This is a genomic window from Providencia xihuensis, assembly GCF_041953405.1.
Taxonomy (GTDB): Bacteria; Pseudomonadota; Gammaproteobacteria; order Enterobacterales; family Enterobacteriaceae; genus Providencia; species Providencia vermicola.
This window is the reverse complement of sequence record NZ_CP169565.1, coordinates 576,714-634,384: the sequence shown is the minus strand read 5'-3', so window position 1 is coordinate 634,384 and position 57,671 is coordinate 576,714. Positions and strand designations below refer to the sequence as shown.

The 57,671-nt window shown below is 42.4% G+C and carries 53 protein-coding genes (1 of these 53 only partly in view); 11 read left to right on the top strand and 42 right to left on the bottom strand.

The genetic code is table 11. The annotated features are described in order from the left end of the window. Positions 1 to 531, top strand: the 3' portion of a protein-coding gene (gene fadA, locus ACE2AL_RS02735) for an acetyl-CoA C-acyltransferase FadA (RefSeq protein WP_206086354.1). It extends 636 nt beyond the left edge of the window; 531 of the gene's 1,167 nt are visible here — the last part of the coding sequence; the start codon falls outside the window, past its left edge; it ends in the stop codon at positions 529 to 531. A gap of 351 nt (positions 532 to 882) precedes the next feature. On the opposite strand, the gene fre is transcribed toward fadA, so the two are convergent. The 3 genes from fre to pepE form a co-directional block, all read right to left on the bottom strand. After that, positions 883 to 1,584 (bottom strand): NAD(P)H-flavin reductase, encoded by a 702-nt coding sequence (gene fre / locus ACE2AL_RS02730; protein ID WP_206086353.1) that lies wholly within the window; start codon positions 1,582 to 1,584, stop codon positions 883 to 885. Positions 1,585 to 1,594: 10 nt separating this feature from the next. Then, positions 1,595 to 3,067 (bottom strand): 4-hydroxy-3-polyprenylbenzoate decarboxylase, encoded by a 1,473-nt coding sequence (gene ubiD, locus ACE2AL_RS02725; RefSeq protein WP_375083950.1) that lies wholly within the window; start codon positions 3,065 to 3,067, stop codon positions 1,595 to 1,597. Between the two features lie 112 nt (positions 3,068 to 3,179). Next, complete coding sequence (gene pepE, locus ACE2AL_RS02720) at positions 3,180 to 3,905, bottom strand: dipeptidase PepE (protein ID WP_206086351.1); 726 nt, start codon at positions 3,903 to 3,905, stop codon at positions 3,180 to 3,182. A gap of 163 nt (positions 3,906 to 4,068) precedes the next feature. Between pepE and rfaH the strand changes: the two genes are divergently transcribed. Next, the gene (gene rfaH, locus ACE2AL_RS02715) at positions 4,069 to 4,566 is read left to right on the top strand and encodes a transcription/translation regulatory transformer protein RfaH (RefSeq protein ID WP_206086350.1); all 498 of its coding nucleotides are present in this window, start codon (positions 4,069 to 4,071) and stop codon (positions 4,564 to 4,566) included. A gap of 77 nt (positions 4,567 to 4,643) precedes the next feature. Here rfaH and tatC read toward each other — a convergent pair whose 3' ends face one another. From tatC to ltnD, 17 genes are all read right to left on the bottom strand, one after another. Then, positions 4,644 to 5,408, bottom strand: coding sequence for a Sec-independent protein translocase subunit TatC (gene tatC, locus ACE2AL_RS02710; protein ID WP_206086349.1), 765 nt, complete (start codon positions 5,406 to 5,408; stop codon positions 4,644 to 4,646). Between the two features lie 3 nt (positions 5,409 to 5,411). Continuing rightward, positions 5,412 to 5,972, bottom strand: a complete 561-nt coding sequence (gene tatB / locus ACE2AL_RS02705) for a Sec-independent protein translocase protein TatB (RefSeq protein WP_206086348.1) — start codon at positions 5,970 to 5,972, stop codon at positions 5,412 to 5,414. A 3-nt stretch (positions 5,973 to 5,975) separates the two neighbouring features. Beyond that, the gene (tatA, locus tag ACE2AL_RS02700) at positions 5,976 to 6,257 is read right to left on the bottom strand and encodes a twin-arginine translocase TatA/TatE family subunit (RefSeq protein WP_206086347.1); all 282 of its coding nucleotides are present in this window, start codon (positions 6,255 to 6,257) and stop codon (positions 5,976 to 5,978) included. A 113-nt stretch (positions 6,258 to 6,370) separates the two neighbouring features. Further along, complete coding sequence (gene ubiB / locus ACE2AL_RS02695) at positions 6,371 to 8,005, bottom strand: ubiquinone biosynthesis regulatory protein kinase UbiB (RefSeq protein WP_206086346.1); 1,635 nt, start codon at positions 8,003 to 8,005, stop codon at positions 6,371 to 6,373. Further along, the gene (locus tag ACE2AL_RS02690) at positions 7,992 to 8,645 is read right to left on the bottom strand and encodes an SCP2 domain-containing protein (protein ID WP_375083948.1); all 654 of its coding nucleotides are present in this window, start codon (positions 8,643 to 8,645) and stop codon (positions 7,992 to 7,994) included. The genes ubiB and ACE2AL_RS02690 overlap by 14 nt, the downstream gene beginning before the upstream one ends. Position 8,646: 1 nt before the next feature. Further along, positions 8,647 to 9,402: a bifunctional demethylmenaquinone methyltransferase/2-methoxy-6-polyprenyl-1,4-benzoquinol methylase UbiE gene (ubiE, locus tag ACE2AL_RS02685; RefSeq protein ID WP_047756010.1), complete on the bottom strand. Its 756-nt coding sequence runs from the start codon at positions 9,400 to 9,402 to the stop codon at positions 8,647 to 8,649. 74 nt (positions 9,403 to 9,476) lie between these two features. After that, positions 9,477 to 10,832 (bottom strand): DNA recombination protein RmuC, encoded by a 1,356-nt coding sequence (gene rmuC, locus ACE2AL_RS02680; RefSeq protein WP_206086344.1) that lies wholly within the window; start codon positions 10,830 to 10,832, stop codon positions 9,477 to 9,479. A 107-nt stretch (positions 10,833 to 10,939) separates the two neighbouring features. Next, entirely contained in the window at positions 10,940 to 11,470 is a 531-nt protein-coding gene (locus tag ACE2AL_RS02675; protein ID WP_206086343.1) for a DedA family protein, read from the bottom strand. A gap of 137 nt (positions 11,471 to 11,607) precedes the next feature. Beyond that, entirely contained in the window at positions 11,608 to 12,390 is a 783-nt protein-coding gene (locus tag ACE2AL_RS02670) for a tyrosine-protein phosphatase (protein WP_272574197.1), read from the bottom strand. Positions 12,391 to 12,665: 275 nt separating this feature from the next. Beyond that, positions 12,666 to 13,424: a uridine phosphorylase gene (gene udp / locus ACE2AL_RS02665; protein WP_206086341.1), complete on the bottom strand. Its 759-nt coding sequence runs from the start codon at positions 13,422 to 13,424 to the stop codon at positions 12,666 to 12,668. A gap of 267 nt (positions 13,425 to 13,691) precedes the next feature. Further along, positions 13,692 to 15,068: a GntP family permease gene (locus ACE2AL_RS02660; RefSeq protein ID WP_004914902.1), complete on the bottom strand. Its 1,377-nt coding sequence runs from the start codon at positions 15,066 to 15,068 to the stop codon at positions 13,692 to 13,694. Between the two features lie 10 nt (positions 15,069 to 15,078). Beyond that, positions 15,079 to 16,038 carry a D-erythronate dehydrogenase gene (gene denD / locus ACE2AL_RS02655; protein WP_206086340.1) on the bottom strand — a complete coding sequence of 320 codons (960 nt, stop codon included), beginning with the start codon at positions 16,036 to 16,038 and terminating at the stop codon, positions 15,079 to 15,081. Positions 16,039 to 16,100: 62 nt separating this feature from the next. Then, positions 16,101 to 16,868, bottom strand: a complete 768-nt coding sequence (locus tag ACE2AL_RS02650) for a DeoR/GlpR family DNA-binding transcription regulator (RefSeq protein WP_206086339.1) — start codon at positions 16,866 to 16,868, stop codon at positions 16,101 to 16,103. Positions 16,869 to 16,880: 12 nt separating this feature from the next. Beyond that, entirely contained in the window at positions 16,881 to 17,660 is a 780-nt protein-coding gene (gene otnI, locus ACE2AL_RS02645; protein ID WP_206086338.1) for a 2-oxo-tetronate isomerase, read from the bottom strand. An 11-nt stretch (positions 17,661 to 17,671) separates the two neighbouring features. Then, a complete protein-coding gene (locus ACE2AL_RS02640) occupies positions 17,672 to 18,313 on the bottom strand; it encodes an aldolase (protein WP_206086337.1) in 642 nt (213 codons plus the stop codon). Next, positions 18,306 to 19,583, bottom strand: a complete 1,278-nt coding sequence (gene otnK / locus ACE2AL_RS02635) for a 3-oxo-tetronate kinase (RefSeq protein WP_206086336.1) — start codon at positions 19,581 to 19,583, stop codon at positions 18,306 to 18,308. Before otnK ends, ACE2AL_RS02640 begins: the two co-directional genes overlap by 8 nt. Continuing rightward, positions 19,580 to 20,488, bottom strand: coding sequence for an L-threonate dehydrogenase (gene ltnD / locus ACE2AL_RS02630; protein ID WP_272539568.1), 909 nt, complete (start codon positions 20,486 to 20,488; stop codon positions 19,580 to 19,582). Before ltnD ends, otnK begins: the two co-directional genes overlap by 4 nt. A gap of 384 nt (positions 20,489 to 20,872) precedes the next feature. Here ltnD and ACE2AL_RS02625 point away from each other — a divergent pair, with 384 nt between their 5' ends. After that, the gene (locus tag ACE2AL_RS02625; RefSeq protein WP_206086334.1) at positions 20,873 to 21,262 is read left to right on the top strand and encodes a YidB family protein; all 390 of its coding nucleotides are present in this window, start codon (positions 20,873 to 20,875) and stop codon (positions 21,260 to 21,262) included. Positions 21,263 to 21,419: 157 nt separating this feature from the next. Here ACE2AL_RS02625 and metE read toward each other — a convergent pair whose 3' ends face one another. Then, positions 21,420 to 23,699: a 5-methyltetrahydropteroyltriglutamate--homocysteine S-methyltransferase gene (gene metE, locus ACE2AL_RS02620; RefSeq protein WP_371007605.1), complete on the bottom strand. Its 2,280-nt coding sequence runs from the start codon at positions 23,697 to 23,699 to the stop codon at positions 21,420 to 21,422. 108 nt (positions 23,700 to 23,807) lie between these two features. Here metE and metR point away from each other — a divergent pair, with 108 nt between their 5' ends. Then, positions 23,808 to 24,764 (top strand): HTH-type transcriptional regulator MetR, encoded by a 957-nt coding sequence (gene metR / locus ACE2AL_RS02615; protein WP_206086332.1) that lies wholly within the window; start codon positions 23,808 to 23,810, stop codon positions 24,762 to 24,764. Here metR and ACE2AL_RS02610 read toward each other — a convergent pair. From ACE2AL_RS02610 to ACE2AL_RS02600, 3 genes are all read right to left on the bottom strand, one after another. Further along, a complete protein-coding gene (locus ACE2AL_RS02610) occupies positions 24,649 to 25,548 on the bottom strand; it encodes a carboxylate/amino acid/amine transporter (RefSeq protein WP_206086331.1) in 900 nt (299 codons plus the stop codon). The genes metR and ACE2AL_RS02610 overlap by 116 nt on opposite strands. A 57-nt stretch (positions 25,549 to 25,605) precedes the next feature. Continuing rightward, positions 25,606 to 27,255, bottom strand: coding sequence for a Na+/H+ antiporter (locus ACE2AL_RS02605; protein ID WP_206086330.1), 1,650 nt, complete (start codon positions 27,253 to 27,255; stop codon positions 25,606 to 25,608). A gap of 258 nt (positions 27,256 to 27,513) precedes the next feature. After that, positions 27,514 to 28,860 (bottom strand): NCS2 family permease, encoded by a 1,347-nt coding sequence (locus ACE2AL_RS02600; RefSeq protein WP_225820737.1) that lies wholly within the window; start codon positions 28,858 to 28,860, stop codon positions 27,514 to 27,516. 636 nt (positions 28,861 to 29,496) lie between these two features. Here ACE2AL_RS02600 and ACE2AL_RS02595 point away from each other — a divergent pair. Then, positions 29,497 to 31,182, top strand: coding sequence for an ArnT family glycosyltransferase (locus ACE2AL_RS02595; RefSeq protein ID WP_375084294.1), 1,686 nt, complete (start codon positions 29,497 to 29,499; stop codon positions 31,180 to 31,182). A 31-nt stretch (positions 31,183 to 31,213) separates the two neighbouring features. Here ACE2AL_RS02595 and ACE2AL_RS02590 read toward each other — a convergent pair whose 3' ends face one another. Together ACE2AL_RS02590 and ACE2AL_RS02585 are read right to left on the bottom strand one after the other, a co-directional pair. Beyond that, a complete protein-coding gene (locus tag ACE2AL_RS02590; RefSeq protein WP_272539570.1) occupies positions 31,214 to 32,410 on the bottom strand; it encodes an MFS transporter in 1,197 nt (398 codons plus the stop codon). Positions 32,411 to 32,596: 186 nt separating this feature from the next. After that, positions 32,597 to 33,349 carry a sulfite exporter TauE/SafE family protein gene (locus ACE2AL_RS02585; RefSeq protein WP_206086327.1) on the bottom strand — a complete coding sequence of 251 codons (753 nt, stop codon included), beginning with the start codon at positions 33,347 to 33,349 and terminating at the stop codon, positions 32,597 to 32,599. A 211-nt stretch (positions 33,350 to 33,560) separates the two neighbouring features. Between ACE2AL_RS02585 and ACE2AL_RS02580 the strand changes: the two genes are divergently transcribed. Continuing rightward, positions 33,561 to 34,121, top strand: coding sequence for a helix-turn-helix transcriptional regulator (locus ACE2AL_RS02580; protein ID WP_206086326.1), 561 nt, complete (start codon positions 33,561 to 33,563; stop codon positions 34,119 to 34,121). Here the strand turns inward: ACE2AL_RS02580 and ACE2AL_RS02575 are convergent. The 4 genes from ACE2AL_RS02575 to ivbL form a co-directional block, all read right to left on the bottom strand. After that, positions 34,118 to 34,780, bottom strand: coding sequence for a hypothetical protein (locus tag ACE2AL_RS02575; protein ID WP_206086325.1), 663 nt, complete (start codon positions 34,778 to 34,780; stop codon positions 34,118 to 34,120). The genes ACE2AL_RS02580 and ACE2AL_RS02575 overlap by 4 nt on opposite strands. Before the next feature lie 165 nt (positions 34,781 to 34,945). Next, positions 34,946 to 35,230, bottom strand: coding sequence for an acetolactate synthase small subunit (gene ilvN, locus ACE2AL_RS02570; protein WP_047756595.1), 285 nt, complete (start codon positions 35,228 to 35,230; stop codon positions 34,946 to 34,948). Between the two features lie 2 nt (positions 35,231 to 35,232). Then, entirely contained in the window at positions 35,233 to 36,930 is a 1,698-nt protein-coding gene (gene ilvB / locus ACE2AL_RS02565) for an acetolactate synthase large subunit (protein WP_206086369.1), read from the bottom strand. A 103-nt stretch (positions 36,931 to 37,033) separates the two neighbouring features. Next, positions 37,034 to 37,123: an ilvB operon leader peptide IvbL gene (gene ivbL / locus ACE2AL_RS02560; protein ID WP_206086368.1), complete on the bottom strand. Its 90-nt coding sequence runs from the start codon at positions 37,121 to 37,123 to the stop codon at positions 37,034 to 37,036. Between the two features lie 338 nt (positions 37,124 to 37,461). On the opposite strand from ivbL, the gene ACE2AL_RS02555 reads away from it, so the two are divergent. Beyond that, a complete protein-coding gene (locus ACE2AL_RS02555) occupies positions 37,462 to 38,631 on the top strand; it encodes an MFS transporter (RefSeq protein ID WP_375083947.1) in 1,170 nt (389 codons plus the stop codon). Between the two features lie 254 nt (positions 38,632 to 38,885). After that, entirely contained in the window at positions 38,886 to 39,293 is a 408-nt protein-coding gene (locus ACE2AL_RS02550) for a helix-turn-helix domain-containing protein (protein WP_206086323.1), read from the top strand. A 256-nt stretch (positions 39,294 to 39,549) separates the two neighbouring features. Here the strand turns inward: ACE2AL_RS02550 and ACE2AL_RS02545 are convergent, their stop codons facing one another. Next, positions 39,550 to 40,071: a single-stranded DNA-binding protein gene (locus tag ACE2AL_RS02545; protein WP_206086322.1), complete on the bottom strand. Its 522-nt coding sequence runs from the start codon at positions 40,069 to 40,071 to the stop codon at positions 39,550 to 39,552. 449 nt (positions 40,072 to 40,520) lie between these two features. Between ACE2AL_RS02545 and uvrA the strand changes: the two genes are divergently transcribed. Next, positions 40,521 to 43,355 (top strand): excinuclease ABC subunit UvrA, encoded by a 2,835-nt coding sequence (gene uvrA, locus ACE2AL_RS02540; RefSeq protein ID WP_272516346.1) that lies wholly within the window; start codon positions 40,521 to 40,523, stop codon positions 43,353 to 43,355. A gap of 40 nt (positions 43,356 to 43,395) precedes the next feature. Here the strand turns inward: uvrA and ACE2AL_RS02535 are convergent, their stop codons facing one another. The 4 genes from ACE2AL_RS02535 to dnaB form a co-directional block, all read right to left on the bottom strand. Next, on the bottom strand, positions 43,396 to 44,130 hold the full coding sequence (locus ACE2AL_RS02535; protein ID WP_375083945.1) for a hypothetical protein: 735 nt from the start codon (positions 44,128 to 44,130) through the stop codon (positions 43,396 to 43,398). Between the two features lie 71 nt (positions 44,131 to 44,201). After that, entirely contained in the window at positions 44,202 to 45,398 is a 1,197-nt protein-coding gene (locus ACE2AL_RS02530; RefSeq protein WP_375083944.1) for an aromatic amino acid transaminase, read from the bottom strand. 100 nt (positions 45,399 to 45,498) lie between these two features. Further along, positions 45,499 to 46,581 (bottom strand): alanine racemase, encoded by a 1,083-nt coding sequence (gene alr, locus ACE2AL_RS02525; protein ID WP_206086318.1) that lies wholly within the window; start codon positions 46,579 to 46,581, stop codon positions 45,499 to 45,501. A gap of 696 nt (positions 46,582 to 47,277) precedes the next feature. Then, entirely contained in the window at positions 47,278 to 48,690 is a 1,413-nt protein-coding gene (gene dnaB / locus ACE2AL_RS02520) for a replicative DNA helicase (RefSeq protein WP_206086317.1), read from the bottom strand. Between the two features lie 214 nt (positions 48,691 to 48,904). Here dnaB and ACE2AL_RS02515 point away from each other — a divergent pair, with 214 nt between their 5' ends. Next, positions 48,905 to 49,888 (top strand): quinone oxidoreductase, encoded by a 984-nt coding sequence (locus tag ACE2AL_RS02515; RefSeq protein ID WP_375083943.1) that lies wholly within the window; start codon positions 48,905 to 48,907, stop codon positions 49,886 to 49,888. Positions 49,889 to 49,946: 58 nt separating this feature from the next. Here the strand turns inward: ACE2AL_RS02515 and dusA are convergent, their stop codons facing one another. The 3 genes from dusA to ACE2AL_RS02500 form a co-directional block, all read right to left on the bottom strand. After that, positions 49,947 to 50,948: a tRNA dihydrouridine(20/20a) synthase DusA gene (gene dusA / locus ACE2AL_RS02510; protein ID WP_375083942.1), complete on the bottom strand. Its 1,002-nt coding sequence runs from the start codon at positions 50,946 to 50,948 to the stop codon at positions 49,947 to 49,949. A 212-nt stretch (positions 50,949 to 51,160) separates the two neighbouring features. Next, entirely contained in the window at positions 51,161 to 51,787 is a 627-nt protein-coding gene (gene ycaC, locus ACE2AL_RS02505) for an isochorismate family cysteine hydrolase YcaC (protein ID WP_375083940.1), read from the bottom strand. Positions 51,788 to 51,897: 110 nt separating this feature from the next. Next, on the bottom strand, positions 51,898 to 52,107 hold the full coding sequence (locus ACE2AL_RS02500) for a YdgH/BhsA/McbA-like domain containing protein (RefSeq protein WP_272539575.1): 210 nt from the start codon (positions 52,105 to 52,107) through the stop codon (positions 51,898 to 51,900). Between the two features lie 245 nt (positions 52,108 to 52,352). On the opposite strand from ACE2AL_RS02500, the gene cbrC reads away from it, so the two are divergent. Further along, positions 52,353 to 52,940, top strand: coding sequence for a PF03691 family colicin E2 tolerance protein CbrC (gene cbrC / locus ACE2AL_RS02495; RefSeq protein ID WP_206086312.1), 588 nt, complete (start codon positions 52,353 to 52,355; stop codon positions 52,938 to 52,940). Positions 52,941 to 52,989: 49 nt separating this feature from the next. On the opposite strand, the gene ACE2AL_RS02490 is transcribed toward cbrC, so the two are convergent. The 4 genes from ACE2AL_RS02490 to ACE2AL_RS02475 all read right to left on the bottom strand — a co-directional run bounded on the left by ACE2AL_RS02490 (position 52,990) and on the right by ACE2AL_RS02475 (position 57,556). Continuing rightward, positions 52,990 to 53,784, bottom strand: a complete 795-nt coding sequence (locus tag ACE2AL_RS02490; protein ID WP_375083938.1) for an inositol monophosphatase family protein — start codon at positions 53,782 to 53,784, stop codon at positions 52,990 to 52,992. Positions 53,785 to 53,886: 102 nt separating this feature from the next. Beyond that, a complete protein-coding gene (locus ACE2AL_RS02485) occupies positions 53,887 to 54,360 on the bottom strand; it encodes a DUF6882 domain-containing protein (protein ID WP_375083937.1) in 474 nt (157 codons plus the stop codon). A 3-nt stretch (positions 54,361 to 54,363) separates the two neighbouring features. Next, entirely contained in the window at positions 54,364 to 55,299 is a 936-nt protein-coding gene (locus ACE2AL_RS02480) for a nucleoside hydrolase (RefSeq protein ID WP_375083936.1), read from the bottom strand. Positions 55,300 to 55,396: 97 nt separating this feature from the next. Then, positions 55,397 to 57,556, bottom strand: coding sequence for an ornithine decarboxylase (locus ACE2AL_RS02475; protein WP_272574137.1), 2,160 nt, complete (start codon positions 57,554 to 57,556; stop codon positions 55,397 to 55,399). Positions 57,557 to 57,671: the final 115 nt, after the last annotated feature.

The following is a 57,671-nucleotide window of genomic DNA, read 5'->3' as shown; positions in this document are numbered from 1 at the left end:
GACGCGAGTCTTCAAGGGTTAGCCGCCCTTCGCCCTGCCTTTGATCCTGTAAATGGTACAGTAACTGCGGGGAACTCATCTGCTTTATCAGATGGCGCATCCGCCATGTTACTTAGTAGCGAAAGCTATGCGAAGCAACATGGCATAAAACCGAGAGCTAGAGTCAGGGCAATGGCCGTTGTTGGCTGTGATCCATCTATTATGGGATTTGGCCCTGTTCCTGCGACTGAAATGGCGCTAAAACGAGCAGGCTTATCTTTAAATGATATTGATATTATTGAGTTAAATGAAGCATTCGCGGCTCAATCCATCGCATGTTTAAAAGGACTGAATATTGCTGAAAGCCTCATTGATGAGAAGGTAAACCTAAGCGGAGGGGCTATTGCGCTGGGTCACCCATTAGGTTGCTCTGGAGCAAGGATCACTACAGCATTACTGAATCAGTTAGAGCAAAAAGATAAGCAATTTGGTTTAGCCACAATGTGTATTGGTTTTGGTCAGGGTATCGCCACAATTATTGAACGAGTTTAATACCCCTTTCGTCAAACATTGCATTTTGTCGATGTTCCCGCCTAGTCAGGGGCGGGTTTTTTTTGCCTTTTTTGCCAAATACCCGTGAGTCGTCTGCCATAATTTCGACTAATAGTTGGCGACAAAAAATTATTTCAAAGCGTTTTAACCTTGAAATGACTGTAAGAACTAAGTGAAGTCCCCCTGCAATCTGCAACACTGCCATATTAAATAATATACCAATGCAGGTTTACCCCTCATAGTTCAGATTATAGATAGATAGATAGCAAGCAAAGATATTCCTAGGAGCGTAGATAACTACATGACTAGGGGAGCTAAGTGAAGCCCCCCTACAATTTGAAATATGGCTGGTTAAATAAATTCGTAGGCATCACCAAACAAGCGTTCAACTTTAGCTCCACGCTCATTACAAAAACGATCCCTCGCGCTTTTCGCCATCTCAAAACGACCTGCAATATAAATGTCATGTTCTGAAAGGTCGCCAAAATCCTCTAATACTGCGCTAAGAACTGTCCCTGTACGGCCTCGCCATAATTCATCGGGTTGTTCAACAACAGGAACGACTTTTAGACTAGTGTATTTTTCACTCAGCGCCTGAAGTTCACCAAGATCATACAAATGCTCTAATTGACGCCCACCCCAATAGAAGGTGATATCCCGTTGAGGGTTTTCAGCTAAAGCGGCAAGTAATATTGAATGGGTATAAGAGAACCCCGTTCCCCCCGCAATTAAAATCATTGGGCTTTGACTGTCTTCACGAAACCAGGCTTTGCCATGGGGAATATCGATATCGATGCGTTGTTGATCTAAAATCCTATCCATCACCGCCATGGCATATAAATTAATTTCAGAGGCACCAATATGCAGCTCGATTGTGCCTTTGGTGCAGAGTGTGGATGCCATTGAAAATGGTCGTTTATCTCGCTCATCCATCACAACCATCAAATATTGACCAGCTTTAAAATGAAAGGGACCATCTGGCAACAAAATAACCCGATAAACCGTATCCGTGATTGATTCGACAGATGTGACTTTACAGCTTAAAGTTGCCATGCTTTCCCTCTTATTTTTCAAAAATTTTCAATTGTTCCCAGATATCATCAATGCGAGATTTAACGCTTTCCGTCATGACAATTGGGCGGCCCCATTCACGGTCTGTTTCACCTGGCCATTTGTTTGTCGCATCAAGCCCCATTTTTGAACCTAAACCAGACACAGGGGAAGCAAAATCAAGATAATCTATTGGGGTATTTTCCATCATAACCGTATCTCTAGCAGGGTCCATACGCGTTGTAATAGCCCAAATAACATCCTTCCAGTCACGTGCATTGATATCATCATCGCAAACAATAACAAATTTAGTGTACATGAACTGACGCAGGTATGACCAGACCCCCATCATGACTCTTTTTGCATGCCCTGCATATTGCTTTTTCATTGTTACAACCGCTAAACGGTATGAACACCCTTCGGGGGGGAGATAAAAGTCGACAATTTCAGGAAATTGTTTTTGCAAAATTGGCACTAAAACCTCGTTTAGTGCTTCACCAAGTACCGCTGGCTCATCAGGTGGGCGGCCAGTATATGTTGAGTGATAGATAGCATCACGGCGTTGAGTAACATGGGTGACTGTGAACACAGGGAAGTTATCTATTTCATTGTAATAACCCGTATGATCGCCATAAGGTCCTTCTGGCGCCATCTCACCAGGTTCAATATAGCCTTCAAGGATAATTTCAGCACCAGCAGGTACTTCAAGATCATTGGAAATACACTTAACCACTTCCGTTTTATTACCGCGTAATAAACCCGCAAAAGCGTATTCAGATAGCGTGTCTGGCACAGGAGTAACTGCGCCTAAAATCGTTGCTGGATCAGCACCCAATGCAACAGCTACAGGAAACTTTTCCCCTGGATGTGCTTGGCACCATTCTTGGAAGTCTAATGCACCACCACGATGAGACAACCAGCGCATGATCACTTTATTTTTACCAAGGACTTGCTGACGATAAATACCGAGGTTTTGACGCTCTTTGTGTGGCCCTTTAGTGACAGTCAACCCCCACGTAATAAGTGGTGCGGCATCTTCTGGCCAACAATGCATAACTGGAATTTTAGTTAGATCAACATCTTCACCCGCCCAAATTTGTTCCTGACACGGAGCTGAGCTTAAGCGCTTAGCAGGCATATTCAAAACTTGTTTGAATTTAGGTAACTTATCGAATAAGTCACGGAAACCCTTCGGAGGATCGGGCTCTTTTAAGAATGCGAGTAGCTTGCCAACATCATGCAAGGCTTTAATGTCTTCTTGCCCCATTCCCATTGCAACCCGCTTGGTTGTCCCAAACAAATTACATAGAACAGGCATATTGTAACCTTTTGGATTTTCAAATAATAAGGCCGGTCCCCCTGCTCTTAGGGTGCGATCTGCAATTTCAGTCATCTCCAAATAGGGATCGACTTCCATTATAATGCGTTTTAACTCGCCTTGCTTTTCCAGCTGCGCGATAAAATCTCTAAGGTCACGATATTTCATTATCTTCTTTTACTATTACAGAGGGAGTCTCATTATAAGACGTCCGGCCAAGGTTACAAGTTACTGTCTAAATCATTTAAAAATCAATATTTTTCTGGTTAAGTATACCATTTTACTGGCAATCAAAAGGGACTAATTTTTCTAATAATAATGTATCGAACTGCTCTGGGAATGTTTTGTTGTGCTGAAATAATTTAAAACCTTCATTCTTACCACTAAAATAATGGAGTTCATTCCCTTTAATTTGCAAACCGCTACCTTCTCGAAGCGCAACAACCACTTCATGTGGGTTAATTACGCAAAACTCTTGTAGTCTTTCATCACGTGTTTCCCCCATATGCCCAGAAATATGTGCATCAATGTAATGTGGGTTAATTTGTAATGGAAAGAGCCCCAAAGATGGCATAATAGCTGCATTACTCACAGGCATATCATTGGTTGTGCGAATACTTGGTGTTGCTACATTACAACCTGCACTCCAACCAATGTATGGAACACCACGCTCTCTAACCGCACGTTGAATCGCCACAATCAAACCATTTTCATGTAGGCACTTGTTTAACCACCAAGTATTACCACCGCTAACCAGAATACACTCTGCTTGTTCAATGGCTTCAACTGGGCTAGAAAAATGCTCTATAGTCGTTACTTTAATGCCTAGTGCTTCTGAAAGTTGTTCTGCACGCTCATCATGGGATCCACGGAGAACAGCATATGGAACGAGAACAGCTGATTTGATATTTTTACGGGTAAGTGTTTCTTTAATTCGAGGTAAAGCATAGCTTAACCAAACTGAGTTTCCTGGTAATTTACCATTACTCAACAAAAAGATATCCATTGTGTCTCCTACAAACTTAGGTTCTATATTACAGTGTTCATAAGCCGCAGCTTGATGATTTTAACTTACGGATATGAATAATATTGTGCAGAGGTTCATTAGTCACATTGTTCTGTCGTAATTTGTTATCATAAACATATTATTGTCATACGAGATTCAAAAAATGGAAAAATGGTACCTGCTTTATTGCAAACGAGGCCAAATTGAACGTGCTATTGAGCATCTAAATAGACAGAACGTGCTCTGTATGACTCCCATGACTGAGATGGAAAAAATTGTTAGGGGTAAAAGGACAACGGTGCAAGAAGCATTATTTCCGAATTACTTATTTGTAAAGTTTGATCATAACGAAATTCATACTACGACGATTCAATCCACTCGGGGTGTTAGCCATTTTATTCGTTTTGGCCAATTACCGACTGAAGTACCAGAAGAAGTGATTGAGTTATTACAGCTGACTCCAATTACCCATATGGTTGCACCAGACCTTCCAAAATCAGGCGATAAAGTGACAATTACAGAGGGTATTTTTGCAGGAATTCAAGCTATCTTTGATGAGCCTAATGGAGAGTATCGTTCAATTCTTCTATTGAATATTTTAAACAAAAATGTCCCAAAAGTGCTCGAAAATACGCAATTCAAAAAATCACCTGAGCTGTAATTCAAGACAATAAAAAGCCCATCATTAATGGGCGTTTTATTGTCAGTAAAATCAGGAGCTCGATGCATCTATTAAGGTTAAGATTCTTCTTTTTCATCTTCCTCTTCTTCTTGACGCTTCCTTCCTTTACCTACGTAGAAATTAGAAAGTAAAACACCAAGCTCAAAGAGCAAGTACATGGGCACTGCAAGTAGCGTTTGAGATAATACATCTGGAGGCGTTAAGAACATCCCGACGATAAATGCCCCTACAAGAATGTATGGACGTTTACGCTTAAGTGCCTCAGGGGTAGTGACCCCAGTCCAACACAGTAAGATAATGGCAATAGGCACCTCAAAAGCCGCACCAAACGCCATAAACAAAGTCATAACGAAACTAAGGTACTTACTGATATCAGGAATGAAGTTAACGCTATCTGGCGTTGTTTTAACAAAGAAGCCAAATGCTAGTGGGAAGACAACAAAATAAGCAAATGCCATTCCAAGATAAAATAAAAAGCTACTTGAAACCAGCAGAGGTAACATCAATTTACGCTCATGCTTATAGAGTGCTGGTGCAATAAATGCCCAGATTTGATAAAGAATAACAGGTATCGATACAAAAACCGAGACCATCATTGTCAATTTAATCGGGGTAAAAAATGTTGATGCCACATCAGTCGCACTCATTTGCGAACCCACTGGCAGCTTATCAATCAAAGGGGCCGCAACGAGACGGTAGATATCATTTGAAAAATAAGCAAGTGCAGCGAAGACAATTAAAACTGTTATTAAACAGTTTAATAGCCGTTTGCGAAGTTCAATGAGGTGGCTAATAAGTGGTTGTGTATCATTTACAGCCATGTGTTATTTTTCACTTTCGGTTTGATTCGAGTTTTTAGCTTTAGTATCTTGCGAGTCTGTTGTTGCTAAAGCGACTGGCTCATCAGTTTTTGCTGGTTCCTCAGTTTCAACTTCCTCAACAACAGCAGCCATTTTAGCCGCATACTCAGGATCTGGATCCGATTCTTGCGTCTGTTCAGCGCTGTTTTTCGCATCTTTGACAGCTGTATCATAGCTATCAGTGATTTCTTTAGCTTTATTTAACTCTGTTTCAATATCATTAGTTGTTGCTTGATAGCCACTTTTCAGTGACTGAGCTGCTGTCCGCAGTTCTTCCATAGACTGCTTCAGTTCAGGAGACAGCGCTTCTAGATTAGCTTTCTCCTCAACTTTTTTCAGCGTTTCTTGCAATTCCTGTAATTTCAGCTCTTGCGATAGCTCATTTTGTACATTAGCAGCCATTGAGCGCATGGTACGAATCCACCCAGCAACGGTTCTCACCGCCACAGGTAAGCGCTCAGGCCCTAATACAACAAGACCGATGACAGCAACAAGCAACAGTTCACTAAAACCTATGTCAAACACGGTTTAACCCTGCTCTTTGTTTTTGCTCTCAACTGGGCTTTCTTTTTTCTCTGCAGCCTGTTGTTCCGTAATATTTTTAGTCGCAAAATCAGCATCTTGCTTTTCTTGTTCTACTTTCGCTTTTTCATCATCACTCATCGCTTTTTTAAAGCCTTTGAGTGATTCACCTAAATCAGAACCTAAAGAACGTAATTTTTTGGTGCCGAAAATTAAAATAATAAGCAAAGCAATAATAATGAGTTGCCAAGGACTACCAAAAGCAGCCATTGCAATAGTTGATTCCATTGTTAATACCTCTATAGTTTTGGGATCAATTGTTATTAGGTCTATTATATACAACCAACACAAAATACGGAAATGTTCACAGCCTTATAAACTTGTCGCAAAACAAAGTTTACTTAATTTTCGCCTGTTTTACACCAACCAAACAACCACGATAAAGCACCAGCAGCCATAAACACTGCGGAAAGACGCGTTAAATCGGAAATAAAGAATAAACTGCCACAGAGGATAAATGTAGCCCCTATTCCTAATAGGTATTGCGATTTTCGCTGTTTATTTCGCTGACCTTTCAACTGCTGTGCAAGTTGTTCAATGTTTGACTGCAAGTACTTGTGTTGTTTCAGGGCACCATAAATTAAATCTGGTAGCTCAGGCATTTTTTCAGCCCAATAAGGTGCTTTTTCTTTCAATGCTTGTGTAATTGCAGGTAAGCCAACTTGGCTATGCACCCAATCCTCTAAAAATGGTTTTGCTGTTTTCCATAAATCCAACTGAGGGTATAGCTGCCGACCAAGACCTTCCACATACAATAATGTTTTTTGCAATAGTACTAACTGAGGTTGCACTTCCATATTAAAACGGCGCGCCGTATTAAATAAATTCAGTAGTACATGCCCGAAAGAGATTTCGGCTAATGGCTTTTCAAAGATAGGTTCGCATACTGTACGAATGGCGAATTCAAAATCCTCCACATTAGTATCTTGGGGAACCCAACCAGAATCGACGTGAAGCTCCGCAACTTTACGGTAATCACGATTAAAAAATGCAATAAAGTTTTCAGCTAAATAGCGCTTATCTTCTTTATTTAATGAGCCGACGATACCACAGTCAATACCAATATACAGAGGGTCTTCTGGGTGCTCATAACTGACAAAAATATTCCCAGGATGCATATCCGCATGGAAAAAGCTATCGCGAAACACTTGAGTGAAAAAGACCTTTACACCGCGCTCAGCTAACAGCTTCATATTGGTTCCCTGCGCTTTGAGTGTCGCAATATCTGATACAGGGATCCCATAGATACGTTCCATTACCATGACATTTTCACGGCAATAGTCTGGATAAACTTCAGGGATATACAGCATAGAGCTGTTTTCAAAGTTACGTCGCAGTTGAATAGCATTCGCCGACTCGCGTAAAAGGTTCAGCTCATCAATTAATGTTTTTTCATATTCACGAACCACTTCTTTTGGACGCAAACGGCGCCCATCAGGTAATAACGGCACCCAATTTGCGATACGGTACATGAGCTTAATATCCGCTTTGATAATAGGTAAAATATCTGGGCGAATAACCTTGATAACAACATCTTTGCCATTTTCTTTTAAAATAGCCGTATGAACTTGAGCGATAGACGCAGATGCGAGTGCTTGCTCATCAAAATGATCAAACCATTGCTCCAGAGGCCCACCTAAAGAAGCCTCAATATAACCACGTGCTAATTTACCATCGAAGCTGGCAACTTTGTCTTGTAGTAAAGAGAGTTGATCTGCGATTGCAGGTGGAAAGAGATCTCGGCGAGTCGATAACATCTGGCCAAATTTAATCCAAACGGGGCCTAATTCTTGTAATGCAAGACGTAATCTTTCACCAAGTTCTTTATCTTTGTGCTGATTCCTAATCCAAAAAAAACCCAAGCGACCAATACGAAGTGGCAACGTAAGTTTAATTTTGGGGATTAACTCATCTAATCCGTAAGAGAGAAAAACCCGAATAATGAAGTAAAGTCGTTTTAATTCACCGGGTGTCATTCTTCTCCTCCAGTTGGCTTAGCCGTTGTTCCAGCGTACTCATTGAGCTCTCAATTTGCTCAATCTCATCACTAAAATGCACGAATTCAAGTTGGCTTGGCGCCATTTTCCACTCTTCAATCAGGGCATCTTTAACATACGTCTTTTGGCGTTTAACCAAATGAGTTACAAGGCAAACACCTTTATTTAGCAGCTTGCTCAACCCTTCCGCTGCTACATCGCCGATATACGGTGATAAATAGTGAGCTGGATTCCAAATCGCTAAATCGAGCAAAGAAGACCAATGTTGGACAATCTGCATATCCCCTTCAATCACGATATCACCGTGATTAATCAATTGAGATAATTGTTGTTTGTCTTTCAACTTCACTAAAGTGAACAGCGACGTTTTAATTGTACAATCTGCCGCTTCAGTCCATTCGCTCAGTACATCAACATGATTTTCCGCAAAAATCAGGGTCAGTGTTTTATTAAGCTCTTTTAACTCAATGGACATCACCTTACCCGCCAAACGCATCCTAGCAGGCTGCAGAACTTTCTCTTTAAACAGCATATGATTAAGAGAGGTTTCCATCATTGCTGTTATTAAAGAATACAAAACCGTATGTTGGATTTCGGTATGTGCTGATGCCGCTTCCATCTTAGAATTTAAACCCTTTGTGCAGTGCAACAATACCACCGGTCATATTTGTATAAGACACTTGTTCAAAACCGGCATTTTCCATCATCCCTTTCAAAGTTTCTTGATTTGGGTGCATACGGATTGATTCTGCTAAGTAACGATAACTATCTGGATCGTTGACAATAGCCTGCCCAATACGCGGTAAAATATGGAATGAATATGCGTCATAAGCTTTATTCAGTGGCTCAATAACGGGTTTTGAAAATTCTAAGACCAGCAAGCGACCGCCTGGTTTTAGCACACGAAACATTGAACGCAGTGCTTTGTCTTTATCGGTAACGTTCCGCAAGCCAAAAGAAATGGTAATACAATCAAAATAGTTATCTGGGAATGGTAGTTCTTCTGCGTTAGCTTGAACATAATTAACATTTCCCACAATGCCGAGGTCACGTAATTTTTCACGCCCCATTTTCAGCATGGAATCGTTAATATCTGCCAGAATGACTTCCCCTTTTTCACCCACCAAGCGTGAAAATTTTGCGGTTAAGTCCCCTGTTCCACCCGCAAGATCCAGTACACGCTGATTACGGCGCACACCGCTTGCTTCAATCGTGAAACGTTTCCAGATACGATGAATACCGAATGACATCAGGTCATTCATTAAGTCATATTTTGATGCTACAGAGTGAAAAACATTCGCTACTAAGCCAGCTTTATCCTCTTTGCCGACAGTGCGGAAACCAAAATCAATGGTTTCTTTCGTTGGTTCAGTCATTTCTCTTATGCCTGCTTATCATTCAAACTTTGTAGGAAGTGTAACAGCCTTTGAGGTAAAACCCTATTAGAAGTCTACGATTCAGCACAATTAGGTGAATCTGACCGCTCTACAAGTTGAGGCTCAATAGGTTGTTTTATCTCTACCCCAAGCTCCTTAAAACTTTCCGCTTGGCTAATCAAATTACCCCGCCCTTGAGCAAGGCGTTTCATCGCCGAATGGTAAGTATTATTCGCTTTATCAAGGCTGGTGCCTAAAACCTGCATATCATCCACAAATAAACGCAGCTTGTCGTACATTTTTGCTGCCTTATCTGCAATTTCTTGGGCATTTTGCCCTTGTCGCTCATAACGCCATATATTATTAATTGTTCGAACCGCCACTAGCAAGGTGGATGGACAAACTAACATAATATTTTGCTTTATTCCTTCATCGAGTAGCTCAGGGGCTTCTTTCAAAGCCAGCAAATAGGCTGGCTCAATAGGAATAAACATTAAAACGTAATCCAGTGAACGAATTCCTGGTAACTGATGATAATCCTTTCGGCTCAGCATTCGCATATGATTACGAATGGAAGCAACGTGGTTTTTTAACGCTTGTTGCTGCTCATGAGGGTCTTCACTATTGAAATAGTGCTCGTAAGACACTAATGACATTTTGGCATCGACAACCACATCTTTACCTTCAGGAAGGTGGATAATGACATCAGGTTGATAGCGGCTATTATAACCCGTATTAATACTGACTTGGGTTTCAAATTCGCTGCCTTCACGCAAACCGGAAACTTCTAAGATACGGGTTAGAATAGTTTCTCCCCAATTACCCTGTATCTTGTTATCCCCTTTCAGCGCACGCGTTAGATTAACGGCCTCTTTGGTCATCTGATTGTTGAGCTGCTGCAACTGCCTAATTTCATAGGCCAATGTATGCCTTTCTTTCGCTTCTTCACCAAAACTTTGTTGAACTTGTTGGCGAAAACCATCTAATTGCTCACGAAAAGGCGATAGCATTGCGAGTAAGCTTTTTTGCTGCTGTTCTGAAGCACGACGCTCATTTTGTTCAAAAATACGATTCGCTAAATTTTCGAACTGAGTCGTTAAGCGTTGCTCACTGTTCTGTAAAATGCGTTGTTTTTCTTCGTTAGCAAGCTGATTTTGCTCTAACCGTGTGATGACTTCGCGTAATTCGGCCTCTTGTTCCCGGTTAATGTCACGTTGTGTACGAAGCTCTTGATCAAGCCTGTCATACTCCTCTTTCCACTGAGCAAGATGCACATTTTTTTCATCGCTGGCTGCAAGTTGGCGGTAAGCCTGTTGTAGCTCTTGATCTTTGTGCGCGATTTTTTGGGCAATAGAAAACCACGTCGCTAAACCACCGACTAAAATGCCACTCAACGCACCAATAACGGCATATAAAAGAGAGGTATCCACGATTAAATCCTTACTTTACAAAATCTAGTGTAAGGTAATGGGATACTGTATAAGTGTCCAGAGGTAATTTCATTTGCCGCCGTTTATTTGCGAGCCGCTTCGCAAGCCTAGCCTATCCAACTCGCAAACCATTTAAGACCAAGGGCTCCTGGGGCGAGTATGCCAAACGCCCAGATCATCGCAGAGGCAATATTGGCAAGTTGGAAATGGCGTTGAGGCATCGCACAGATCCCTGCAACCAAAGGGACGACGGCCCTCAATGGCCCGAAGAAACGGCCAAAAAAGATCCCCCAAATCCCCCATCGATCAAAAAAAACTTGTCCTTTATCAATCATTTGCGGATTACGGGAAATCGGCCACATCTTGCGTACGTTTTCTTTGTAATGAAAACCAAACCAGTAAGAAAGCCAATCGCCAAAAAAGGCCCCTAGCGCAGCAGCCAACCAAATAGGCCAAAAAACAATATTGCTTTCACCAATCAAAGCGCCAAGCGCAAGCAGTATCACTGTTGCAGGTAAAAGAAGTGATAAGAAAGCGAGAGATTCACCAAAGGCGAGAAAGAAAATAATGGGTAGCGCCCATACTTCATGTTCACGAGTAAAATCCGTCACAACGGTCACGATTTCATTGAGCGTCACGGTATATTCCTTCCATCAATGGTTAGATGTATTACAGTAGCGAAAAACGTATAAATCAAGATTAAACAGGACAATAAATTCAGCTGAGTTATGTGCTCATACCTTTATTCACACAACATCAGCCAAAGTAACATCTATTATTCGAGGAAGTGTTGCTGTAAGTCTTCACGTTGTTTCAGCCCTAAGCCAAAATCGGTTTCCAACCACTTATTCACATTACCATACTGTTTTTCAATGCTTTTTAAGGCTGTTTGTAGGAACTCTTCACGGACAGAATACACATACTCAAACTTTTTCACGATGCTATCACTCATGGTTTTTGCGTGTTCTTCCAGTAAGTGCTTACGATATGGCGCTAATGTTTCGTTAGTGAGTAAATAGTCTTCCATTACCGTTTCAAGATCAGCACCTAAAGCAAATAAAACCAACGCCGAGCCGACACCAGTGCGGTCTTTCCCGACGGCACAGTGCTGAACAATCCCCCCTTTTTCGGGTTGCTGTAGCATGTTCACCAATTGATGATATGCGGGGTTATTCAACGGTAATAATTCATACAAACGAAACATAAAGGCTTGTGGATCAAACTGTTCCAATATTTCTGGCGTAAGCTTATCTAAGTTTGCTGTCACTTCTTTGGCGAGCGGGTTTGCCGGAGCATGGACATAATGTGCACCTGGCCAAACAACATCAGGCTTAGCAATGATTTCAACTTCGTCACGATAATCAATAATTTGGAAAAGATTTTGTGATTGTAAAACCGACTCATCATCCTGAGTTAAGCGATCTAATGCCCCTGAACGGAACAGCACGCCAGGTTTGATTTTATTGCCATTTGATAGTTTTTTCCCACCTAAATCGCGGAAATTAATCCCCCCTTTCAGTGGAAGGACGGAAGGGTGAAGGTAAGGTGTTGTTGACATAATGATTCCTTTTTGCCCACAGCACACGTCTAAGTTGCAAATAAAGAAGATGCAACCCAAACGATTAAAGGGCACATAATATTGATAATTGTTTTTATGACAATAACAGATCTAATGAATAAGAGGATCACGTTATTTTCTGGAAATTCATTACAAACTGTTAAAAACTTGGCAGGATTATGATTCAAATAAATAATTTGAAGGGCAAACTAAGCCCGCCTATTGCCTTTCCACAACCGAGTGAATTTTAAATAGGCGAGCCAGTAAATCATTGATTACAGTAAACGACGTGCCGCTTCAACAACAATACTCAGCACATTACCTTCTGTTTTCTTCAGTAATGCTTCATTTGGGATTTCTTGTTGTGTACGATTAACAATCACCCCTGCAACCATACCTGCACGTAAGCCTTTGCTGCTTGAGCACATGGTCAGTAACGTTGCTGATTCCATTTCATAGTTCATAACGCCCATGTCTTGCCACTCTTTCATTGAGCCTCTGAAATGGCGCATTACACGACCAGTATAGGTATCATAACGCTCTTGGCCTGGGTAGAAAGTATCTGAAGAGGCTGTTACACCAACATGAACCGTTGCACCCGCATCTTTTGCCGCTGCAAATAATGCATTAGTACAATCAAAATCCGCCACTGCTGGGTATTCAAGTGGCGCAAAGTGCTGGCTCGCACCATCTAAGCGTACTGCACCTGTGGTGACTAATACATCACCCACATTAATATCTTCTTGGATTGCACCAGTTGTACCAATACGTAGGAAAGTACGGATACCTAATTGCGCGAGTTCTTCAACTGCAATAGAGGTAGATGGGCCACCAATACCTGTTGAGCAAACAATAACAGCTTTACCATCGAGCTCACCACGCCACGAAGTATACTCACGTAATGACGCAAGGTGTACAGGGTTATCCATCAGACGTGCAATTTTTTCAACACGGTTAGGATCCCCAGGAACAATCGCTACGGTTGCACCCTGTAAGTCACTTTTCTTTAAACCTAAGTGGAAAACGTCAGACATATCAAACTCCTTTACACAATGGCATCATTGAATTAATTAGCTACTATTAATATAGCGATAAGCACAAGTTAATTTAGTGACGAGTATCTCTTTTAATGAAAACATCATCATTTTATTTTCAATAAAACGTGATTTTAATCACAAAATAAAGGTGCCATATTGAGAATATGTTTAAGATGCAATCAGTATAGATGAATGTACCTGGTTATCGAAAAAAAGCGCCTGTAAAGGCGCTTTGGATTGGCAGGTAAAGCTTAAAGTACAATTTTAGAGAATTACATCAAGGACAAGGACGCCAACTAAACCAATCGCCCACGCTATTGTTGTAGGTATAGACCAAACGATCATTTGTTGTTTTACGTCTTTAATCCCCATCATTCTGTTCACAACCCAATACAGGCTGTCGTTGAAATAACCGAAGAACAGAGACCCCATTGTTGCCGCTTGCGCCGCAACCAATAAGTTAATATCGGGTATTTGGCTGATGATTGGTGCAGATATGGATGCTGCTGTGATCATCGCTACCGTGCCAGACCCTTGAATTAAGCGCACTAATGTCGCGATAATAAAAGGAATTAGTACAGGTGTAATTGGTAAGTTTGCAACGTGCTCAGCAAGAATATTACCTGTCCCACTATCACGTAATACTGCGCCTAACGCACCACCAGCACCTGTCACTAACAAGATAATCCCAGCGGCTTGTAAGCCTTCTTCCATACGGTCGATGACTTCTTCTTTTGTTGCTTTTGGCATTAATGTGTATACCGATATCAACACACTAATTGATAAAGCAATAATTGGCGCACCTAAGAATTCAAATGTCTGAAAATACCAATTGCTTTCCATTCCTTGGAATGATTCAGTTTTTAAAATCAAGCCATTAATTGCATTGATAAAAATCAACAAGATTGGCGTGATAATCGGTAGTAAAGATAAAAATAAGCTTGGTAATGGTTTGTTTGCTTTTTCTTCCATGTAACGTGCATGAACTTCTTTCAGATCTTCACTGCCCGTTTCATCTGGCATAAACTCAGGATATTTAGTTCCTAACCATTTTGCATAAAAAACAATTCCGATTACACAAGGAATAGCGAGGCTCATTCCAGCCAGGATCATCGCCCCAACATCGACACCAAAAATACCAGCAACGCCTAAAGGGCCTGGTGTCGGAGGAACTGTATGGTGCGTAACAACTAAACCACCAGCCAGTGCAACACCTAAGGTTAATATGCTGCGCTTACCATTTTTCGCCAGCGCTTTTGCCAATGGATATAAAATGACGAAAGCGGAGTCAACGAAGATAGGGATACTGACAATATAGCCCGTAATTGCCAGTGCCCACTCCTCACGTTTTTTCCCTAACCATTTGATAAAGCTATAGGCGATTTGTTCAGCAGCACCTGAAACTTCCAGCACCCTTCCCATCATTACCCCGAGTCCGATAACAATACCGATGCTACCAAGTGTTGACCCAAAGCCTTTTGTAATGACTGTCACTGTCTCCGCTGCTGTTAAACCACCAGAAACACCCGCAATTGCCGCGGCAATGAGCATTGCCAATAACGCATGAACGCGCGTTCGTAATACGAGAAAAATCAGAACGAATATGGCCACCGCGAGGCCAATAACAGGAATATAGGACATAGGCTATCTCCTAATTAGACGAGCCGTGGTGGGTGATAAACGAACGGATCGCATCACCAAACGAGCCATCTGCACGGAAACCTAAATCCAATGCACGGCTAATATCAAATTTGCCTGGCCAACTCGCCACAATGCGATTAATGGCTTCATCGGGCTCAAAACGGATAAGATCAACCGTTTCTTGACCTGCAACATCACGCAATGCGTCAATCATTCCCTGAACCGTGACGGTGATGCCTGGCAAATTCACTGTCCGTGACTGGCCAAATTTTTCCGCAGGAATACTCACCGCATGAATAAAATTGTTAATCACCGTTTCTGGGCTTGATAACCATAATGCTAAGTCAGGTGAAACTGGACAAACGCTCTCAATACCATTTAATGGCTCACGAATGATGCCACTGGCAAATGAAGAAGCGGCTTTGTTTGGTACTCCAGGGCGAATACTAATTGTTGGCAAACGCATAACCCGTCCATCTATATAGCCTTTACGGGAGTAGTCATTCACCATTAACTCACACATCGCTTTTTGCGCGCCATAAGACGACTGTGGGTTCACAACACACAGATCAGTGATCACATCAGGTAATTGCCCACCAAAAACAGCTAATGAGCTGGTGAACATAAATTTAATTGCAGGGTTCTTCTCACGAGCAGCTTCCAATAATTGGCGCGTTGCTTCGAAGTTGACTTTCATGCCTAGATCAAAATCGCTTTCAGCATGGCTGCTCACAATAGCTGCAAGGTGGAAAACCACATCCGTTTGCGCATCAATCAGTTCATTAGCTGCGCCAGTCTGGGTTAAATCCAACGCGACACAGGTCACTCTCGCATCTTCAACTGGCGATGTAGGGCACTGAATATCGGCTAAAACAAGGTGGTCAAATTTTAAACCCTGGCTATTTTTAAGCAAAGCAGCGGCTAGCTGCTGGCCCAGAAAGCCTGCGCCACCAGTAATAATAACTTTCATTGTAATTCTCCTTGCTATAGCCTTTTTCTGGCTATGCAGTTCTAGGTAAGATTATTTATGTTTTATGTCTTTATTAAATGAAGTTTTATGTTTTGTTCTGTTATCCGTTGCACCACATCGATGGGTAATCGATCATCACAAACAATGTCGTGCAACTGATTTAGAGGGCAAACACGGAACATGCCATACTTGCCAAATTTGCTACTATCTGAAACCAACACACAGCGTCGGCTTACATCTAGTAGCGTTTGTTTTATCTGTACTTTTTCCTCATGAGGTGTTGAAACACCATGTTGCAAATCCCATGAGCTGGTACTGATAAACGCAATATCCACATTCAAGGTTTGCAACATCATCGCGGCGGTATTCCCAACGCAAGAATGATTGCGTTTGTCCACTTGCCCACCTGTGTGGTAAAGGTTGAGCTGCGATTTATCCATCAAATACTGCATGATAGAAAAATCATTAGTGACAATCGTTAAATTAAAACGTTCACCAAGGACACGAGCGATTTCAAATGTTGTCGTCCCCGCATCGAGGTACACAACTTGCCCATCCTCAACTAACGAACTGGCAAACTGGCCAATTTCACGCTTATGACGGTGATGCAATCGCGCCTTTTCACTCCAAGGTAGTTCTTGACGCAACACATCATTTAACTTAACGCCACCACTGATACTGAGCACCTTCCCTTCTTCTTCTAGCATCCGAATATCACGTCGTACGGTCATATGAGAGACATTCATAAGCTCAACTAAGTCACTGATCGACACAGTTTGGCGCTCATGTACGTAACGGTAAATAAAATCACGACGCTCAGAAGGGAGCATAGGTTCTCCTAATTATGAATCTGCTTGTTTAAGCCAGCCTAACCCATCTTCGGTACGGCCTGCAGGATGATATTCACATCCTAACCAGCCGTCATAACCCATTTCATCCAATTGTTTGAAAATCCAAGGGTAATTCACTTCGCCACTATCGGGTTCATGACGGTAAGGGACTGACGCTATCTGAATATGACTAAATTTACCCCATAAACGTTCGATTGTTTTCAATAAATCACCTTCCATAATTTGGCAGTGATATAAATCCAACTGGATAAATACGTTTTCACGATTAATTTCAGGTAATAATGCTTCAGCTTGCTTTTGAGTCGTTAAAAAATACCCAGGCATATCACGGGTATTGATTGGCTCAATCAGTACACGGATCCCATGCTCCGCCATCACATCCGCAGCATGTTGAATATTTTTGATAAAACACGCTTTTTGCTGTTCTAATGTGACGTTTTCATTCACTTTCCCCGCCATTGCATGCACTTGTTTACAACCCAATGCTTTCGCGTATGTCAGAGCCGTTTGTACACCTTCGGCAAATTCAGCCTCACGACCTGGAAGAGATGCCATGCCACGCTCGCCCGCAGCCCAGTTACCTGCAGGCATATTGAACAATGCCTGCGTTAAATTGTGTTTTTTCAGTTCATTCGCAATTAAATTGGCATCTTCTTCATAAGGAAAAAGATATTCAACGCCTTTAAAACCTGCATTCGCTGCACTTTCAAAACGTTGCATAAAAGGCACTTCGTTAAACATCATGCTGAGATTTGCTGCAAACTTAGCCATTTTTTGCCTCCTTACTTTTGTGGATAACGACTCTCGAGCAACTCGACTTGCTCTTGCGTTAATGTCGTGAAACCGTGTGGGCGCAATGTGATATATAAGCGAGCTGTATCTTCTAGCTCTTCTGCATTAAAAAATGCTTGTCTTAGTGTTTTTCCACCCACCACAGGTCCATGGTTAGATAGCAATACCGCATTATGCGTCGGTGCTAATTTCGCAATTTCCTCACCAATTCGGTCGTCCCCTGGCGGCAAATACTCAATCAATGGCAGTTTCCCCACACGCATGACGTAATAAGGCGTAATCGGGGGCAAGCAATTTGCGGTATCTAACCCAGCTAAGCACGAGAGCGCAGTAAGCCATGGAGAGTGTAAGTGAACAACAGCTTGGCAATCAGGACGTTGCTGATACATTGCCATATGCATAGACACTTCTTTTGTTGGCTTATCACCATCAATCCAATTTCCATCGGCATCTAGCTTACTCAGTTTATTTGGATCTAAATCCCCAAAACTGGAATTTGTTGGTGTAACAATAATGCAGCCATCAGGTAGCCTAGCGCTTATATTTCCTGCTCCACCGCTGCTATATCCACGGTTAAACATTGACTTAGCCCAATCGACTAACTCTTGACGCAGCGCCTTTTCATCACTCATTAAACATCTCCTGTGCGAACTGGAAGAAATTTTCTTGGCCAAAGTTGCCTGATTTCAATGCTAACCAGTTTCCGCTTGCTAAATCTTGTACCCAAGGAACGCCTGGGGCGATCGGTGAACCAATACTTAATTGCTCAATACCAAGGCTTTGAACGACTTTGCCCGACGTTTCACCACCCGCGATAATAAACGTGTTAAACCCTTGCGATTGAAGTTCCTTCACCACTTCACCAAATACGTTTTCTACTGCACTGCTCGACGCTACAGCGCCATATTTTTCTTGTGTTTTCTTTAATAATTCAGGTGGCTGAGTCGCATATAGTAATGGTGCTAAGCCTGTCGATTGCTGCTCTTGAACCCAAACTGCCAATGATTTTGCATACGCTGGGTTATTTAAGCACTCTCCAACATCCAACGCTTTTGCAGGCGCAATTTGCTGATAAGCTTGTACTTGCTTGTTTGTCATAACAGAGCAACTACCTGACAAAATGACTGTTTTCCGAGCTAAGCCAGTCGGTTTTTCCCCTCTGGTGGTGTTACCACCCCACACACATTGGCTATCAATGTTTGCCAGTGCAGCGCCTAAACCAGAGCCGCCAGTGAGTAATGGCATTGTTTTCACTGCACTCGCGATGGGTAATAAATCATCCATGGTGATCGCATCGACAACCGCATAACTCATGCCTTGTTCAGCAAACGCCGCTAGCTGTGCACTTATCGTGTCGTGACCCTGCTGTACCTCTACCAGTGAAATTAAGCCCGCTTTCCCTTTCGACTGTTTCTCCATAACGCGCAATAAATTTGCATCCGTCATTGGTGTCACAGGATGATGTTGCATCCCACTTTCGTTAAGCAACTGACCATTAACAAATAAATGGCCATGAACAACAGTTCTGCCATTGATGGGTAATGCAGGGCAAACTAAGGCTAAATCCGTCCCCAATTGTGCCATTAATGCATCAGTGACAGGACCGATGTTGCCTTTTTCTGTCGAGTCAAACGTCGAACAGTATTTAAAGAATATCTGCTGGCACTGCGCTTTTTGTTTTAGCCAGTTACACGCATTGATTGAAGCACTCACTGCTTCATCAACAGGACACGAGCGACTTTTTAAACTGACAACAATCGCATCAACATCATGAGGTACAACGGTATTTTCATCAGGTTCGTTCAATAGTTGAACGACCTTCCAGCCGTTTTGTACCATAAAGCCCGCAATATCGGTCGCACCGGTAAAATCATCGGCGATTACGCCTAACTTCACTGTCATGCTTTTTTCTCCGGTAAAGTAATTCCTTTAAATGTTTTAATCACTGCGCTGTCATCTTGCAGACCAAAGCCTTCGTTACTCGCAGAAATAAACATTTGATGGGCAGTCGCGGCGAGAGGAAGCGGGAAGTTTAACGCTTTCCCCGTTTCCATCACTAAGCCTAAATCTTTCACAAAAATATCAACGGATGATTTTGGTGTGTAATCCCCGTCTAATACGTGCTGCATACGGTTTTCGAACATCCAAGAATTCCCTGCCGCATGCGTGACAATGTCATACATCACATCAAGGTCGATACCCGCTTTTGATGCTAGCGCCATACTTTCTGCTGCTACAGCGATATGTACACCCGCGAGTAATTGATGGATGGTTTTTACCGTTGACCCTAAGCCAACCTCATCACCAACACGATAGAGACGCTCAGAAATGGCATCAAAGACAGGTGATAACCTTTCAAATAAAACGGGTTCACCAGAAGCCATTATGGTGAGTTTGCCTTCAGCCGCTTTAATCGCACCACCTGAAATAGGTGCGTCCACCAATGATAATTGGTAACTTGCAAGGCGTTTTGCAATTTGTTTAGTTTGCTCAGCAGCTAAAGTGCTGTGTAAGACAATGATTGTCCCTGGGTGTAGTTGTTCAACAAGTGGCTTATCCCCAGAAAATAAAATAGCTTCAACTTGGCGGCCATTAACAACCACGAGCAATAACGCCTCTATTTCCTGGGCAAATTCAGCGGCATTTTGCCCTACAGCTTTTGCCCCAACACGAAGTAAGTTTTGACAAGCTTCTTGGTTTAAATCAAATCCATAGGTTGGAATATTCTTTTTTATTAGAGATTGTGCAATGCCCATCCCCATGGAACCAAGGCCAATAACGCCAATATTATTAACGAAATTTCCCATAATGACCCCTGATGTTGTTAATCTTCGTGACTGTTGTGAATTTTCACACAACAAAATTCACAAACACATGACCAACATCACATTGCCAATAATATAAAAAACAATCAATTTCGATACAACCTACTGATATAGAACAAATAAATAAATTCACACCTCATGAGGGTCATTCACACAAATGTGTGATAAAAAATGTGACATCGGTTGTGCTTATTTACATCCTCCATAAGCTCAATCACATCACCTTGTTATATCGGGTTATCTTAAATGCATCATTTTCATTGACCTGAAAAATAAATTAATCAAAATAGCCGACTACAATTTTTCAAATAATGCTCCATACTATGAGTGAGAGCATCAAGTGACATGTTACCTAGGAGTCAAAAAATGGGGCTATTCGATCAAATGTTAGGAATGGTTGCAGGTGATAAAATGCAACAATTTCAATCCGTTATTAATTGGATTGAAAACCAAGGTGGCCTTTCTGGTGTCGTTGATAAATTTAACGAACAAGGCTTAGGTGGCATTATTACGTCGTGGATTAGCGAAGGGGCGAATTTACCGATTGATGGAAGCCAATTAATGCAAGTGTTTGGCAATGTTAATCTTCAAGAGTTGGCTCAATCTGTGGGCTTAGATACACAATCAACATCAGATTTAGTGGCTAAATATCTACCCCAACTGGTTGATAGTGCAACACCAAATGGTGAGCTTCCTGAAAACCTCGATTTGGCTTCTATTGGTATGAATCTGTTGAAATCCAAATTATTTGGTTAACCCGTTAACCAACCTGTATACGCAAAAAGGCAGGTTTCCCTGCCTTTGAGATTGTTAACAAAGCAGGATAAAAGCGTCGTTTTTCCTGCTTTGTGTTATCAGCCGAAAATCAATAAATTTATTTTCAAAACCCATCCAACCTGCCTTTTATTACGCTTTAAGATGAGTGCTCATTTCTTAGCAATTTCGCGGCTTCAACCATATTGGCTAACGCTTGACGGGTTTCCGTCCAGCCGCGGGTTTTCAGTCCGCAGTCTGGGTTGACCCACAAACGCTCAACAGGGACACGTTTTTCCGCTTTTCTGAGCAATTCAACAATCCACGCCACATTTGGTACATTCGGTGAGTGAATATCATAGACACCTGGCCCAATTTCATTTGGATAATCGAAATGTTCAAATGCATCCAACAGATCCATATCTGAACGCGAAGTTTCGATAGTAATCACATCTGCATCTAGCGCCGCTATCGAATCCATGATGTCATTGAACTCGCAATAACACATATGGGTATGAATTTGTGTGTCATCCTCAGCGATGGCAGCGCTGAGTTTAAAGGCATCGACTGCCCATTTTAAGTATGCTGCCCACTCATTTCTACGCAGTGGTAAGCCTTCACGCAACGCAGGCTCATCAATTTGAATAATACCAATACCCGCTTTCTGTAAGTCATCCACTTCATCGCGTAGTGCCAGTGCGATTTGTTTTGCGATGGTTTCACGGCTAACATCTTCACGCGGGAATGACCAACACAGGATAGTGACTGGACCTGTTAACATGCCTTTGACAGGTTTTTTCGTTAGCGATTGCGCATATTTCGCCCACTCAACGGTAATTGCCTCAGGGCGGCTAATATCCCCAATAATCACTGGTGGCTTCACACAACGCGAACCATAGCTTTGTACCCAACCATTTTGCGTAAATACATAGCCATCAAAGTGTTCACCAAAGTACTCAACCATGTCATTACGTTCAGCTTCACCGTGTACCAACACATCAATATCCAAAATTTCTTGCTCTTTAATCGCCTGTTTGATGTGCTCGCTAATATTTGTACGGTAATAGGTTTTATCTACATGACCTTTTTTGAAATCTAACCGTAGCGTTCTGATTTCACTGGTTTGAGGAAAAGAACCAATCGTGGTAGTTGGCCATAATGGCAAGTTAAAGCGTTTACGCTGAAGCTGTGCACGTTGTGAATATGGGCTGGTACGCTCTGCATCCCCCTCACGAATTGCCGCTAAACGTTGTGCGACGGTGGCATTATTCACTCGAGTTGAGGTTTTACGAACTCGAATCGGCGCACTGTATGTTTCTAACGTTGCAATGTTTGCATCAGTGGGTTGATTGAGTGCTTTACTCAGCAAGGCAAGCTCTTCACATTTTTGTAATGCAAACGCGAACCAGCTTTTCACTTCCGCATCTAAACGCGTTTCATCATTCAAATCAATGGGGCTGTGCAGCAGTGAACAGGAGGTTCCTACCCACACTGAACGTTGACCCAGCAGTGGTTTTACTTGGGTAAATTTTTCACCTAAATCGGCTTTCCAAACATTACGGCCATTAATCACACCTAGTGATAAAACCCAGTCAGCAGGCAGCGCTTGGTGCAGTACTTCAATATCATCTGAACCCGCCACAACATCGACATGTACCCCCTGGACAGCTAACTGTTTGATGATATCTAAGTGATGGCTAACGCCATCAAAATACGTGGTCAACAATAATTTTATGTGGCCTGATAACGCTTGATAGGCCTCTTTGTATGCTTGTTGCCATTCAATAGGTAAATCCAGTACCAGTGCGGGTTCGTCAATTTGTACCCATTCAATGCCTTTTTCAGCTAAGCGCGCCAATATTTGTTGGTAAACTGGCAGTAATTCATTCAGCAACGATAAACGATCAAATGATTCGCCTTTAACTTTCCCTAACCACAGGTAGGTAATTGGCCCCACAATCACAGGTTTAACTTTGTGACCTAGCGCAAGTGCTTCATCAACTTCATCAAACAATTGATTCCAAGATAACGCAAATTTTTGCCCTTTTTGAAACTCAGGCACGATGTAATGGTAGTTTGTGTTAAACCATTTGGTCATTTCACCTGCTGGCGCTGGAGTCCCTGTTGGTGCACGGCCACGAGCGACTCTAAATAAGGTATCTAAATCAATAGAACCATCTTCATTTTGATGGCGTGGCGGCACGTTACCTAATAGTAAACTGGTTGTCAGAATTTGGTCATACCAAGCAAAATCACCAACGGGTAATAATTCAACACCTGCATTTTTTTGCTGCTCCCAATGGCGAACGCGCAACTCATGCCCCACCGCTAAAAGCGCCGATTGGTTAATTTTGCCTGCCCAATAATCTTCTTGTGCTCGTTTTAGCTCTCTTTTCAGACCGACGCGTGGAAAACCAAGTGTATGATTTATAACAGACATATTGACCCCTTAAAATATTTAGCCGTCTAGATGTTTACACATCCATAATCAACAGGTACTGTATAAAGCACAAGCGCAAATATTTCATTGTCACCATGAAGGTTTCTCATGATCGAACTAAAACATTTAAAAACATTGCAAGCGCTCAGCCAGTACGGCTCATTAGCGGCTACAGCAACACACTTGCACCAGACACAATCAGCTCTGTCACACCAGTTTAGTGATTTAGAGCATCGGTTAGGCTTTCGCTTATTTGTACGAAAAAGCCAGCCATTACAATTTACGCCACAAGGGGAAGTTTTATTGCAGCTGGCACAACAAGTACTACCCTTGGTCAAAGATGCCATTCGCGTCTGTAATGAACCTGGTGTCTGTGCGCTACGTATTGCTATCGAATGCCACAGTTGCATTCAATGGCTAACACCTGCATTGCAACAGTTTAGGCAGACCTGGCCGCAAGTGAGTGTGGATTTTAAATCGGGGGTGACATTCGACCCACAGCCTGAGTTGCTTTCAAGAGAGCTCGACCTTGTGATGACGTCAGATATCCTGCCTGACCAAGGTATTCATTACACGCCAATGTTCGATTATGAAGTGAAATTGATCGTCGCCTGTGACCATCCACTTGCAAAGAAGCCACACATTGAACCACATGATTTGGCGAATGAAACGTTACTGCTCTACCCAGTACAACGAGAACGTTTTGATGTTTGGCGCCACTTCCTGCAACCTGCGGGCGTTTCACCAAATGTAAAAAATGTAGATAACACATTGATTTTAATTCAAATGGTAGCAGCTAAAATGGGAATTGCCGCATTACCCCATTGGGCCGTAGATTCCTTCGAGAAGCAAGGGTTGATTAAGACTAAAACATTGGGGAGTGGCTTATGGAGCCGGCTGTACGCTGCGTGCCGTGAAGGAGAACAGCGCCAGCCAGCTATCGAGGCATTTACTGAGAACGCGACGGATCACGCTGTGGAGAGCCTTTCGTATGTGAAGCCCGCGAAAGTATCCAACGTTTATGCACCCAAAGAGACGCAATTATTAGGCTCGATCCAATGGTAAAACTCAACCAATTAGGATGTTGCTGCCAAATGGCAAAATTCACTAATAGGCCAGCTGGAACCATCATGTTATTCATAATAGCAAGGGTTCCAGCATCAACTTTTGTTGCCCCATAGTTCCACATAAAATAACCAATACCTGATGCAGCAATACCAAGCCACAGCAGTACTCCCCATTGGAGGTTTGTGGTTGGCATCATGGATTTATTACCAAAGAGCAACCAGCCAATCAGTGCCACTAACGTCGCCCCCAAATAGAACCACGAGAAAGCCTGATGTTGAGGAATGGGATGTACCTCCATCAAACGCTTATACCCCACTTGCCCGATAGCAAAAAAGATATTGGCTAACTGCACAAACAATAACCCCAACCAGAATGATTCGCTCAAATGATCATAGCGAATAATTGCCGCACCAATCACCGCCAGCAAAGAACTAAACAAGTACCCTTTACGCAGTGGCTGCCGTTCTAATAAGTCATAAATTAATGTGACATACAGTGGCGTTAATACCGTAAACAGTAAAAACTCAGCAACAGTAAGATATTGATAGGCATGGAAAACAAACAGGTACATGATCCCAAGCTGGCAAGCACCCACTAACATGTAAAGTGAAATCACTTTAGCGCCAAATTGACGCCAGCGAAGAAAAGGCAGGAATACTAATGAAGCAAGGCCAACACGCACCAAAACTGAGAACCAGCTGTCGACTTGGCCTGCTAAATATTCACCAATCAAACTAAAAGACGCTGCCCAAAGCAGCGTCGTGATAACAAGTAACCACATAATGCTGTATTCTGTCTCAAACTAAAGAATGCTGAGTAGAATACTCGGTTTTTCGTTTTAATGCTCTTTTTCGATCAGTACCGCTTCTAATAAATCTAAATCGACCAACAAAGATTGTAGTGTCTCATTGCTGATTTTTTTCGTAGCACGCAAGTGATAAAGCTCACCACGCTCTGCACGCAACGCGGTCAAACGGAAACGGCGCTCAAGGTCTTCAATTTGCAAGTTATGTTCAATTTCATCTTGCCCTGCCGTACGACGTCTGAGATAACCTGTCACGCGAGAAGCAACCTCACTGATATCTTCTGAATCAAGTTTTTCGTCCACGTCCGCAGATAAACGCTCTTCCATTTTATTCAAGCTAACGATCGCTACTTCTGCCATTTTAGCCTTCGCCATACGTATTTCGTTGGCATCCGCTTCTTTGTCACCCACTTTGAAATTGCGCAGCAATAACGGTAATGCGATCACCCCTGCAAAAATGGAGAACAAAATCACCCCAGCGGCGATAAACACCAGTTGGTAACGAGCAGGGAAAGGAGAACCGTCGGTTAAAAACAACGGAATAGAGAGCACACCCGCTAAGGTAATCGCCCCACGCACCCCCGCAAAAGAAGCCAGCCACAGCTCACGCACGGTATAATTAGCAAATTGCAGTGGTTTTTTCTTTAGGAACAAACGGCTAAACCTTTTCATCAGCCACAGCCAACAAAAACGCAGCAATAACAAGGCAAAGTAAATAATGGCAACGGCTGCAAACAACATCCATGTCTCAACACTTGGGTCGAGATCTGCTTGAATGACGGAAGTTTCCCATATCCCTGGCAACTGTAGCCCTAACATGATGAAAACTAGGCCGTTAAATACAAATTCCAACATTGACCAAACACTATCCGCACGTAAACGCATTGCGAGTGGCGCATTACGGATCACGCCAGATTTGGTGATAGTCATCCCTGCGGCAACAGCGGCTAAAATGCCAGAAAACCCAATATGTTCTGCAATCATGTATGAAGCAAATGGCAGCAATAGCATGAAAACAATCTGTGTTGCAGGGTCATCACCACTCCAGCGGCTCATTAAACGCAAAGATTTACTGTACAACCATGTCACAATAATCCCTGCAAGTAAGCCACCCACAGCAACTTTAAAGAATTCAATCGTCACGCCAGATGTGCTAAATACCATTGTCCCCATCGCAATGGCAACTGCGAATTTTAATGCCACCAGACCTGAAGCATCATTCATTAATGCCTCACCTTCTAGGACACTCATCATACGTTTAGGAATACGCCCTTTCCCCACAATGGAAGACAGCGCAACCGCATCCGTTGGTGAAAGTACCGCAGCTAGGGCAAATGCGGCGATGAGTGGAATACCAGGCATTAACCAGTAAATTAAGTAACCAATACCTATAACTGTAACCAATACCAAAACCAACACGAGAATAAAAATTTCCCGGCCATTTTGGAAAAATTCACGGGTTGGTGTTTTCCAGCCATCAACAAACAGTAAAGGCGGAATCAATAAAACCATAAACAATTCGGGGTCAAACGTGACATGCAAGCCAAATTGTGGCCAAGCTAATAGTGCACCAATGGCTATTTGAATGAGGGGAAGTGGAATACGAATAGGAAGAATTTTAGCAGCAACCCCTGACACAGAGACAGCTAAAATCAAAATAAGAATAGTAAAGAAAATTTCCATGTTGCCCTTACTGATTAACTAGACGACCAGAACTCAAAATTGCCTGCCGCCGCATAGTAAGAGATAGCACCGTCCAGACCTCGATTATGACAATCAAGCGGTCACGAGTGGAAAAATGGGACTTCCACTTGATTCACCGCCTTATATCTATTCTATCCCTAGCTACCGTCCTATGGGAAAAAAATTTATACTTTGCGATTAATCGAAATAATGCGTTACAAGGCGGTAACAACCCCCGCCTTTTTAATTTAATTACCTTTAAATGGCCAAATCAGCAGCATAAAACGCCACCAAAAGCACAGCAATCACAACAGTACCAATATTCAACTTACGCCATTCACCCGCACAAATGCGACCGATCACTAATGCTGCAAAGCCAAGCATAATGCCCGTTACGATATTGCATGTCAGGACGATAAACACCGCACACAGCAGGCCAGACATCGAATCAACAAAGTCATCAAAGTCTAATTTTGAAACGTTACTTAACATTAACAAACCAACGTACATCAGTGCTGGTGCTGTCGCATAAGCCGGCACTAAGTATGACAATGGCGATAAAAAGAGGATCAGTAGGAATAGCACTCCAACAACAACAGCAGTTAACCCCGTACGCCCACCAGCAGCTGTTCCCGCGGCTGATTCAATGTAAACCGCCGCTGGTGAAGCACCTATCGCCCCCGCAAAAATGCTACTTACGGAGTCAGCGGTTAATGCTTTTCCACCATCAATAATTTGCCCGTCTTTATCTAATAAGTTCGCTTGCCCTGCAACGGCACGGATTGTACCCGTCGCATCAAATACGGCAGTCATGACTAGCGCCAATAAACTTGGCAGTACCATTGGTTGCAACGCACCCATGATATCCATATTAAAAACAAGAGAAAGACCATCGTCACCTAATGACGGTAATTTAAAGAAACCTTGGTATTTCACTGCAGGATCAAAAATTAAACCAATAATTGAGATCGCAATAATGACTAATAACACGCCACCTGGTACGCGGCGCTTTTCTAAGCCGAAAATAACTGCAAGACCCGCTAATGACATTAAAACAGGGAAAGAGGTAAATTCACCTAAAGCCACAGGTAGGCCAGCATTTGGGTTTTTAATCACTAAACCCACGCCATTTGCAGCAATCAATAATAAAAACAGGCCGATACCAATCCCTGTACCATGTGCAATGCCCATTGGCATATTACGTAAAATCCAACTACGAATGCCTGTTACAGAAATAATGGTAAACAAGCACCCCATTAGAAATACGGCGCCTAACGCAACAGGGATACTAATTTGCTGGCCTAAAACTAAGCTGAAAGCGGTAAATGCGGTAAGTGAAATGGCACAACCTATTGCCATCGGCAAATTCGCCCATAGCCCCATTAATAATGAACCGAAACCCGCCACTAAACAGGTAGCAATGAACACTGCAGTAGGCGGGAAACCAGCCTGCCCCAACATACCAGGCACCACAATAACAGAATAAACCATCGCTAAGAATGTGGTTAGCCCTGCAATGATTTCACGGCGAACGGAAGAGCCGCGAGCGGTGATCTTAAAAAATGAATCCAATTTGCAGTTGGATGAAGCCTGTTGGCCTGACATGGTGTACCTCTGCTGTTAATGGTAAACGAACACGCTAAAAGCCAATAAGTTTATATGCCCATCTTACTGGCTCATCACACTCCCGCTGACGTAAACGATTACGTATTTCTAAAAACCTTATTGACCGAGAGGAAAAATCTCAATCAAAACAATGGCGCAATCGTTTGGCTTAAAAATAAGAATAGGGCGTATTGTGAGGAGAGCAATTATCGTTCGAAAACGGGCAAATGATCAAGTGTTTTTAGTTTTTTCTCTGCATCAAACTCATTTTCCACCTCGAAAAATAGAATAAAATACCCGATGATAAATACGGCTTTATTAATAATATTTATTATTCTTCACCATTTATTAAAGATAACATTAGGTAAAAATAGCTAATTCAATTTCATATAGACTTTGTTTATATAGCGAGATTATTTTTTTTGATATAATCACTGAATATTTGCTTACAAAACGGTTAGCTAACTCATTATTATTTCATGGTAAAATAGTTTAAATATGTGTTAGTGAATAATATTTTCAAAAAATATAAATATCCGTCAATGAGTAAATATTATTTTTATATATGAGCTAAAAAACTATTAACCGTAGTTATTATTTTATTTTTATCACCGTGAACTAAAGTCTTAAATGAATATGCCAAATAAAAATACACCATCCATCACATTACAACGGGGTGTTTTACTACTTTTTATCAGTTTCCTTGTCCTATATTTACTCCCTGGTATCTATAGTCATAGTCCATGGAAACAAGATGAAAACTACAGCTTTGGTATTATTCAAACCATGTATGAAACAGGGAAATGGTTAGTTCCAACCAATGCGGGTGAGCCTTTTATGGAAAAACCCCCGCTTTATTATTGGGTTGCAACCCTAACCTCCCACTTATTTTCAGGGTTTATGCCACTCTATGATGCGGCACGAACTGCCAGCTTATTTTTTTCAGTCATTAACTTTTCATTTTTTGTGTTCTTAGCTCGCCGCTTTTTTACTGCAAAGGACTTTACTGATATCCGTATTTGGATTGCATTTGCACTGTATGCTTGCGCGCCAGGGATCCTCCGCCATAGCCATGATATGTTTACTGATGTCGCCCTGGTAGCAGGTGCAACAATCGGGCTTTATGGGCTATTAGGGTTGATCCAACAACAAAAAATGGGAATGTCAGCGGTTTGGCTCTGCGTGGGAACAGTGGTAACGATGCTCTCAAAAGGTGTCTTTATTCCTGGAGTCCTGTGGATTTGTCTGCTATTAGCCCCTGTATTTTTAACTCAATGCCGTACAAAACAATTTTGGTGCTATAGTTTTGCGGCTGGATTAGCGGCGCTTATTGCTATCCTCCCTTGGCCAATCATGCTTTACCAGCAACACCCTGATTTATTTATGGTTTGGTTTTGGGAAAATAACATCGGTCGCTTTTTTGGCTTTTCTGTTGAAAAACTCGGTGCAAAAGCAAATTTAACACGTATCCCTGCAGCCGTTTCATTGTTTGCTCTACCATCGGGTTTGTTGGCAGTCGCTTATTTCTTACGCCACCCAATCAAACGCTTAATGACTTCTAACACCTATTTACTCACATTATTCCCGCTCTTAGGCATAGTCTTTTTGCAAATTTCTGCCTCTGGCCGTGCACTATACCTTCTTCCTTTTATCGCACCAATGGCGATTATTGGTACACCTGCACTTTTGGCTATTCCTGAAAAAGTTCTCAATGGGATTTCACGTTTCTCTGCTGTGTTTTGGTCATTCTTAGTCGCATTTCTATGGGTCAGCTATTTCATCGTATTAACGGGCCACCATCAAGAATACTTAACATTATTTAGCCGTTGGCTCCCCATGAGTTATCAAATGCCCTTTTCCACTATCACTTTCATCTGCGGGGTATTGATTACACTGGTTTGGTTCTTGCGTAACCAAATCATTCCAAACCTTTCCCCCGCTTTTCAAATGATGAAAAACTGGGTACTCGGGCTCTGTACTGTTTGGGGAATGATCTTAACCTTATTTTTGGGTTGGGTTGATTACACAAAAGGTTTTGAAGGGGTTTTTGTCGATTTAAAACAGCATTTAGTAGGCCAATATACAGCTGATGATTGTATGGCCTCTGATAATATTGGAGAATCAGAAGCGCCAATGTTGTATTACTACACAAAAGTTCTACACCAACGACAGGATAAGTTCCAAAAACCAGAGCACTGCCGCTGGTTAATCGTATTATCAAAAGAAGTGAAGCCTGCCCCACAAGGTATGGTACTTTTTTGGCACAACCATCGACCAGATGAATACCGTGAGAATTTAGTCGTTTATAAAGTCACAGAATAAAGTGAAGCGGGTGCTAATTCACCCGCTAAAATTAATATGTCGCTTGCTCAGTAACTTGCGCACTGTATTTCGCTCGGGTAAACCACAAAAAAATAGCCGCAGACAAAATCAATAAAATAGGTAGGCCTGATGGTGAAATTGATGTCGCCACCCCTGCGAGCAGAGGCCCAGATAAGTTACCAATCCCCCACAACATCGCTGCTGCCGCATTCGCAATAATCAGCTCATTCCCTTTAAAATATTGGCCAATCTGCACCAACGCAATGGTATAAATTGCCCCCGCAGTTGCTCCCAATACAAACAACAATACCCAAATTAAATAAGGCTGAGTAATGGTAAATGGTAATAAGAAACTAGCTGCCAATGTTACAACACCACAGATCCGATAGAGTTTCTCCCGATTCATGTGGTCAGCAAGCCAGCCAAAAGGTAGCTGCATGATTGCATCACCCGCTAAAATCGCGCTAATCATCAGTGCAGCCACCGCTTCTGTGTGTCCCATCCCCATCCCATAGATAGGGAACATGGATAAAATCGTGCCATCAAAAAAGGCGAAAAATAATATTCCCCCACAAATTCCAGGCGCAACTTTCACAAACTGGATAATAGAAAAATTTGATTTTTCTGCTGTAGCGGACAATCGATCACCTACTTTTTGATCCATTAATATAAATAACACAACCGAAATCAAATGGATAAGGGTACAAATAAGCAAAGGGGATTTATCTTCTACACCATAATAAGCAATAAAAGAAGGCCCAAGTAGCTGGCTCACAGTAAATACCGTGGTATAAATCGCGAGGATCCGTCCACGTTTGTTTTCAGGCGATAATTCGTTAATCCACGTTTCGCCTAAGCAAATCATGACACCACTGGCAAGCCCTGTTATCAATCGTAAAGGAAATAATAACCAAAGAGGTAGCGTACTTAATAGCGGTAATAAGCTAATACCTGAAATAATGGTGGCAATTAACATCGCTTTGCGCTTGCCTGACCATTGCACAATACGCTGTACAACAGGCGCGATTAAAAACATCCCTAAAGCTGGCGCAGCGGAAATAATACCGATGGTGAGTTCATTCACACCATAGTTATTTAATCTCAAAGCTACCATTGGAATACTTAACCCAATGACGATGCCAATAACGGCAATACTGGTCGTAATCGTAAAAATAGCAAATGAAGGGGAATGTCGAAAATTGTGTAAACACTGATTATCAGAGCTCATTTTGGTATTAATCTAAATACTTAATCAAAGAATTAGATTTTAACTCCATAAAATTAATTATTAATAATATAAAAAACCGCCGCATTATCAATAAACCTAATAATGCCAGCGGTGATTGTAGCATGCCGCCTATATTCTGCTATTTATCTTTATAAAATAAATTTGTGTTTTAACGGGTATTTATAATTAAAGAACAAAGAAATATCGATATAACAAGGCTATGCCTGAAACTAAAATCACTAGATTAATAATTTTCAAAAAAGCTTCACGGGTGATTTTTAATGTAATGTGCCTACCCAACCAAGTTCCAAGCAACATTGCTGGACAGAATGCTAATGCAATCAATAAAGTATCAAGGTTAAGGTACACTCCCATAACCAAAAAAATGACCACACGTGTTAGCGTACTAAAACCAATTAGTGTCATTTGGGTGATACGAAAACGCTGTTTATCTTCAATCCGACTGGATAAATACATTGCATAAATAAAACCACCGCTCCCAAATAACGCGCTAAAAACCCCGCCAATCAAACTAAAAGGGACAACGAGTGCTTTTGAAAACGGTTTTTTGTTTTTTTTTGATAAGAAAGCATTTAACACATAACCAATAACAAACAGCCCTAATAACAAAACTAATATATCTGGTCGTGTTTTTAATAAAATCGCTGCGCCAATTAAACTTCCCACTATCATTAGGGGAATAATCCATTTTATTTCCTGATAATCCGCATTTTTTCCATCTTTAAGTAAATTTAATACCGCAGCCGTTAAATCAATTAACGCTAAAATGGGAACGATCATATTCAGAGGTAAATACAACGCGAGTACAGGTGTAGCAATCAGTGCAGACCCAAAGCCCGCCATTCCAAAAACAATATAGGCAAACAACAACGTCGTAAAACAAATCGCCATTTCTGGTGAGAATAATTCAAACGGCATAGCGCTTAACTCCGAAAGTTTTTAACGCCCTCACTATAGTTATTATCAGATTTATTAAATAGCTTTATTTTTTTCATTTTTAAAAATTCAAATCTCTATCAAAAAATTAAATAACGCATTGAAATAGTATGGATAACCAAGAGTATGTGATTTGATTCGCTGAGTGATGTAGAATTAGCACAATAGACCAATATTCAAGGAAAGACACAACATGGATAAAAAAATTAATATAAAAATTGGCCAAAAAATTCGTTTACTTAGACAAGCGAGAAATCTTTCACTTAACGAACTTTCTCGCCTTTCAGGCATATCTAAAGCGGCGCTCTCAAAATTAGAATCTGGGGATTCAAACCCACGTATCGATACATTGGAGTCCATTGCTATAGCACTGCGATTTCCGCTAAGCGATTTATTTACGCGTCAACATGAAGCCTACCCTTATTTTGTAAAATCTACACCGAGTGATGAAAGCGAGTACTCTCAGCAATTTAAATTTCGTATCAGCATGGGAAATATCTCGGAAATCTGGCAGCTAACCATGAAACGAGGCGCAATCATTAATAGCCCTGCTCACATGACGGGAACCCACGAACATATTATGGTTAATTCAGGTTCGCTCATGTTACGCTTAAACAACGATCAAAATATTGTCTTAGAAGCAGGGGATTTTTATGCATTTAGCGGCGATTTTCCACATTCCTACTTATGTATGGATGGTGAACTTCAAGCAACTGTAGTGATGACATATTCACATCTTAGTGATGGCGTTTAAACTGTAACATGCTGTGCATCATAGCTAATACGTAACGTTCCCTTTTTAAATTTCATCGACTTAATTGAAAAATGGCAAATATTATCTAACGAGGCGACATGCGTCCCTCCGCATGGCATATCTTCTGTTTGGTCGATATAGCTTATCCGCATTTCACCATTTTGCTTAATATCAACCTTACGGGCACTTTGTAAACTTTGATTGATAATGCCTTCAATTTCAGCGCTATCAAGTTCTTCAAAAGGGGTTACTTGATTTTCCATCATAGTAAACTCTACTCTTGATTCATCTGGGAAATGATGCCCTTTTTGTGCCATCCAGCCAAAACGACGTAATTCCCAATTTAACAAATGCCCTGCAGTATGAAGCGCAGCATAGCGTCGGCGTTTCTCACTATCAACTTTTGCTATAACCCTTTCCTCAGCATTGAGAGAAGCGCATTCAGGTAAATAAGCAACAATTAACCCATTCAAGTGTTTCTTTATCCGAACACTAAATTCATTAACCCAGGCTGTGTCCGCAGGTTGACCGCCGCCTTGAGGATGAAAAATATTATCTTCAAGTGCAATCCACTCACCCTCCTCATCATGGCCTGTATTAACTAACATTGTCTCTACTTCATATTGATAGGTATTCGAAAGATAGATATTGTTTTGCATCGTTTTTGTTCCCTTTATTCTTCATCATAAACTGAGAAACTATTTGTTTATCTTTTGATGTTATATCACTTTCGTTCGTTTTAAGAAACCCTGATTCAACATTATTTGGCTAAAAAATATGCCCATACCAAAGTATGAGCTTATTTGAAAAACCAAGTTTAAGAATTACTGCAAATAATTTTGCATTGTTTCAAACAGCTGTAAATTATCGCTAAAACGTACTTCCCTAACATCTTCAAGTTTTTCGACTTGATTAATCATTTGCGATAAGCGTTCGTCTTTTTGGACTAATAACCAAATGCGGCTTTCGTCTTTATCTTTAATTGGCATACAAAGAATGCCATCTACGTTAAATGCTCTACGAGCAAATAGGCCACAAATATGAGACATAACGCCAGGGTGGTTACGCACAATTAACTCTAAAGCAATTGGGTGGTGTTCAAGTACCATAATTACGCTCCAATCATATCAATATTAGCGGCACCTGGCGGAACCATTGGATATACCTTCTGATTCACATCGATCAGGGCATGTATTAAACAAGGGCCTTTGGTATTCATAACCGCTTCCAGTGCCATTGCAGGGTCTGCCTCATTATTCAAATCACAGGTTTGTAAACCAAAGCCTGCCGCTATCTTAATAAAGTCAGTTTGGTACGGATAAGCTGCAGCAAATATACGGTTTTCAAAAAATAAATCTTGTTGCTGATGAACCATACCTAACGCTTGGTTATTCATTAAAACGATTTTGATATTTAATTGATGTTCAGCTGCTGTCGCTAATTCTTGAATATTCATCATCAGGCTACCATCACCAGAAAAACATACGATGGTTTTTTCAGGTTCAGCCAAAGCAGCACCAATCGCAGCAGGTAAACCAAAGCCCATCGTGCCTAAACCGCCTGAAGTTAACCATTGGCGAGGGCGAGACAACGGATAAACTTGTGCAGCCCACATTTGGTGCTGACCAACATCGGTTGTGACAATGGCCTCTTCACCCGCGGCACGAGCCGCAGCTAACACCAAACCATAGTGGTTTAATGGGTTATCTGCATCGCTTAAGTTTAATGGGTATTTTGCTTTTAACTCATCGACTCGTTTGATCCATTCATTTCGCGTATTTCGCTCAACCAATGGCAACAATAATTCCAAAATTTGCCCTGCATCAGCATGGATAGCAATGTCTGGACGCTTAATTTTACTGATTTCCGCTTTATCAATATCAACGTGAATAATTTTGGCATTAGGGCAAAATTTTTCAGCTTTTCCGATGGCTCTATCATCAAAGCGTGCTCCAATAACAATCAGTAAATCTGATTCTTCCATCACCATATTGGTACTTGCCGCGGCGTGCATACCTAACATTCCCAAATACAAAGGATGTCGCATAGGCACAGTACCCAATGCCATCAAGGTCATGGTTGTGGGCAAAGCAGCCTTTTCTGCAAATGCAATCGCCGTTTCTGTTGAAGCAGAGCTGATCACACCACCGCCAAAATACAGCACTGGACGTTTAGCTTCGTTGATCATTTGCGCCGCTTGGAGTACTTTTTCCATATCAAAATTTGGCGCTTTATCTTTCGGTAAAATGTCAGGTATCTCGGTTAACTCAATAGTCGCGGTTTGAACGTCTTTCGGTATATCAATCCAAACTGGCCCTGGACGGCCTGATTCAGCGATACGAAAAGCATCGCAAATCACCTGTGGCAAATCATTTATGCTGCGAACTAAATAGTTATGCTTGGTAACTGGAATAGAAATACCATAAGTATCAACTTCTTGGAATGCATCTGTCCCTATCATTGAAGAAGGCACCTGTGCCGTAATACAAACCAGTGGAATAGAATCTAGTTTTGCATCAGCAATTGCAGTCACTAAGTTGGTTGCGCCAGGGCCACTCGACGAAATACACACAGCGGCTTTGCCTGTTGTTCGAGCGATACCCTGAGCAATAAAACCCGCCCCTTGCTCATGACGAGCAAGAATATGGCGAATTTTTTTGCTTTTTCCTAATGCATCATAAAAAGGCAAAGCTGCCCCACCTGGAATGCCAGAAACAATGGTAATACCATGTTTTTCCAGTAAATGTACAATTAATTCTGCGCCCGTAAAACGCGTTTTCTGTGGTGATGTGTTGCCCGATTCGCTCATCATAATTATCCTTTGCTAGCCTGCGGATTTGAGCGAGAGAGAATAAAAAACCCCGCTCGGTTTGCGCCGGCGGGGTTTCTAAATCTGCGTTGATTTGTACCCGTTACGGCGCTAAGCCCACGACCACCACCACACGCACGACCACCGCAGCACGTGGCGCGGTTAGTAGTAGGTTTAAGTGATTAAAAGTCATGTTCACGGGGTTTTCCTGTTTTAGTCTGTTTGTTTAATTTTTTGTTGTTTTCTTAACTCCCTTTAAGAAAACATAATTTTGTTACTCTGACAATCATTTTTTCGTTTTTCAGTTCTCATCCCTCCTAAATGCGAGCCTCATCACATTCAACCATATCAGAGCCATCATCTTAATTTAAATCAAAATAAAGCAGAATTAACTATTAAAACATCCCCAACCTATCACTTGACTTAAAGTTAACTTGAAGTTGTAGCATAGAGCCAAAGAATATGACGATGTGAACAAAATTCATATTCAATAAATTGATTTTATTTGATTTTTATAAGAAAGAGGTCTCTATGCCAAGGTCTGTTTGGTGGTTAGCCACCACACTTGCATTATTTATAACAGGGAATGCCATTGTTCTTTCAGTTGCTGTTGTGATTGGCGAAAACTTAGCAACTGACCCAAAACATGCCACAATTCCCCTGTTAAGTCAGTATGTTGGTTTGATACTCGCAACAATCCCTATTGCCTTTTTGATGCAAAAATATTCAAGAAGAATTGGGTTTATTATCGGAAACATTGGCGGGCTAATTGGTGCTGGATTATCGATTTTTGGGGTTTTAGAAAGTAATTTAATCTATTTCTCCCTAGGTTTATTTTTCACTGGAATTGCGATTGGCACTGCACAACAATTTCGCTTCGCTGCTATCGAAGAAGCCCCTATTTCACTGCGCGCTAAAGCGATTGGTCTTGTGATGAGTGGTGGTATTGCCGCTGCCTTAATTGGCCCAACACTGGCTATTATGACCCAAGGATTTTTTGCAAAATATCCGTTTGCAGGCCCTTTTGCTACGTTAGCGGGTATTTATGTTATCGCATTTATTTTATTGCTCATTGTGCCATTGAAAAAAATGGTGAAAGTACCACTCGATGAAAATTTAATTAAACGAAGCTATAAGACATTGTATTCACAGCCAATACTGAAATTAATCGCGATTGTGAGTGCCATTGGTTATGCGATTGTCGTCTTTACTTTTGCCTCTATTCCACTCTCGATGAAGCAACATGATTTTCCATTTTCATCAATCGCAATCGTGTTTCAGTTTCACGTATTGGGTATGTTTGCTCCCTCATTTTTCACAGGGACATTAATTCAGCATTTAGGGGCAAAACGCATTATTTTATGTGGCATCATTTTATTGATTTTATCTGCTGTGATGAATTTACTAGGTAATGGTTTTTATCACTATTTGCTCTCTGGTATTTTTGTTGGGATAGCTTGGAATTTACTTTTAATCAGCACCACCAATTTACTGCCCCACAGCTATGAAGTTCATGAAAGAGCAAAAGTGCAAGGAACAACTGATTTTCTGATCTACTTTTTTGGCGGCATTGGCAGCCTCGGGGCTGGCATTCTCTTTTTCACCATTGGCTGGCAAGCGATGAATATACTATCCATTATAATTTCCATCGCTATTTTGCTCAGTTTTTGGAGACTTAAAAAATATATTCCAACACACTGATCCGTATGAACTGTCTCGATCCTGGTGATTGTAATGCTTATTGTAGGATCGAGGTTCAGTTATCACTCGTTTTACTCGATTCCTGATAAATATATTATCTTAAGGCAAACACTACTGGTTAGAGATTAATTAAAATTTGCTATTAATGTCATTTAACAAATTAACAGCCTGTATTCCTATTTGTTTAGTATTTATTTATTGGCTGTTTACTTAATGAAGGATATGATTAAAAAGTAACTCGTAGGAAAAACATTATGTATAAAGAAATCCCTGTTCCCTATAATGGGAAATACACAGAATTTCAATCTACAGTTGTTAATGAAATAATAGTTTGGATTGAAATGAACTTAACCAGTCGTCTATTACTGGATGATATTGCACTAAAATCTGGATATACAAAATGGCATTTACAAAGAGTGTTTCGTAAGGTTGTCGGGATACCTTTAGGTGAATATATTCGTCGAAGGCGGATTTGTGAAGCAGCAAAAGACCTCTGCACCACAGAACTACAAGTAATTGATATTGCATTAAAATACCAATTTGACTCCCAGCAATCATTTGCAAAGCGATTCCGCGCTTATTTAGGTACGTCGCCATCAGTCTACCGAATTTCCGGTGAAAGTCAGAATGACCCTTTACTACTGGAACCTAAAGTAGCCTGATACGCAATATGAAAATAAAATTTGTACTTACCCTTTTTATTCCACCTTCAATACAAAGCTCCAAGTAAGTTAATTACTGGAGCTTTTTTATTATTTATTTTTGATAAAAAAATTAATAATCCCTTAAGGTTTATAACCATTTTTTATTTTATTATCTTAATAAAAAATTTTTATTTGATAGTTATATTTAAAATATAAAAGAATAAAGGCTTCACGAGGAAGCCTTTTATATATTTATAGTTATTAAAATAACAAATTAAAACGGGATATCGTCATCGAAATCCATTGGTGGCTCATTATTTTGTGGTGCTGGCGCTTGTGAGCGTGCAGGTGCAGCACCGCCACCACTGAATTGTTGTGCAGCTTGTGGCTGTTGAGGTTGACCCCAACCACCTTGACCACCTTGGCCTTGTGATGGCGCATCACCGCCACGACCACCTAACATTTGCATAGAACCGCCAATATTCACAACCACTTCCGTCGTGTAGCGATCTTGACCGCTTTGGTCTTGCCATTTGCGCGTTTGCAAAGACCCTTCGATATAGACTTGTGAACCTTTTTTCAAGTATTCACCTGCAACTTCAGCTAATTTGCCGAAAATCACCACGCGATGCCATTCAGTTTTTTCACGCATCTCGCCAGTTTGCTTATCGCGCCAGCTTTCAGAAGTTGCCAGAGTCAGGTTTGCCACAGCTCCGCCGTTAGGCATATAACGGATTTCAGGATCTTGCCCTAGGTTACCGATAAGAATTACTTTATTTACGCCTCTGCTGGCCATTTATTGCTCCTGATGCATTGAATTTTAATCTCTGGATTAGCCTTGAAGTTTACCAATGACCGAACTGATTTGCACCAACAATTGAAATTGCATATTTAAACTTGCGAAACGCTTTCCAAAATTAAGTGAAATCCCAGAGCACTTTTTTCAGTATAGACACAAAATTATTCTCTCAGTAGCACGCCTTCCAACAAATTATTTTTCCCCTTGAATTTGTTTGTAATTTTGTATTTTTCACCTCAAAACATTCGATTCTGAATACAGCTAGTCGGTAAATGAATGCATCGTAGGGAGCTTACTACTACGCAACTAAGCGCAGCCAACAACACAGCGAATTTAAATCGGTACAGGCCAGAAAATATAACGAGTACTGTATATCCATTCAGGGAAAAATATGTGATAATGATCGCTTGCGATTGTTCAATATCAAATCATCCGGGAAGTGGTAAATGGATAATATCGAAGTCCGCGGCGCACGCACGCATAATCTGAAGAACATCAATCTCGTTATTCCTCGTGATAAACTGATTGTTATCACGGGTTTGTCAGGCTCTGGAAAATCCTCTTTAGCCTTTGATACCCTGTATGCAGAGGGCCAGCGCCGGTATGTTGAGTCACTTTCTGCCTACGCGCGCCAGTTCCTGTCCTTAATGGAAAAGCCTGATGTAGACCATATTGAAGGGCTCTCTCCTGCGATTTCGATTGAACAAAAGTCCACTTCACATAACCCACGTTCTACCGTGGGAACCATCACTGAAATTCATGACTATTTGCGGTTATTGTTTGCGCGGGTTGGTGAGCCTCGCTGCCCTGATCATGATATTCCATTAGCAGCGCAAACCGTCAGCCAGATGGTTGATAATGTTTTAGCGCAGCCAATGGATCGCCGTATGATGTTACTTGCTCCCGTCGTCAAAGATCGTAAAGGGGAACACGTTAAATTACTCGATAACTTAGCGAGCCAAGGTTATATCCGCGCACGCATTGACGGGGAAGTTTGCGATCTTTCTGATCCCCCTAAACTCGAATTACAGAAAAAGCACACCATTGAAGTCGTGGTTGATCGCTTTAAAATCCGCGATGACATCGCGCAACGTTTAGCTGAGTCATTTGAAACCGCGCTAGAGCTTTCTGGTGGTACCGCTGTTGTTGCCGATATGGACGATCCACAAGCAGAAGAGCTGGTCTTCTCTGCAAACTTTGCGTGTTCCGTTTGTGGCTATAGCATGGTGGAACTAGAACCGCGTCTGTTTTCCTTTAATAACCCAGCTGGGGCTTGCCCAAGCTGTGATGGTTTAGGCGTTCAGCAATTTTTTGACCCTGAACGCGTGTTACAAAACACAGAAATTTCTTTAGCAGGCGGCGCTATTCGCGGCTGGGATCGTCGTAACTTTTATTATTTCCAGATGCTAATGTCATTGGCTGAGCACTATAAGTTTGATGTTGAAGCCCCTTATGATTCACTCAGCCCTGCAGTGCAAAAAATCATTTTGTACGGTTCAGGCAAAGAAACCATTGAGTTTAAATATCGTAATGATCGCGGGGATATTACCGTTCGCCGCCATCCATTCGAAGGTGTTCTCAATAATATGGAGCGCCGTTATAAAGAAACCGAATCCACCGCCGTTCGTGAAGAACTCGCAAAATATATCAGTAACCGCCCTTGTGTTTCCTGTAATGGAACGCGTTTACGTAAAGAAGCACGCTTTGTATTTGTTGAAAACACCACGTTACCTGAAATCGCAGATTACAGTATTGGCCATGCGATGGAGTTTTTCCAAAACTTAAAACTCAGTGGCCAGCGCGCGCAAATTGCTGAAAAAGTACTGAAAGAAATTGGTGACCGCCTTAAATTCTTAGTTAACGTTGGCTTAAACTACTTAAGTTTGTCACGTTCCGCAGATACCTTATCAGGTGGTGAAGCACAGCGTATTCGCCTTGCTAGCCAAATTGGTGCAGGTTTAGTGGGTGTGATGTATGTGCTTGATGAACCGTCAATTGGCCTGCATCAACGGGATAACGATCGCCTGTTAGAAACCTTGATCCACCTGCGTGATTTAGGCAATACCGTGATCGTCGTAGAGCACGATGAAGATGCTATTCGCGCCGCTGATCATGTGATTGATATTGGCCCAGGTGCGGGGGTACATGGTGGTCAAATTGTCGCCCAAGGTACATTAGAAGATATTGTTGCGAATCCTGACTCCTTAACAGGTAAGTTCTTAAGCGGTGAACGACGAATTGAAATTCCGAAACAGCGAGTTCCTGTCAATAAAGACAAAATGCTCACTGTGTTTGGCGCAAAAGGTAACAACCTGAAAAATGTGACTTTAAAAGTGCCAGTCGGGTTATTTACCTGTATTACGGGCGTATCTGGCTCAGGTAAATCCACACTGATTAACGACACATTATTCCCAATTGCCCAGCGCCAACTCAATGGGGCAACCACCATTACCCCAGCACCTTATTTGGATGTTGAGGGCTTGGAACATTTCGATAAAGTCATTGATATTGACCAAAGCCCAATAGGGCGAACACCGCGCTCTAACCCTGCGACCTATACCGGTGTGTTTACTCCTGTTCGTGAGTTATTTGCAGGGGTGCCAGAGTCCCGTACCCGCGGTTATAACCCAGGCCGCTTTAGTTTTAACGTGAAAGGCGGGCGCTGTGAGGCCTGTCAGGGTGATGGCGTTATCAAGGTTGAGATGCACTTCTTGCCTGATGTCTACGTGCCATGTGACCAGTGTAAAGGTAAGCGCTATAACCGCGAAACCTTGGAAATCAAATACAAAGGTAAGAGCATTCATGAGGTTCTCGATATGACTATCGAAGAGTCCCGTGAGTTTTTTGATGCGGTTCCTGCCCTTGCTCGTAAGCTGCAAACCTTGATGGATGTAGGGTTATCCTATATTCGTCTTGGCCAATCAGCGACCACGTTATCAGGCGGTGAAGCCCAGCGTGTTAAGCTGGCTAAGGAACTCTCCAAACGCGGTACAGGGCAAACTATTTATATTTTGGATGAACCAACGACAGGCTTACACTTTGCTGATATTCAACAACTTTTAGTCGTTCTGCATCAGTTACGTGATCAAGGCAATACCATTGTCGTCATTGAACATAACCTTGATGTGATTAAAACAGCAGACTGGATTGTTGATTTAGGCCCTGAAGGGGGTAGCGGCGGCGGTGAAATTCTCATCGCGGGTACACCAGAAGAGGTGGCCGAATGTGAGAAGTCCCACACTTCAAGGTTCTTAAAGACGATTTTAGAACGCGGCTACTAATATTCTATGAATACCCTTGTGTTATTGGCAAGGGTATTCATTAGCCCAATTCGAAACGCAAATGGCTCTTTCTAAAGTCTCGAATTTTGTATTCTTGCTCAATGAGTTGAGCACCATCATAACCATCAATAATAGTTTGTTCGCAAATAGGTAATTGGCTATGAAAACCGTAATTTTTTACCCACATCACTAGGTTCAAATTAGGTTGTTTCCCTCCCCACCCTATAAACTCATACTCTTCTCGTCGGCAAAGAAAACAGACGCTTTCCCCCGCTTTTATCATCAATGGAACCGTTTTTCGTGGGAAGTGAGTGGTAATATCCCCTAGTTCCGACACGCTATGAACATCAAAATAGTATGGGGCTAATGACTGAATATTTTCAAACATCAGCGCGTCACAATCACCTGAATATTTTGCGACTTTAGTTTCACTCTTCGCTCTAACCCATTCATTTTCATGGAAGTATTCCCCTGTCAATTTCATGATTGCACGCGTTGATGGTGATTGCCAAATTTGTTGTTGCTCTTGACTCATTTGTGATGAAATCACAGGTTGATAGGCATTGAAGCCCCACTCTTGCAAACATTTATCCCGCTGAATGAATTCTTCGTGGACACGTTCAAAATAACGATATCGGCTAGCCTTTGAAGTTCCCATATAGAAAAACGCATCTTCAGGTAATTGAGCTCGGGTAGAACCTTTACCAAAAAAGGAAAATTTTCGGACAAAAAATTCAAGGAATAAAACAGGAGAAGATAGACTTAATTGTTTCATAAATATAACCGAGTAATAAAAAACGCAGGGATTAGCCTGCGTCTATTTACTTATCATTGAGTTAGCTTTAACTATTGGCTAACAGCAGCAAATGCCTCAACGATACGTTTTACATTGTGGCGGTTAACACCTGCCATACATACTCGGCCCGTACCCACTAAATACACCGCAAACTCGTCTTTTAGACGAGCCACTTGTTCTTTAGTGAAACCGGTATAACTGAACATCCCGCGCTGTTTCAATAAATGGTCGAAGTTTTTGGTTGGTAACGCTTTTTTCAGCTCATCCACCAACACGGTGCGCATGTCTAAAATACGTAAACGCATTTCTTCCACTTCTGCTAACCATTTTGCTTTTTCTGCGCTGTTGGTCAGTACCGCAGCCACAATTTTTGCCCCATTAGAGGGTGGGCTTGAATATAAACGGCGCACACCAGCTTTAAGCTGACCTAATACACGATCGCGCTCATCGGTGTTTTCACAAATCACCGATAATCCACCCGCACGTTCGCCATAGATACCAAAGATTTTAGAGAATGAGTTGCTGACAAATACGGTCAAACCCGCTTTAACCATCGCTCTAATCGCGTAAGCATCTTCGTTGATACCTTCAGCAAAACCTTGATAAGCGATATCTAAGAATGGGATCAGTTTGTGTTCAATCGCCACTTTCGTGACTTCATCCCACTGCGCCGGTGTTAAGTCAGAACCCGTTGGATTATGGCAACATGGGTGCATTAAAATGATGCTATTTGCTGGCAATTTCTTAAAGGTTGCAAGCATTTCATCGAATTTAACGCCTTTGGTTTTTTCATCAAAGTATGGGTAATAATGAACTTTTGTGCCCGCACCGGAGAAAATAGAGGCATGATTTTCCCATGTTGGGTCACTGCACCAAACTTCTGAATTAGGATAGTATTGATGTAGAAAATCAGCACCGATTTTTAATGCACCAGAGCCACCAATGGTTTGCACTGTTGCAATACGCTCTTGTGCAATCAGCGGGCAATCTTCACCAAATACCAATTTTTGCAGTTCAAGACGGTAATCTTTTAAGCCTTCCATTGGTAAATACAAGGAAGCACTTGCAGGTAACTTGTTTAGTGACGCTTTAGCGGTACCCACCGTTGCCAGTTCAGGCGTTTTACCTTCACCATCGTAGTAAAGACCTATACTCAGATTAATTTTGTTATCACGAGTGTCTTTATTAAATTCATCCATTAACGACAGAATTGGGTCGCCCGGATAAGCATCAACATGTTCAAACACAGGACATCTCCTAATCATTATTTGGCACTGATAATGTCAGCGCGCATTGCGTTATTCAGCGTGGTTATTACGTTGTTACTTGAAAATAACCCTTTGTTGACTATTCGTCTACATATTCCATCGCAACTCGTGAGGTCAATTTAGTGAGCAACTCATAGTTGATAATACCCGTTTGTGCGGCAATTTCTTCAACTGGCAGTCCATTCCCCCACAAAACCACGTCATCACCAACTTTATCGGTGGCATTTAACCCCAAATCCACGACAGTCATATCCATCGAAATTCGACCAATAATCGGCACTTTTCGCCCATTAATTAATACTGGCGTCCCAGACGGCACGTTACGCGGGTAGCCATCGCCATAACCAATGGCAACAACCCCAAGGCGAGTATCTTGATCACTGCACCACGTTTCACCGTAGCCAACACATTGGCCTGCTGAATGTTCTCTCACAGCAATTAAGGTGGATTTTAAAGTCATGACTGGCTGCAAGCCGAAATCTGCCGCGCTTTTTCCTTCTTGGGGAGAAGCGCCATACATCATAATTCCTGGACGAACCCAGTCATAGTGAGCTTCAGGCCATAATAGGATACCTGCGGATGCCGCGATAGATTTTTCGCCTTCTTTGCCTGCAATAAACTGTTTGAAGCAATCGATTTGACGTTGAGTTGTTGGCAAGTGCGGCGCATCAGCTTGACAGAAATGGCTGACAATATTAATAGGCAGTTCAACATGTTGGCAACGTTGCAAGCGTTGATAAAAAGCCTCAGCGTCTTTTGGTAATACACCAAGGCGATGCATCCCTGTATCTAATTTCATCCAAACTTTGAGGGAATGTGGTAACTTAGCCGCTTCAAGCATTTCAAGCTGTTCGATGCAGTGAATAACGGTGTCAATTTTGTGCTCTGCCATCAATACTAAGTCAGACTGCTCAAAAAAACCTTCCAGTAAGACGACGGGCTTTGTAACGCCATGTTGGCGCAGTAGCAATGCCTCATTCAACCTTGCCACGCCAAAGCCATCCACCAGCGCTTCCACTGCACTTCCCACTCCAACTAACCCATGGCCATAAGCGTTTGCTTTAACAACTGCAATCAGTTGGCTATTGGGTGCAATCTCTTTCACCCGTTGCAAGTTGTGTCGCAGAGCGCGGCGGTTTATTAATGCGGTTGCCGCTTTCATGATCCCCTCGTTTGCTTCTCTCTAATTTGTCTAAAAATTAAGCTGCACATTGGCAGCTTAGTCTATTCTCTATTTGTTATACGCTAAAAAATATCAATTTCCATCCGATATTATTTTTATGAATCATTTAATTTTAATATTCTAATTCCAATACTCTAAATAGTTTGGGTTGTCGCTAGGCGGCAAGCGAAGATATCGCGGGGAGCATACACGAGTATGTGACTCGCGTAGCTGAGTGCAGCCAACACCGCGATAGCTCAAAATATGACGAGTATTTCCATTAGATATTATTTTATGAACCATTCAATTTTAATACTCTAGTTCAAACACTCGAATTACAACGTCCTAATTCCAATACTCTAAATAGTTTGGGTTGTCGCTAGGCGGCAAGCGAAGATATCGCGGGGAGCATACACGAGTATGTGACTCGCGTAGCTGAGTGCAGCCAACACTGCGATAGCTCAAAATATGACGAGTATTTCCATTAGATATTATTTTATGAACCATTCAATTTTAATACTCTAGTTCAAACACTCGAATTACAACGTCCTAATTCCAATACTCTAAATAGTTTGGGTTGTCGCTAGGCGGCAAGCGAAGATATCGCGGGGAGCATACACGAGTATGTGACTCGCGTAGCTGAGTGCAGCCAACACCGCGACAGCGCAAAGTATGACGAGTATTTATGACGAGTATTTAGTCTTCGTCGTTATACGCAGGCCCCGCATAGTTATCAAAGCGCGACCACTGCCCATTAAACGTCAACCGCACCGTACCAATTGGCCCGTTACGCTGCTTACCTAAAATAATCTCCGCAACCCCTTTAAGCTCGCTGTTATCGTGGTAAACCTCGTCGCGGTAGATGAACATGATTAAGTCCGCATCCTGCTCAATAGACCCCGACTCACGTAAGTCGGAGTTAACGGGGCGTTTATCCGCACGTTGCTCAAGGCTACGGTTCAACTGTGATAATGCCACCACAGGCACATTAAGCTCTTTCGCTAAGGCTTTTAGCGAGCGAGAAATCTCGGCAATTTCAAGAGTACGGTTATCAGAAAGCGAAGGAACACGCATTAACTGAAGGTAGTCAATCATGATCAGGCTTAAACCACCATGTTCACGGTAAATACGCCTCGCACGGGAGCGTACTTCTGTAGGTGTCAAGCCAGATGAGTCATCAATGTACATGTTGCGCTTTTCCATCAAAATCCCCATCGTGCTGGAAATACGCGCCCAATCCTCATCGTCCAATTGGCCGGTACGAATACGCGTTTGGTCAACGCGAGAAAGTGACGCAAGCATACGCATCATGATCTGGTTACCTGGCATCTCCAAGCTGAAAATAAGCACTGGCTTTTCTTCTGTCATCGCCGCATTTTCACACAAGTTCATCGCAAAGGTAGTTTTACCCATCGATGGACGCGCTGCCACGATAATTAAATCTGAACCTTGTAACCCTGCAGTTTTCTTATCAAGGTCTTGATAACCTGTAGAAACCCCCGTTACCCCATCATGAGGTTGCTGGTAAAGCTGCTCAATTTTTTCGACGGTTTCGGACAAAATAGCTTCAATGCCTTTTGGCCCTTCATCTTTGTTCGCTCGGGATTCTGCGATTTGGAAAACTTTGCTTTCCGCTAAATCCAACAAATCTTCACTGCTACGCCCTTGTGGGTCGTAACCCGCATCTGCAATTTCATTGGCAACAGAAATCATGTCACGCACAACAGCACGTTCGCGAACGATGTCTGCATAAGCATTAATGTTCGCCGCACTTGGCGTATTTTTGGATAATTCAGCTAAGTAGGCAAAGCCCCCTACGCTATCAAGCTCACCTTCTTGCTCTAAGGATTCGGACAGGGTAATTAAGTCGATAGGCTTGCCCCGCTCTAGCAATAATTGCATCTGCGAGAAAATCGTGCGGTGAGGGCGGCTAAAAAAATCAGCGTGCGTGACCCGTTCAGAGACAGTATCCCAACGTTCGTTATCCAACATCAAACCGCCTAAAACAGATTGCTCCGCCTCAAGAGAGTGCGGTGGAAGTTTCAAACCTTCCATTTGGTGATCCCGAGGGGCATCTGTTTTAAAATTCGATGAGGGTTTTTTAGCCATACATTTGCATCCAAGTCTATAATTAACGAACAGCTTCTAGTATACGCCAATCTGATTTTTGTTGTGGCTTTCTTTACGCCCTCAGGCAAGAGAATTGCCTGCTAACGTTTTCAACAAAAAGCACAAACCAATAATTCTTCTGATTGAAACATGGCGTTATAGTAAAACGATTGATATTGTAAACAAAACTAAATGGTTCTTATTGGAGATTGTCATGGCAAAACGTATCGAGTTCGCGCAACATGGCGGCGCTGACGTTCTAAACTTTGTAGATTATTCCCCAACCGCACCTGCTGATAACGAAATTCAAATCGAAAACCGCGCAATCGGCATTAATTTTATCGACACCTACGTTCGCAGTGGCCTTTACCCTGTCGCTAAACTGCCAAGTGGTCTCGGAACTGAAGCCGCTGGTATCGTCGTTAAAACAGGTGCCCACGTCACAGGTTTCAAACCTGGAGACCGCGTGGTGTACGCCCAAGGCCCGCTGGGTGCCTACAGCGAAGTGCACAATGTACCTGAACACGCTGTTGCTCATTTACCTGATGGCATTACCTTTGAACAAGCCGCAGCGAGTTCACTCAAAGGAATGACGGTATATTATTTATTCCATCAAACATATCAACTTAAGCGTGATGAAGTATTTTTATTCCATGCTGCCGCAGGTGGCGTAGGCCTAATTGCCTGCCAATGGGCAAAAGCACTGGGTGCCAAAATGATTGGTACCGTGGGCTCTGCGGATAAAGCACTGCGTGCAAAAGACGCGGGTGCATGGGAGGTGATTAACTACCAAACCGAAGATATCGCTGCACGCGTTAAAGCGATCACTCAGGGTGAAAAAGTCAGTGTGGCTTATGACTCTGTGGGGCAATCCACATGGCTTGCTTCTTTAGATTCACTGAAACGCCGCGGATTGATGGTGAGTTTTGGTAATGCATCAGGCCCTGTCACGGGTGTAAATTTGGGCATTCTCAACCAAAAAGGCGGTTTATACGTCACTCGTCCATCTTTGGGGGTGTATGTGACTAACCGTGCAGAGTTAGACCAAGCCAGTCACGCGTTGTTTGATATGATTTTAAGTGGCAATGTGAATGTGGATGTGCCGCAATCACAAATTTTTGCCCTGAAAGATGCACAAAAAGCCCACTCAACGATTGAATCAAGAAAAACCCAAGGGTCGAGTTTATTAATTCCGTAATAAGCCACCCAACATGCAAAAAGCGCCACTTGGCGCTTTTTTGGTGTTTACTCGCCAGTTATTCACCGCGAGTCACAAATTCCAGTGCTTGCTCGACAACCGCTAAGTCCGCCCCTTTCTTGTGGGCATTTTCACTTAAATGACGGCGCCACTGGCGTGCCCCGGGGATCCCTTGGAAAATCCCTAACATATGGCGAGTCATATGGCCCAAATAAGCGCCCTTCGACAACTCTTTTTCGATGTAAGGGTACATGGCTCTCACCGCATCAACACCATTTGTCACGGAAAAATGTTCACCAAACAGTTGGTTATCTACCGCCGTTAAAATTGATGGGTTCTGGTATGCTTCACGCCCCACCATAACACCATCTAAATGTTGCAGATGCTGTTTAGCTTCTTCCAACGTTTTGATGCCCCCATTAATTGCCATGGTCAAATGCGGAAAATCACGCTTTAACTGGTATACTCGCAGGTAATCTAAAGGTGGAATTTCACGGTTTTCTTTCGGGCTCAACCCTGACAACCATGCCTTACGTGCATGAATAATAAACATTTCGCAACCGCCTTTATCAGAGACGGTTTCAATAAAGTCACACAAAAATTCGTAGCTGTCCTGTTCATCGATCCCAATACGGGTTTTCACGGTTACCGGGATTGAAACCACGTCTTGCATGGCTTTCACACAATCCGCAACCAGTTGTGCATCCCCCATCAAACAAGCGCCAAAACGCCCATTTTGCACACGGTCAGATGGGCAACCCACATTTAAGTTTATTTCATCATAACCGCGCTCTTGTGCAAGCTTAGCACATTGCGCCAAAGCAGCAGGGTCACTTCCCCCAAGCTGTAATGCAACCGGATGTTCTTCTTCGCTAAATGCCAAATAATCCCCTTTCCCATAAATAATCGCCCCAGTGGTGACCATTTCGGTGTATAGCAAGGTATTTTTGCTCAGTAAACGATGAAAATAGCGGCAATGGCGATCGGTCCAATCGAGCATCGGCGCAACGGAAAATCGGTTTAAATTGGTATAGCCTTGTTTTGAGGTATTTTGATGCATGGTGATCTTGTGTGTTTAAATCAAATGGATAGCCCCAAAAAGCAAGGAGCCAAGCAAAAACAGTGGCTATTATAACATAGAGAGAACTAAGTGCGATGATGACGAAAATAAGCTGCTGGGGTCAGTTAATTTAACAAAATAACCCCCGATATGAGCAATGCCATATCGAGGGTTTATAAACCAATTATGTCATTTTAATACTTAGTCACGCACTATTTTTTCCCTGAAAGCAATGCATAGCTGGTCATCAGATTACGATAATCTGGGATATGGTTTGAGAATAGCGTTCCTAAACCTTCCACGTCATTACGCCAGTCACGGTGTAACTCACATGCTGCACCAAACCAACTCATCAGCTGAGCACCTGCTTTGGACATTCTATCCCACGCGGCGTCACGTGTAATGGGGTTAAATGTACCTGAGGCATCAGTGATAACAAAAACTTCATAGCCTTCTTCCAGTGCAGATAGTGCAGGAAATGCCACGCACACTTCTGTCACAACACCCGCAATAATTAGCTGTTTTTTACCTGTGGCTTTGACAGCTTTTACGAACTCTTCGTTATCCCACGCGTTAATTTGGCCAGGGCGGGCAATAAAAGGGGCATTAGGAAAGGTTTCTTTTAATTCAGGGACTAACGGGCCATTAGGGCCATCTTCAAAAGATGTCGTCAAAATAGTTGGTAAGTTAAAATACTTTGCCAGATCGGCAAGTGCTAACACGCTATTCTTGAATTTATCTGGATCTTGGTCACGAACTAACGATAACAAACCCGTTTGATGATCAACAAGTAATACAGCTGCATTATCTTTATCTAGGCGGTTATATTTAAAACTCATCTCAACGACTCCTCAATTATCAGATAAAAAGTGGCATTGAATCTACTTACAGCCTCATAAACACCACTTTTCATCAAAAATATTTCAATAAGAGAAACTCACACAATTCGTTATTTAGTTTCTGCGCTCATTGTGACAAAGTTACCCATACGAGCACTGGTAATTGTGTAGCTGTCTGCACCCGCTGCTTTGGCTTTAGCGGCAATCATCGCTTCGGTTGAAGCCAGTGTATCGCCTGTTGCAGTGATTGTTGCTGCTGATGCACCAAATGCGACCATAGATAATACTGAAGCTGCCATCAAAGTTTTTAACATGTTCATAATCTAATTCCTTCACTGTGTATACGATGAGACAACCCTTGTTGTCTGCGATGAAGGTATCATAGCGGTAATGACATTTAGGTTAAATCTAATAATATCGTTCGAATCATTCAAATTAATTGAATATTTTGATTTGTCTGAAACCCGCCTATGCAATAAAACCGAGAAACATAATCAAACGGCATTGTGATATTCTTTCCCACTCGTTGGCTTACTTCCGGTGCAACCTTTATTAGGAACTGTATATGGCGCTCAATAACCGAACACTCCCTAAGTTTAAATACCATCCAAACCCAATTGAAACAGAAGCATTTCTGACAGATAAAACAGTAAACTGTGATTGCTGTCAGCAACCTACTGATATTTATTATGAAAGCCCTTTTTATTCTATTGATGATATTGAAGCACTTTGCCCATGGTGTATTGCTGATGGCTCTGCGAGTGCAAAATTTGATGGGGAATTTCAAGACGCTGCCAGTGTTGAAGGTATTGATTGTGAATATGATGAGAACGGCGAGTTTTTACAAACCATAAACCCCTATCCGACTGAAAAGTTTGACGAGCTGATTAAACGAACACCGGGGTATCGTGGATGGCAGCAAGAAATTTGGCTCGCACACTGCCAAGAACCCTGTGAATTTATAGGCTATGTTTGTTGGGATGACATCAAAGATAGGCTGGATGAATTTGTTTCCCTTGAAAATGATATCGCTGATTATGGTTTTTCAATCTCAGAACTGGAAAATATTCTCCACCAAGATAGCGATGCCCAAGGTTACTTATTCCGTTGTTTACATTGCAAAAAGCTGCGTTTGCATTTTGATTTTAGCTAATTCATCACGATTAAACCGCGTGAGGATGCTTATCTTCACGCGCTCATCTTCAACTATTCATCAATTCAATAATGTGTTCGGCCAATTCCGGTGTGGCTGTTGATAGCAAGCTCCCCGCGAACATGGCTTGCTGCCGTTTGCCATCTAGCGCACACACCTCGCCGCCAGCTTCTCGGATACACGGAATCAGTGCCGCGCTATCCCATGGTTTCATGATGGTATCAATGGCTGCGTGAATACGCCCACTGGCCACCATGGCATGTTGATAAGCATCATTAGCAAAAATAAAGTCCCTAGCTTGGCTGACGACGGCATCAAGATGATAAATATGAGCCCCTTCACGTGGGTTATAATTACTACTGTGAATACCAGATGCGCTTACCACTGCCTCTGATAATAATTTAGGCGATTGACTACCCAATTTCAGTTGCCTTGGCGCCTGCCCTGCGGTTTGCGTCCAGCAGCCTTCCCCTTGCGAAGCCCAGTAGAGAGTAGATATTGCAGGAAAGCTGATCACACTGAGTAATGGTTCCCCATTTTCCACGTAAGCAATTAAGGTACTAAATAATGGCACTCCATAGATAAAGGCACGGGTGCCATCGATCGGGTCAATCACCCAACCCGAGCTAAATTTTTGCTCACCAGCACAGCCAAACTCCTCACCTAAAACAGCAATATTCGGGGTGCGCTGAGCAAAAAGTGCTCTGATGGTTTCTTCAACGCGGATATCCGTTTCCGTGACCACAGAACGATCGGGTTTATAATCAAATTTGCCCGAACCTTGAAACGCCTCTACTGTCATGCTTTTGACTAAGTTAGCGGCTTCGAGTGCAATATCTAACATGCGCTGGCTCCTGGTTGAAAAAACCGAGTATAACGGATAGGTTATGGAGAAAAAGGGGCTAAAGTGCCTTATCAACCAACGGATAACGCACTGAGTTTGCCATTAAACTTGTTGTAGGGACACTTTACCAAATGTCATGAAGATCAGCGTATGCCCCGCAATGCCACGGTATACCCCTTGCTGGTTGTTAAGCTCACAGGCCAGCGCGGTTAATTGCCATGCGTCATATTCTTCGATTTGACTGACCCGCGCTGTTAATAGTGCGTTGTCTTTGCGTTCACCATAGGCTTTCACCGCAATCGCATCTTGTGTTAATGCGCTGTCAATAGAACTGTTTGCCCAGCCCCACATCCAACTCCCTTGGCTTTGGTCATAGGTACCAACAATTTGTACCGGTGCGGTTGCCACTATATTGTCTGGCGCATGAAAAATAATGGTGCCTTCGTCTTGATTGACTGACCAGTCTGCCTCATCTAACTTCCACGTATCGCAATGGAATTGGTTTTTAGCTTGTAAGGCATTCATACTGCGTTCAATTAATGCCTCATAAGGCATTTGTTCCAAGTTATTACTCATTTATTACCCAATATTTTTCAATGCGTTGATAATCAGCTGCCAAAATTTATGGTGGTCTAGCTTCACGGCGACCTGTGTGTGGCAATCCGCTGGAGCAGGATGGCGGAAATCCGCCACCGTCATACCTAATGTTAATGTCCCCGTTAGCTCAATATTGATAGGGACTTTTTGTGTGGTAAGCACTGAAGGGTCAATCACATAGGCAACCGCACAAGGGTCATGAACCGGAGGCGCATCAAACCCTTGTGCCTGTTTGTACATTTTACCAAAGAAGTCCAACAGTTCGACGACAAACTGTGAACAATCGCTACCGACCGCCGCAATTTCCGTAACAACATCAGGCGTCGCAAGCGCTTGGTGGGTAAGGTCTAAGCCCACCATCGTTAATGGCCATTTTTCATTAAAGACAATATGTGCCGCTTCAGGATCAATTTTGATATTAAACTCCGCCACCGCACTCCAATTACCGACATGGTAGCCACCTCCCATCAAAACCACCTCTTTCACCCGCTCAACAATACGTGGCTCAAGACGAGCAGCAAGGGCAATGTTTGTCAGCGCACCTGTCGGAACTAATGTGACGGTTTTCGGTGGGTGAGACATGATGGTATCGATAATCAATGAAACAGCATGCCTTTCATCAAGCTGTAAAGTTGGCGTGGGTAATACAGGCCCATCAAGCCCTGAATCGCCGTGAATATCAGGTGCAACCTCAATGCCACGAACTAATGGGCGAATCGAACCCGCAGCAAATGGAATACCCGTGATCTTCGCCATTTCAGCGATTGCCAGTGCATTACGAGTCACTTTTTCAAGGGTTTGGTTACCTGCAACGGTTGTTACAGCCAATAAATCGATATCTGGGTTACCGTAAGCCAGTAATAATGCGATAGCATCATCATGACCAGGGTCACAATCAAGAATGATTTTTTTGCTCATACCTTACCTTATAAATTTGGAGTCAGAGATGGCTCTGACTCCAATGTAACGACCCGATAAGGCAAAATCTACGCTTAAAGTCTGAATACGAAGGAAATTATTTTAAAACATGCGCATAGACACGTTTTTTCTCGCCTTCATTTTTCGAAATATACACGCCTTGCAGCTCAGGTGCGAAGCCTGGTAACGCATTAATCCCCGCTTCAAGAGCTTTGAAATAACGCAGCACAGGGCCTGACCACACCTCCCCAGGCACAACACATAAGACGCCAGGTGGATATGGCAAAGCGCCCTCTACCGCAATGCGCCCTTCGAGTTCATCCAATGGCAATAGCTCACAATTGCCACGAATAAATTCTAAATGCGCTTGTTGTGGGTTCATTTTGACTTCAGGGAAATGCGCCTTGCGGAACATCTCTTTTTGCAACTGCTTGATATTGTCATTAACGCTCAATTGATGCATTTCTTGGCATAAACGACGCAATGTATAACCTTGATAATGCTCTTGGTAGCGCTGGTATACTGATGGAAGTACATCTTCTAATAACGCATCTTCATCCAATAATTGTTCAAAGCGTACTAAATGAGAAACTAACAGTGCGAGTTTTTCCGTCGTTTCTGCAGGGGTTAATAAAAATAAAATCGAGTTTAAGTCACATTTTTCAGGGATCACACCGTGTTCACGTAAAAAATGCGCCAAAATAGTTGCAGGTACGCCAAACGACTCATATTCCCCACTTTCGACATCAATACCAGGCGTCGTTAACATGAGTTTGCATGGGTCGACAAAATATTGGTCTTGAGCATAGCCCTCAAAGGCATGCCAACGTTCCTTAGGGATAAAATTGAAAAAACGTTGTTCCGAAGCAATTTGTTCTGTCGGGTATTCATGCCATGCTTTTCCGTCAATCAATTCAGGCACAAACGGCCTAAAATAGCGACAGTGCTGGAAAATTGATTTGCGCACTTCAATACCCGTTTTTACGCAATCCATCCACATCATTTCACCCGCTGCGCCTTGGTGAATGCGTGCATTAACATCTAACGAGGCAAATAAGGGATAAAATGGGCTAGTAGAGGCGTGCATCATAAAGGCATTATTCAGTTTCTTATGGGAAACAAAACGTTCTTGTCCTTTGATATGGTTATCTTTTTTGTGAATTTGTGACGCTTGTGAAAACCCCGCCAGTTGCTTGTGCACTGACTGAGTGACCATAATGCCTGGGTCACTTTCATTTAATTCAAGCAACAAAGGGGAACACTGGCGCATCATCGGGATGAACTGTTCATAACCCACCCACGCCGAGTCGAATAAAATATAGTCACATAAGTGGCCTATTTTATCGACCACTTGCCTTGCGTTATACACGGTGCCGTCGTAAGTACCGAGTTGGATCACCGCCAAGCGAAAAGGGCGCGTTTGTTGCGTTTTTTCAGGCATCACATCTTGGATTAACTCACGTAAATAACGCTCTTCAAAGCAATGGGCATCAATACCACCAATAAAGCCAAACGGGTTACGCGCCGTCTCTAAATAAACGGGGGTGGCCCCCGCTTGAATCAACGCACCATGGTGGTTCGACTTATGATTATTGCGGTCAAATAGCACTAAGTCACCCGGTGTTAACAGTGCGTTTAATACCACTTTATTGGAGGATGACGTGCCATTTAACACAAAATAGGTTTTGTCCGCATTGAAGACTTTAGCAGCAAATTTTTGCGCTTCTTTCGCTGCCCCCTCATGAATTAGCAAATCCCCCATTGCCACATCCGCATTGCACAAATCGGTACGAAACAGATTTTCACCATAAAATTGGTAAAATTGCTCCCCCGTAGGGTGGCGACGGAAAAATTGCCCGCCTTGGTGCCCCGGGCAAGCAAAAGTGACATTATGACCCGCAGCATAATCCATCATTCGGGCAAAAAATGGCGGTAATAACTGCTCAAGATACTGGTTTGCAGCATCAAGTAATTGGCGGCTATTTTCTTCGCGGGCAGCAGGTGCTGGCGGCAAGAGTGCCGTTAAATACGGGGGAAAGTTGTCATCGGTTGGCAGCTGTTTATCGCTAATGATAAACAGCGGAATACTGAGCTGACTTTGCACCACTCTTTCCCACAGGCCTTGGTTGGCATCTTGTTCAGATAGCACCACCGCAGCAATATTGTTTAACTGTGCATCGCGAATATCTACCCACTGAAATTCGTTAGTGAAATAGATTGCGACCCCCTGGCTACATGCCACATTGATTTTGTTCATAGCAGTCTGGCTCTTAGTTAGCTGAGGAAAAGAGGCGGACAATATACTTGATAGATCAGGGAATTGAAATGATTAGCACGGCGGCAAAAAACGGGGGGATTTAGTAAGTCGAATA

Bases quoted from the DNA above. Each gene is read 5' to 3' on its own strand.
- ACE2AL_RS02550 (WP_206086323.1), top strand. From the start codon at position 38,886: ATGTATAAAGAAATCCCTGTTCCCTATAATGGGAAATACACAGAATTT.
- ACE2AL_RS02480 (WP_375083936.1), bottom strand. From the start codon at position 55,299: ATGAGCAAAAAAATCATTCTTGATTGTGACCCTGGTCATGATGATGCT.
- ACE2AL_RS02650 (WP_206086339.1), bottom strand. From the start codon at position 16,868: ATGCTCCCTTCTGAGCGTCGTGATTTTATTTACCGTTACGTACATGAG.
- ACE2AL_RS02485 (WP_375083937.1), bottom strand. From the start codon at position 54,360: ATGAGTAATAACTTGGAACAAATGCCTTATGAGGCATTAATTGAACGC.
- tatC (WP_206086349.1), bottom strand. From the start codon at position 5,408: ATGGCTGTAAATGATACACAACCACTTATTAGCCACCTCATTGAACTT.
- ivbL (WP_206086368.1), bottom strand. From the start codon at position 37,123: ATGACTTTTAATCACTTAAACCTACTACTAACCGCGCCACGTGCTGCG.
- otnI (WP_206086338.1), bottom strand. From the start codon at position 17,660: ATGGCTAAGTTTGCAGCAAATCTCAGCATGATGTTTAACGAAGTGCCT.
- ACE2AL_RS02660 (WP_004914902.1), bottom strand. From the start codon at position 15,068: ATGTCCTATATTCCTGTTATTGGCCTCGCGGTGGCCATATTCGTTCTG.
- ubiD (WP_375083950.1), bottom strand. From the start codon at position 3,067: ATGAAATATCGTGACCTTAGAGATTTTATCGCGCAGCTGGAAAAGCAA.
- dusA (WP_375083942.1), bottom strand. From the start codon at position 50,948: ATGCATCAAAATACCTCAAAACAAGGCTATACCAATTTAAACCGATTT.
- ACE2AL_RS02500 (WP_272539575.1), bottom strand. From the start codon at position 52,107: ATGAACATGTTAAAAACTTTGATGGCAGCTTCAGTATTATCTATGGTC.
- udp (WP_206086341.1), bottom strand. From the start codon at position 13,424: ATGTCTGACGTTTTCCACTTAGGTTTAAAGAAAAGTGACTTACAGGGT.
- ACE2AL_RS02605 (WP_206086330.1), bottom strand. From the start codon at position 27,255: ATGGAAATTTTCTTTACTATTCTTATTTTGATTTTAGCTGTCTCTGTG.
- ubiE (WP_047756010.1), bottom strand. From the start codon at position 9,402: ATGACTGAACCAACGAAAGAAACCATTGATTTTGGTTTCCGCACTGTC.
- ltnD (WP_272539568.1), bottom strand. From the start codon at position 20,488: ATGGGAAATTTCGTTAATAATATTGGCGTTATTGGCCTTGGTTCCATG.
- ACE2AL_RS02535 (WP_375083945.1), bottom strand. From the start codon at position 44,130: ATGAAACAATTAAGTCTATCTTCTCCTGTTTTATTCCTTGAATTTTTT.
- ACE2AL_RS02670 (WP_272574197.1), bottom strand. From the start codon at position 12,390: ATGTCAACAACACCTTACCTTCACCCTTCCGTCCTTCCACTGAAAGGG.
- ilvN (WP_047756595.1), bottom strand. From the start codon at position 35,230: ATGGTACTTGAACACCACCCAATTGCTTTAGAGTTAATTGTGCGTAAC.
- ACE2AL_RS02580 (WP_206086326.1), top strand. From the start codon at position 33,561: ATGGATAAAAAAATTAATATAAAAATTGGCCAAAAAATTCGTTTACTT.
- metE (WP_371007605.1), bottom strand. From the start codon at position 23,699: ATGTCTGTTATAAATCATACACTTGGTTTTCCACGCGTCGGTCTGAAA.
- ACE2AL_RS02575 (WP_206086325.1), bottom strand. From the start codon at position 34,780: ATGCAAAACAATATCTATCTTTCGAATACCTATCAATATGAAGTAGAG.
- ACE2AL_RS02610 (WP_206086331.1), bottom strand. From the start codon at position 25,548: ATGTGGTTACTTGTTATCACGACGCTGCTTTGGGCAGCGTCTTTTAGT.
- ACE2AL_RS02490 (WP_375083938.1), bottom strand. From the start codon at position 53,784: ATGTTAGATATTGCACTCGAAGCCGCTAACTTAGTCAAAAGCATGACA.
- ACE2AL_RS02600 (WP_225820737.1), bottom strand. From the start codon at position 28,860: ATGTCAGGCCAACAGGCTTCATCCAACTGCAAATTGGATTCATTTTTT.
- ACE2AL_RS02625 (WP_206086334.1), top strand. From the start codon at position 20,873: ATGGGGCTATTCGATCAAATGTTAGGAATGGTTGCAGGTGATAAAATG.
- ACE2AL_RS02555 (WP_375083947.1), top strand. From the start codon at position 37,462: ATGCCAAGGTCTGTTTGGTGGTTAGCCACCACACTTGCATTATTTATA.
- ACE2AL_RS02690 (WP_375083948.1), bottom strand. From the start codon at position 8,645: ATGGAAGCGGCATCAGCACATACCGAAATCCAACATACGGTTTTGTAT.
- rfaH (WP_206086350.1), top strand. From the start codon at position 4,069: ATGGAAAAATGGTACCTGCTTTATTGCAAACGAGGCCAAATTGAACGT.
- denD (WP_206086340.1), bottom strand. From the start codon at position 16,038: ATGAAAGTTATTATTACTGGTGGCGCAGGCTTTCTGGGCCAGCAGCTA.
- ACE2AL_RS02585 (WP_206086327.1), bottom strand. From the start codon at position 33,349: ATGCCGTTTGAATTATTCTCACCAGAAATGGCGATTTGTTTTACGACG.
- ubiB (WP_206086346.1), bottom strand. From the start codon at position 8,005: ATGACACCCGGTGAATTAAAACGACTTTACTTCATTATTCGGGTTTTT.
- fre (WP_206086353.1), bottom strand. From the start codon at position 1,584: ATGGCAACTTTAAGCTGTAAAGTCACATCTGTCGAATCAATCACGGAT.
- ACE2AL_RS02595 (WP_375084294.1), top strand. From the start codon at position 29,497: ATGCCAAATAAAAATACACCATCCATCACATTACAACGGGGTGTTTTA.
- pepE (WP_206086351.1), bottom strand. From the start codon at position 3,905: ATGGATATCTTTTTGTTGAGTAATGGTAAATTACCAGGAAACTCAGTT.
- alr (WP_206086318.1), bottom strand. From the start codon at position 46,581: ATGAAAGCGGCAACCGCATTAATAAACCGCCGCGCTCTGCGACACAAC.
- ACE2AL_RS02590 (WP_272539570.1), bottom strand. From the start codon at position 32,410: ATGAGCTCTGATAATCAGTGTTTACACAATTTTCGACATTCCCCTTCA.
- ACE2AL_RS02515 (WP_375083943.1), top strand. From the start codon at position 48,905: ATGGCAAAACGTATCGAGTTCGCGCAACATGGCGGCGCTGACGTTCTA.
- ACE2AL_RS02545 (WP_206086322.1), bottom strand. From the start codon at position 40,071: ATGGCCAGCAGAGGCGTAAATAAAGTAATTCTTATCGGTAACCTAGGG.
- otnK (WP_206086336.1), bottom strand. From the start codon at position 19,583: ATGACAGTGAAGTTAGGCGTAATCGCCGATGATTTTACCGGTGCGACC.
- metR (WP_206086332.1), top strand. From the start codon at position 23,808: ATGATCGAACTAAAACATTTAAAAACATTGCAAGCGCTCAGCCAGTAC.
- dnaB (WP_206086317.1), bottom strand. From the start codon at position 48,690: ATGGCTAAAAAACCCTCATCGAATTTTAAAACAGATGCCCCTCGGGAT.
- ilvB (WP_206086369.1), bottom strand. From the start codon at position 36,930: ATGAGCGAATCGGGCAACACATCACCACAGAAAACGCGTTTTACGGGC.
- uvrA (WP_272516346.1), top strand. From the start codon at position 40,521: ATGGATAATATCGAAGTCCGCGGCGCACGCACGCATAATCTGAAGAAC.
- ACE2AL_RS02475 (WP_272574137.1), bottom strand. From the start codon at position 57,556: ATGAACAAAATCAATGTGGCATGTAGCCAGGGGGTCGCAATCTATTTC.
- tatA (WP_206086347.1), bottom strand. From the start codon at position 6,257: ATGGAATCAACTATTGCAATGGCTGCTTTTGGTAGTCCTTGGCAACTC.
- ycaC (WP_375083940.1), bottom strand. From the start codon at position 51,787: ATGAGTTTTAAATATAACCGCCTAGATAAAGATAATGCAGCTGTATTA.
- ACE2AL_RS02640 (WP_206086337.1), bottom strand. From the start codon at position 18,313: ATGAGTGATGAAAAGGCGCTGCGTCAAGAGTTAGTCGATTGGGCTAAG.
- cbrC (WP_206086312.1), top strand. From the start codon at position 52,353: ATGGCGCTCAATAACCGAACACTCCCTAAGTTTAAATACCATCCAAAC.